The following is a 56,982-nucleotide window of genomic DNA, read 5'->3' as shown; positions in this document are numbered from 1 at the left end:
CCGAGCGGCGCGACCTCGATCTGGCCACCGGCGGTGGTGTGGCCGCCGCCGAGGTCGATTCCGGCCGGGATCGGCAGGTACCGGGGCACGGTGCCGGATCTCCACGCCTCCCGCAGCGCCTTGCGCGGGAGCGCCGACGTCGCCTGGATCACGATGTCGTACCCGTGCGTCTCGGCCATGCCCGCCCTCCTCCGCTACCGCTCGACGCTCGACGGCGTCCCGGGGCGCAGCCGTCCGACGACCTCGGTCACGGACGCCGCCTGGTCCGCCTCCAGCAGGCGTACGAAGATCCACTCGGGCGCGAACCGGGGCCGGGCGGCCGAGATCCGCCGGTAGTCCAGCAGCGGCGCCAGGACCGGGTGCTGGTCGCGCAGGCGACGCAGCGGGTCAGGTGCGGCACCCTCGGGGTGCCAACGTGGCGCGGTGGTGTCCAGCACCGGTGCCGGCGACACCGCGACGATGCCCAACTCGACCAGGAGTCTGCGTACGTCCTCCGGATCGTCCGGGTCGACCGCCCGTCCGGCCAGGGCGGCCACCTCCCGACGCAGGTCGGCGAGCCGCTCGGCGGCGCCGGACCCCAACCGGAGCCGGTCGGCGATGGCCGTCCGGGCCTCCGGGTCGATGGCGTAGTCCAGCCGCTCGATGGTGAGCATCGGGTTGGCCGCCGCGGCGCGGCCCAACCGGGGATTGGCGTTGACCCGGGCGAGGATCTCGGCCGCGCGTGCCTGCAGGTCTGCCCAGGAGGTGATCTGGTCGGTCACGGGGACCTCCCACCGGTGGAACGACTTGCCCGGAGCCTAGGTCTCTGACCTGCGGTTTTACGATTTCTGTCAGGAGCACGACACAGTTTGTCGTGCCCGTTTGTCCGAATTGGAGGTCAGCTCGGGGCAGGCCCGCCGGCAGCCGGTCCCGACCCGGACGTCAGCGGGCCGGCGGCCGGTCCCAGCCGGGCGGCAGCGCCGCCGGGACCGTCCAGGTCGGATCGGGTACGAAGTCGGTCCAGGTCCCGTCGAACGGGAACGCACCGGACTCGATCGTCGCCACCACCCGCAGCCCCTCGGCCCGGACCGCCGCCTCGTCGGGCACCCAGTAACCGTCGGGGAACCCGAGGCGCTCGGCGAACTCCTCCTCGTCCTTCCAACGCCAGCTCAGGTCCGGCTCGACCAGGATGTCGAGGTCCTGGTCGACGACGTCCACCCCGGCCACCGTGCCGTCGTCCCAGCGCACGCCGTGCTCTTCGAGGTTGACGTACCAGTGGGCGAACCGGTCGTCGGCGCCCCGGAACAGCCAGACCGAGTGGTCGGCGCCGGTCGGCAGGAACTTCAACAGCGGCGGCCCGGTCCAGACGCCCGTGGCGAGTTGGTAGCCCCGGGTCAGCCACTCGGCGAACGGCATCGCGCGCATGCCCCGGCCGTCGTCGGCGACCTCGTTCGCCACCGGGGAGCCTCGGCCGATCCAGAGCAGTAGGCCCCGCTCGTCGTCGCTGACCACCCGGGCCGCGCGGACCCAGCCGATCCGGCCCCGCCGTACGTTGCGGTGCATGATCAGTCGGCCGGGGGCGAACCGGGGCTCGGCGGCCCCGGTTCGCGACAGGTGACGCGCGGCGCTCGACACCGTCAGCTCGTCGAAACCGTCAGTAGGAGCGGGCCAGGATGGCGACCAGGTCGGGCTCGTCCTCCGAGTCCGGCACCGAACCGTCGGCCCGGACCAGGCAGCGTACGGTGACGCCCTGGCCGTTCGCCTCGGCCTCGCCCTCGACGCCGACCGCCGACCACGGCACCCGGGCCCAGCCGTTCGCCGCCGCCTCGATCGCCTCCGCCAGGGTGGCGACCTCTACGGTGCGGGACTCGCGCAGCGCGAGCGCCTCGTCGTGGAGCGCCTTCTGGTCGGCGTCGAGCGCGGCGAGCACCGCCGAGACGACGTCGGCGACCGGCACCGGAGTCTTCGACCCGTCGGTGCGCCGGACGATCACCGCATTACCTGCTGCCAGGTCGCGCGGGCCCACCTCGACGCGTACCGGATAGCCCTTGAGCTCGGCGTCGACGGCCCGGCGGCCGAACGGGGTGTCCACCCGCTCGTCGAGCGCGACCCGGACCCCGGCGTCACGCAGCGCGTCGCGCAGCTTCGCCGCCGCCTCGGTGACCCCGTCACCGGCCTTGACCACCATCAGGTACGCCTGGACCGGGGCGAGCCGGGGCGGCACCCGCAGCCCGTTGTCGTCGCCGTGGGTCATGATCAGACCGCCGAGCATCCGGGTGGAGGTCCCCCAGGAGGTGGTCCACGCGTGCTCGACCCCGCCGGTCGCGGCGGAGTAGGTGATGTCGAACGCCCTGGCGAAGTTCTGCCCCAGCTCGTGGCTGGTGCCGAGTTGGAGCGCCTTGCCGTCGCCCATCATGCCTTCGAGCGTGTACGTGCTGGTGGCACCGGCGAACCGCTCGCGGGCGGTCTTGCGGCCGACGACCACCGGGATGGCCAGTACGTTGACCATCATGTCCTCGTACACCTCGTGCAGGATGCGGCGGGCGTAGGCCCGCGCGTCCGCCTCGTCGGCGTGCGCGGTGTGCCCCTCCTGCCAGAGGAACTCGCTGGTACGCAGGAAGATCCGGGGGCGCAGCTCCCAGCGGACCACGTTGGCCCACTGGTTGAGCAGCAACGGCAGGTCCCGGTACGAGTCGACCCACTTGGCCATGAACTCGCCGATCACCGTCTCACTGGTCGGGCGGACCACCACCGGCTCGGCCAACGGCTTGCCGCCGCCGTGGGTGACCACGGCCAGTTCCGGGGAGAAGCCCTCGACGTGCTCGGCCTCGCGCTTGAGGTAGTTCTCCGGGATGAAGAGCGGGAAGTAGGCGTTCTCCGCCCCCGCCAGCTTGATCCGGTTGTCCATCTCGGCCTGCATCCGCTCCCAGATGGCGTAGCCCGCTGGTCGGATGACCATCGTCCCGCGCACCGGCCCGTTGTCGGCGAGCTGCGCTTTGGCGATCAGGTCCTGGTACCAGCGGGGAAAATCCTCCGCACGGGGAGTGAGCACGCGTGCCATGACCGCACATCCTATGCGCCCCGCGCCGCTCCCCCGTCCCGGCCCGACCCCGTCACCCCGGGATCGGGTGGTTCGCATGTTTTTTCAGAGTTCTCTTCGAATCTTGCGGCAATCTGTTCGTCTACTTACGATCACTGCGTCCACGGGTCATTGATCGTCCCCAATTCCGCTGGCCCGGCGGATCGGCGAGCGGTGCGTTCGCCTGCCCGGCCGCCGTACGGCACCCGTCCCCCGTTGCCTCCCGCGAAGGATCACCGTGAAGATCGTCAGGCTTCTCGCCGCCGCGGCAATCGCCGCCACCGCCGTCCTCGTCCCGGGTTCCGCCGCACAGGCGGTGCCCTGTCAGGGGATCTACACGATCGCCCACTACGCCGGAAAGGTCGAGGTCACCGGCGGTGCCGCCTGTGCCGGCCCCTGGCAGCCGGGACACCTCGTGCTGTTCCGCAGCCAGAACGGCGGCGCACAGCAGTACGTCGCCAGCGGCACCGGCGTCGCCACGTACCACTGCCGCAACACGACCGAGGTCTGGACGTACACGCTCGGCGGTCAGGTCGTCGGCGGCACCAGCTACACCCTGACCGACGTCCTCTGCGGCTGACGCCGACACCGGCCCGCTCCTTCCTCGATCCACGCGCTCCGGTCTGTCGCCGAGGCCACCCGGAGAACAGTTCGGAGCGCGTGGATCAACCGGAGGCGTGGACCGGGGCGTGGGGACTGGGGCGTGGGTCAGCGGATTACTTGGCCGCGCAGCACGATGCGGCGGGGGGTGCGCAGGACCCGGAGGTCGGTACGCGGGTCGGTGTCGTACACGACCAGGTCGGCCAGGCCGCCCTCGACCAGGCCGGGAAAGCCGAGCCACTGCCGGGCCCCCCAGGAGCCGGCGGCGAGCACGTCCAGGGTGGACATGCCGGCCCGCTCGTGCAGCAGCAGCATCTCCTGCGCGGCGAGCCCGTGGTTGATGCCGCCACCGGCATCGGTGCCGACGTAGATCGGCACCCCGGCCTGGTACGCCGCCCGGACCACCTCGGGAAAGCCGTCGCGCAGGGCGAGCATGTGCTTCGCGTAGCCGGGGAAACGCTCGGCCGCCCGCTCGGCGATGCCACCGAAGGTGTCAATGTTGATCATCGTGGGGACGAGCGCGGTCCCCCGCCGGGCCATCTCGTCGACCAGGTCCACGCTCAGCCCGGTGCCGTGCTCGACCGAGTCCACCCCGGCCCGGACCATGACTTCCACGGCCGACTCGGAGAAGGTGTGCACGGCGGCACGTACCCCGGCCTCGTGGGCGGCCCGGACCGCGCCGGCCAGGCTGGCCTCGTCCCAGGTCGGCGCCAGGTCACCGGCGTCCCGGTCGATCCAGTCGCCGACCAGTTTGACCCAGCCGTTGCCGGCCCGCGCCTGCGCGGTCACCGCCGCGCGCAACTCGTCCGGTCCGACCTCGACCGCGATGTCGCGCAGGTAACGCTTCGGCGGCGCGATGTGCCGACCGGCGCGGGCCAGTCGGGGCAGTCCCGGCTCGTCGTCCAACTCGGGATAGGGGTACGGCGACCCGGCGTCCCGGATCGCCAGCACCCCGGCCTCCCGGTCCGGTACGGCCAGCGCGCGGGCCTCGTCCAGCCCGCCGATCGGCCGCCCGCTCGGGGCGATGCCGATGTGGCAGTGCGCGTCGACCAGTCCGGGCAGCACGAACCCGCGCTCGGCGATCGTCTCCGCCCCCGCCACCGGCTCGTACGTCACCCGGTCGCCGACCAGCCAGAGGTCACGGACCTGGTCGTCGGGGAGAACCACCCCGCGTACGTGCAGCACCCGATCCGGTGCCCCCGGGATCACTTGTTGTCGTCGGGCCGCTTGGTCAACTTGTTGAAGTCGAGTTTCGGCAGCTTGAAACCGGGTGGCAGGCCCTGCTGGGCGCCCGGGTCCATCCCCGGCGGCAACTGTGGCATGCCCGGGAAGCCGCCACCGGGGAAACCACCGGCGGGACCGCCGACCCGGGGCCGACCGCCGCCCTTGGTGCCCTTGCGCTTGTTCTTCGGCGACTTGGTCGCCTTGCGCCGGCCACCGGGCAGCCCCATCATGCCGCCCATCTGCTTCATCATCTTCTGCGCTTCGGTGAAGCGGTTGAGCAGTTGGTTGACGTCCATCACGGTGACCCCGGAGCCGTTGGCGATCCGGAGCCGGCGGGAGCCGTTGATGATCTTCGGGTTGCTCCGCTCGCCCGGGGTCATGCCCCGGATGATCGCGGTCGCCCGGTCGAAGTGGCTGTCGTCCAGCTCGGCGAGCTGGTCCTTCATCTGCCCCATGCCCGGCATCATGGCCAGCACGTTCGCGATCGGACCCATCCGGCGGACCGCGATGAGCTGGTCGAGGAAGTCCTCCAGGGTGAACTGCTCGCCGCCCATCAGTTTGGCGGTCATCTTCTCCTTCTGATCCGAGTCGAAGGCCTGCTCGGCCTGCTCGATCAGAGTGAGGACGTCGCCCATGCCGAGAATCCGGCTGGCCATCCGGTCCGGGTGGAAGACGTCGAAGTCCTCCAGCTTCTCGCCGGTGGAGGCGAACAGGATCGGCTGCCCGGTGACCTCGCGTACGGAGAGCGCCGCACCACCTCGGGCGTCACCGTCGAGCTTGGAGAGGACCACACCGGTGATGCCGACGCCGTCGCGGAACGCCTCGGCGGTCCGGACCGCGTCCTGACCCACCATCGCGTCGATGACGAAGATGACCTCGTCCGGCTGGACCGCGTCCCGGATCGAGGCGGCCTGGGCCATCATCTCGGCGTCGATGCCGAGCCGGCCGGCGGTGTCGACGATGACGATGTCCCGGGCGGCGCGCTTGGCGTGCTCGATCGACGCCTTCGCCACCTGCACCGGGTCGCCGACGCCGTTGCCCGGCTCCGGCGCGTAGACCTCGACCCCGGCCCGGCCACCGAGCACCTGGAGCTGGCCGACCGCGTTCGGCCGCTGGAGGTCGGCGGCGACCAGCATCGGCTGGTGGCCCTGCGCCTTGAGCCAGCGCGCGAGCTTGCCGGCGAGGGTGGTCTTACCCGAACCCTGGAGACCGGCGAGCATGATCACTGTCGGCGGCTGCTTGGCGAACTGGAGCCGCCGCCCCTCGCCGCCGAGGACACCGACCAGCTCCTCGTGCACGATCTTGATGACCTGCTGGGCCGGGTTGAGGGCCTGCGAGACCTCGGCGCCCCGGGCCCGTTCCTTCAGGCTCGCGATGAACGCCTTGACCACCGGCAGCGCGACGTCGGCCTCCAGCAACGCCTGCCGGATCTCCCGGGCGGTGGCGTCGATGTCGGCGTCGGTGAGCCGGCCCTTGCCGCGGAGCTTGGTGAAGATCCCGGAGAGGCGATCGCTCAAGGTGTCAAACACGGCGCAACATCCCGTTTGTCTAGTTTCCGCGGGTAGGACTCGGGCGGGCAACCACACACCCGGCCACCGCTAGGGTAGCCGCCCACCGCCCCGGCCGCCGCGTCGCTGCCGCCCGGGTGACCCCGACCCGGCACCCGGCCCGGATGCACCGGTCCGGGCACCGGTGCCGTTCAGGAAGCCACGGCGGTCAACACGGCCGCCTCGACCCGGTCCCGTTCCGCCGGGTCGGACCAGTCGCCGACCAGGTAGAACGCGTCGACCACGTCACCGCCGAGGGTGGAGATCCGGGCCGCCCGGACCAGCGCACCCGCCTCGTCCAGCGCGCTGGCGACCCGGTAGAGCAGGCCGCCGGAGTCCGCCGCGCGCAACTCCAGCACCACCGCGTCGGTGGCCACCGCCCGGTGCCAGACCACCTTCGGCGCCGCCCCCGCGCCGCGACCGGCCAACGCCCGGCCGCGCAGCCGCTGGGTGACCGAGACGTCCCCGGTGACCGCCCGGCGCAGGTCCGCACCGAGCGCGATCGGGTCGGGCGGGGTGCCGTACCGGGGTTGGACCTGGAACTCGACCAGCCCCCGGTCGGCCACCGTGCTGGCGTCGGCGGAGATCACCTCCAGCCGGTGCAGGGCCAGGCAACCGGCGACCGCGGCGAGCAGGCCACGTCGGTCGGCGGCGGCCACCGCGACCCGCCCGTCGTCCAGGTGTACGGCGGGCAGCGCCCCGTCCAGCAGGGCCGGGTCCGGGGCAGGCGGGTCGGGCAGTTCGCCGGTGTCCAGCGCGGTGTGCACCCGACCCACAAGTTCGGCGATCAGCCGGCCCTTCCAGTCCGACCAGGCGGCCGGGCCGGTGGCGTGCGCGTCGGCCCGGGCCAGCCCGTGCAGCAGGTCCAGGGTCTGGCGGTCGCCGACCGCGCCGGCCACGTGCGAGATGGTCACCGGGTCGCGCAGGTCCCGCCGGGTGGCCACCTCGGGCAGCAGCAGGTGCAACCGGACCAGCTTCTCGATCAGGTCGACCTCGGCCGGCGGCAGGCCGATCCGGGCGGCGATCGACGCCGCGATCGGGGCACCCACACTGCTGTGGTCGCCGGGCAGCCCCTTGCCCACGTCGTGCAGGAACGCGGCGAGCAGCAACAGGTCCGGGCGCTCGACCTCGCGGGCGTACGCGGTGGCCTCGGCGGCGGCCTGCACCAGGTGCCGGTCCAGGGTGAACCGGTGCACCGGGTTGTGCTGGGGCAGGCTGCGCAACCGGGGCCACTCCGGCAGCCAGCCGTCGATCAGCCCGTACCGGTCGCAGGTCTCCCAGGTGGGGACGAGCCCGGGGCCGGCGCCGAGCAGGGTGATCAGCGCGGCCCGGGCCGGAGCCGGCCACGGGGTGGGCAGCGGTGGGCAGTAGGCGGCGAGCCACTCACAGGTGGCCCGCGCGATCGGCAGTCCGGTGCTGGCCGAGGCGGCGGCGACCCGCAGCGAGAGGCTCGGGTCCGGCCGGGCGCCGATCGCGGTCCGGGCCAGCACCAACTCGCCGTCGTGTTCGACCACGTCCCGGGCGACCGGGCGGCGCAGCAGCCGGCCGTCGGCGCCCCGACCGTCCTGGCCGCGCCGCCGGCCGTTGTGAAGCCGGTCGGCGGCCCGGAACGCGTCGGCGAGGGCATGGCTGACGGTACGGGCGTCCCCGGCGACCCGGCGCAGCACCGCGTCGCCGTCGTCGAGCCCGAGCAGGGCGGCGACCGCCTCGCGTTCCTGGGCGACCAGCCGGTCGACCCGCCGTCCCCGGGAGACGTGCAGCGCGTCGCGGGTGTCGAGCAGGCGCAGGTGGGCGGCGCGTACGGCGGGGCGCAGGGCGTCGCTGATCCCGGCGTACGCGATGGCACGCAGCAGCCCGACGTCCCGCAACCCACCGGCGGCCTCCTTGAGGTCGCCTTCGAGCAGGAAGGCGAGTTCGCCGTGGGCCTGCCAGCGGGCGTTGGTCACCTCGCGCAACGAGGACATCTGTCGGACCGCGGTGCGCCGCCACTGTTCGGCGGCGGCGGGGACGAGTCTGCCGGTGAGTGACTCGTCACCGGCGACGTGCCGGGCGTCGAGCAGGCCGAGGGCGACCTTGACGTCGTCCCGCGCGACGGAGAGCGCCTCGGCCACGGTGCGGACCGAGTGGTCCAGGCCGAGCCGGGCGTCCCAGATCGGGTACCAGACGGCGGCGGCCAGCTCGTCCATGCCGGGCCGACCGTCATGGACCAGCACCAGGTCGAGGTCGCTGAAGGGCGAGCACTGCCGGCGGCCGAGGCCGCCGACCGCGACCAGGGCCACGCCGGCCAGGTCGGCGCCGCCCGGTCCGGACGGCATCAGGGTACGCAGCCAGGCGTCCAGCGCCGCCGCGCGGTGCTCCCGCGCGGCGGCGCCGATCCCGGCGTCGAGCAGTGGTGATCCGGTGTCGGCGAGCTCCGCCGCCGGCCCGGTCCCCCTGGTCATCGCCATTCGCTCAGAGCGCGTCGAGGCCGCGCTCACCGGTCCGGACCCGGACGACGTCCTCCACCGCCGTGACCCAGACCTTGCCGTCGCCGATCTTGCCCGTACGGGCGGCCGTGACCACCGCGTCGACGACCTTCTCGACGTCGATCTCGTCGGTCAGCACCTCGACCCGGATCTTCGGCAGGAACTCCACGGTGTACTCGGCACCCCGGTACACCTCGGTGTGGCCCTTCTGCCGTCCGTACCCCTGGACCTCGCTGACGGTCAGGCCCGCCACGCCGAGGGCGTGCAGGGCCTCCTTCACCGCGTCCAGTTGGTACGGCTTGATGACCGCGGTCACCAGCTTCATGTCCAACCCCTCCATCACAGGAACGTTAACCGGCGACCTTTTCGCTGACCGGAGCGGCCGGCTCGGCCGAGGTGTTGCTGGGGGTGCCGATACCGGCCATGGCGAACGCGCCGCCACCGCCGCTGCCGCCACCGGTGGAGAGGTCGTAGCCGCTCTCCGCGTGCTCCGCGATGTCGATCCCGTCGACCTCGGCCTCGGTCTTGACCCGGAAGCCGACGGTCTTCTCGATCACGAAGGCCAGCACCCAGGCGATGGCGAACGACCAGACGGTGACGATCAGACCGGCCAGCGCCTGCCGCCCGAGCTGGGTCGCCCCGCCGCCGTAGAAGAGCCCGTCGGAGGCGCCGACCACGTCGGTGATCGCGGCGTTCACGGAGTTGGTGGCGAACAGGCCGAGCCAGAGCGACCCGATCCAACCGCCGACGAAGTGCACGCCGACCACGTCGAGCGAGTCGTCGAAGCCGAGCTTGTACTTCAGGCTGACCGCGAGGGCACAGACCACACCCGCGACGATACCGAGCAGCACCGAGGCCCAGGGCGCGATGAACCCACAGGCCGGGGTGATCGCGACCAGACCGGCGACGGCACCCGAGGAGGCGCCGACCATGGTCGGCTTGCCACCCTTGATCCACTCGACCGCGATCCAGCCGAGCACGGCGGCGGCGGTGGCGAGCTGGGTGTTGATGAAGGCCAGGCCGGCGACCGAGTCGACGGTCAGTTCGGAACCGGCGTTGAACCCGAACCAGCCGAACCAGAGCAGGCCGGCGCCGAGCGCCACCAGCGGGATGTTGTGCGGCTTCATGCCCTCCTTGGGCCAGCCGAGCCGCTTGCCCAGCACCAGTGCCACGGCGAGCGCCGCCGCACCGGCGTTGATGTGCACGGCCGTACCACCGGCGAAGTCGAGCGCGTGGATGTCGCCGCCGATGATGCCGCCGCCCCAGACCCAGTGCGCGACCGGGAAGTAGACCAGGGTAGCCCAGCCGAAGGCGAAGAGCAGCCAGCCGCCGAACTTGGCCCGGTCGGAGATGGCACCGCTGATCAGCGCGACCGTGATCACCGCGAAGACCATCTGGAAGGCCATGAAGACGTAGAGCGGGACGCCGATGCCGCTGGGGTTCTCCGCGGTGGCGCCCCAGAGGTCGGTCTCCGCGAGGAAGGTCTTGGTGCCGAGGTACGCGGCCGGGTCGCCCCAGAATCCGTTCACGTCCGCGCCGAAGGCGACGCTGAATCCGTAGAACCACCACAGAACCGAGATGAGCCCGATGGCCGAGAAGCTCATCATCATCATGTTCAGAACACCCTTGGACCGGTTCAGTCCGCCGTAGAACAGCGCCAGACCCGGGGTCATGAGCAACACGAGCGCCGTCGAAACCAGCAGCCACGTGGTGTTGGCGCCGTCGATCGTCGGTGCTTCAGGCACGCTGGCCTCCTAAAATCGAGTTTCCTCCCCTCGAAAGCTCCGATTCGTGGCCCGGCCTGTCCCCGCTGCCACGCGGCCCGAGTCGAAACTTCCACCGGCTCAGGGGCAGCGCCGCCCGTGCGCCGGTTGCGCGGAAGCTTCCCGGCTGGCTGTTTCACCCAGGGACTCCGGCGCGTTTCCACGGCGTCACCAGTTGTTTCGGACGTGTGAAGAAAGCCTCACACTCGATAGAACGGGTGGGGGCATATCAACCGAAAGGGCCGCCCGAGCTATACGGAAAGCGACACCGATCAGCGGAGCGCGTACTCCAGGGTGTGCCGCTCGTAGTCGAGCAGCCGAAGATCACGCATTGGCCGCCGTAGGTGTCCCTTGTGCACGATCCGGACGAACGCCGGCTCCCCGGCGGCTGCCATCCGACGAATTCCCTCGACATGATCGACAATTCGTTTCCGGATCGTCCGCACCAACCGGTGCCGGTCCCGGGGGATCAGCCCGTACGCGTCCGCGAAGAGTCGCAGCCGGCGCGGCCGGTTCGGTCGCTTCCAGCCCAGCGTGTACGAGTCCCGGTCGGAGAAGAGCGGCACCCAGGTCCAGGCCGCGTACGCCACGTCGTAGATCCGCGCCCCGGGCGAGGCCAGGTCGAAGTCGATCAGTGCGAGGGTGCCGTCCGGACGCCAGATCACGTTGTGCGGGGCGGCGTCGTGGTGACAGATCACCTCGGTGTCCGGCGGCGGCGGGCCGAACGAACGCCAGACCGCGCCGGTGACGGGGGCGAAGCCGTACTGGGCGTCGTGGAACATCCGCAGCATCGTGGCGACCGTGACCAGTGCCTCGTCGGTGACCCAGTGCGGGGCGAGCGGGTACTCGCCGCACTCCCCCTCCAGGTACGAGAGCACCTCCCGGTTTCGCTCGTCCATCCCGAGCGCCCGGGGCGAACCGGTGAAGCCGACGTACTCCAGGTGTCGCAGCAGGGCGTGCACGGACGGGGTCCACGGCCCGGCGTTGCGGCGTACGGTGTCGCCGACGCGTACGACGGTGCTCACGTTGCCGCCGTGCAGTGGGATCTCCTGCGAAGTCACGTACGGTCTCCCGATGCGCGGCGGCGGTTCACGGTAGGTCACCGAGGTTACGCCTCGGCGCCCAGCGGATCGGTGCCGATCAGCGCGTCGACGAACTGGGCCGGGTCGAACGGGGCCAGGTCGTCCGGGCCCTCACCCAGGCCGACCAGCTTGACCGGCAGCCCGAGCTTGCGCTGTACGGCGATCACGATGCCGCCCTTGGCGGTGCCGTCGAGCTTGGTCAGCACCACCCCGGTCACGTCGACCACCTCCATGAACACCCGGGCCTGCTCCAGCCCGTTCTGCCCGGTGGTGGCGTCCAGCACCAGCAGCGTCTCGTCCACCGGGCCGTGCTTCTCCACCACCCGCTTGACCTTGCCCAGCTCGTCCATCAGGCCGACCTTGTTCTGCAACCGGCCGGCGGTGTCGATCAGCACCGTGTCCACGCCGAGGTCGATACCCCGCCGGACCGCGTCGAACGCCACGCTCGCCGGGTCGGCGCCCTCCGGCCCCCGGACCACCTCGGCGCCCACCCGGCCGCCCCAGGTGGTGAGCTGCTCGGCGGCGGCGGCCCGGAAGGTGTCCGCGGCACCGAGCAGGACCGTACGCCCGTCCGCGACCAGCACCCGGGCGATCTTGCCGCAGGTGGTGGTCTTGCCGGCACCGTTCACCCCGACCACCAGCACCACCCCGGGGGTGCCGTCGTGCGCGGTCGCCCGCAACGACCGGTCCAGACCCGGATCGAGCGCGTTGACCAGTTCGACCGCGAGCAACGTACGCAGCTCGGTGGCGCTGCGGGTGCCGAGCACGGCGGTCCGCTCACGCAGCCGGCCGACGATCTCCCTGGTGGCGTCCACCCCGACGTCGGCGGTGATCAGGGCGTCCTCGATCTCCTCCCAGACCTCCTCGTCGAGGTGGTCCCGGCTGAGCAGGCTGAGCAACCCCTTGCCGAAGACGTTCTGCGACCGGGAGAGCCGGGCCCGCAGCCGGACCAGCCGGCCGGCGGTCGGCTCCGGGCGCTCGATCGTCGGCGCCGGCTCGGCCGGGGGTGCCGTCGGGGGCGCCACCGGCTCGGCCGGCGGCGGCGCGGTCACCGTGCCGGTGCCGGCCAGTTCCCCGGGCGGTGCCTCGAGGACCGGCCCCTCCTCGGTGGGGCGGGTCCGCACGCTCGTGTCCGGCAGCGGTGGCTCGGGCTTGCGCCGCAGCCTCGGCACCACCAGGCCGACGGTGCCGAGGAGCAGCACACCCAGCAGGATCAGCGCGAGAACGAGGTACTCCATGCGGGAATCCTGACAGATGGACGCGACGCCGGCCCAGCCGCCGCTCCCGACAGGGGCGATGGAGATCACCGGTACCCTCCGCCGAAACCCGGGTGGCGTGATCACCCGCAGGGTAGGAAGGATGAATCCACCCACCCCCTCGGAGGTCCAGCCATGCCCGTCACCCGGTTGCTGATCGGTCCGCTGCTGCGTCGAGTGGTCGACACCCGGGCCACGGTCTGGGTGGAGACGAGCGCGCCGACCGTGGTCACCGTCCGCACCCCGGACGGCGCCAGCGGTACGTCCCCCACGTTCAGCGCCTTCGACCACCACTACGCCCTGGTGGTGGTGGAGGGGCTCACCCCGGGCAGCACCAGCACGTACGAGGTGTGGCTGGACGAGGAGCGGGTGTGGCCGATGCCCGAGTCGACGTACCCGCCGAGCGTGATCCGTACCCGGTCGGCCGACGACGACCGTGAACCGGTCCGGCTGATCTTCGGCTCGTGCCGGGAGACCACCCAGCACGCCACCGCGCGTCGCCTCCCGCCGGACGCCCTCGACGCGTACGCCCGGCGGTTGATGGCCGGCGCCGACCCGAGCGCCCTGCCCGACCTGATGGTGCTCCTGGGCGACCAGGTCTACGCCGACGTCACCTCGCCGACGGTCCGCAAGCTGCTCAGCCGACGCCGCAACCGGCCCCGGAACGCGCCGGCCGACCAGGTGGTGAGCTTCGACGAGTACACCAAGCTGTACCTGGAGTCCTGGCGCGACCCGGAGATCCGCTGGCTCTTCTCCACCGTGCCGAGCGTGATGATGTTCGACGACCACGAGATCATCGACGACTGGAACACCTCGGCCCGGTGGCGGGCGGAGGTCGCGCGGCAGCCGTGGTGGCCCGAGCGGATCGCCAGCGGGATCGCCTCCTACTGGGTCTACCAGCACCTCGGCAACCTCTCCCCGGACGAGGTGGTGGGCGACCCGGTCTACGCCGAGGTCACCGCCGCGTCGGACGCGACCTCGGTGCTGCGCGAGTTCGGCGCCCGGGTGGACGCGCACGTGAGCGAGGCGGCGGCGGAGAGCGGCGCCGACCCCGGCGCCGACCCGTTGGGCGGGCCGGTCCAGGTCGGGCGCTACCAGTGGAGCTACGGGCTCGACATCGGCCGGACCCGGCTGGTGATGCTGGACAACCGGTGCGGCCGGGTGCTCGACCGGACCCGCCGCTCGATGCTCTCGCCGGAGGAGTGGACCTGGTTCGTCGACCGGGCGCACGGAAGCTACGACCACCTGGTGGTCGGGTCGTCGCTGCCCTGGCTGCTCCCGCCCGCCGTACACCACGTCGAGTCGTGGAACGAACGGATGGCCGACTCCCGCCGGCCCCGGGTGGCGGCGCTCGCCGAGCGGCTGCGCCGCGCCTTCGACCTGGAGCACTGGGCCGCCTTCGACCGCTCGTTCGAGGCCCTGGCCGCGCTCTTCGCCCGGCTCGGCACCGGCCAGACCAGCGGCGTCGTCGGGTCCGGGTCCGGGTCCGGGTCCGGGTCCGGGTCCGGGTCCTCCGACGGCGGCGAGGTGCCGGTCGGGGCCGGTCCGGCGTACCCGGCACCGGCGTCGATCAGCGTGCTCTCCGGCGACGTGCACCACTCGTACGTGGCCCGCGCGCGCTTCACCGCCGAGGTACGCACCCCCGTGCACCAGTTGACCTGCTCGCCGATCCACAACCAGGTGCCCGCCTTCATGCGCCCGCTGCTGAAACTCGGCTGGTGGGCCGGGCCCGCGGGGGCCGCGCGGGCGCTGGCGCGTACCGCCGGGGTGCGCCGGCCGGGGGTGCGGTGGCGGCGGTTGACCGGGCCGTACTTCGGCAACGCGATCAGCACCCTCGCGCACACCGGCCGGCAGGCCGACGTGGTGATCGAGGGCACCGGCAAGGACGGGACGCTGCGTACGGTCGGTCGGAAACGACTCAGCACCGGGAGTTGACCGGCACCCCGGTCGGCGCCTCGCGTACGGTCACGGAACAGGCGACATCTTCCGCCCCACGTAGGAGGGTCCCGTTGGAGCAGGCCGGCACCTCACCGTTCGAACGCGGCACCGACGGCCCGAAGGTGGTGCTCGCCGGGGTCGACGGCACGGTGACCTCGATGCGCGCGGTGGCGTACGCCGCCGGTCTGGCCCGCCGCCAGGGCAGCCGACTGGTGGTGGTCTTCGTGGCCGCGCCACCCGTGCTCGCCTCGCTCACCCCGGGCGCCGGCGACCAGGTGCAGGACGCGCTCGAAGAGCTCGGCGCCGAGCTGCGCGAGGAGATCGGCACCGCCACGACGGAGCTGGGCGTACCGCTGACCTTTCTCGGCCGGCGCGGCGACCCGTACGCCGAACTGCGTACGGTCGCCGACGAGCTGAAGGCGGACATGGTGGTGGTCGGCGCCTCCACCCAGGCCGGGCACCGACTGGTCGGCTCGATCGCCGCCCGGCTGGTCAGGTCCGGTCACTGGCCGGTCGTCGTCGTCCCGTAGCGGGTGCCGCGCGAGCGGTCGGTCGGCATCCCGCAGCGCTCGCCGCGCGAGCGGTCAGTCGGCGAGCGCGGCCCGCAGGTACGTCAGGTCCGCCGGCCCGCTCCACCGGTACGCGGACAGCCCGGCCGCCCGCGCGCCCCGCACCGAACGGTCGTCGTCGTCGACGAAGAGCACCCGCCCCGGTGGGGTGGCCAACTCCTGGCAGGCCCGCTGGAAGAACTCCTTCGCCGGCTTGTGCACGCCGAGCACGGACGAGTTCAGCACCAGGTCGACCTCCTCGGTCAACCCCAGCGCGGTCAGGTCGGCGTCGAGCCGGTCGGTGGCGTTGGTGGCCAGTGCCACCGGGTGGCCGTTTCCCCGTACCTCCCGGACGAAGGCGAGCACGTCCGGGTCGACCGCGCCCCGGTACGCCTGCCACTGGTCGACCGCCGCGATCGCCCGCTCCCGCCCGCCGGCCGGCTCGGCCAGCGCCTCGGCCACCCCGGCCATCCAGTCCAGGTGACTGACCCGGCCGGTGACCGCCGGTTGGAGCAGCGACCACCGCGTCGCCGTCTCCAGCAACGCGCCGGAGGGCAGCCCGAACTCCCGCTCCACCGCCTCGCCGACCGCCGGATCCCACTGCCGCAGTACGCCGTCCAAGTCGACGAGCAGCGCCGTCGCCCGCTCCCGAGCCATCAGTCCTCTTCCCTGCTGAGCCGCTGGCTGATCACCTCGGTGACCCCGTTGCGCATGGTGACGCCGTACAGCGCGTCGGCCACTTCCATGGTGCGCTTCTGGTGGGTGATGATAATGAGCTGGCTCTTCTCCCGGAGCTGGGCCATCAGGGTGATCAGGCGACCGAGGTTGACGTCGTCGAGCGCCGCCTCCACCTCGTCCATGATGTAGAACGGGCTGGGCCGGGCCCGGAAGATCGCCACCAGCATCGCGACCGCGGTCAGCGACCGCTCCCCACCGGAGAGCAGCGACAGCCGCTTGATCTTCTTGCCCGGCGGCCGGGCCTCGACCTCGACCCCCGTGGTGAGCAGGTCGTCCGGGTCGGTGAGGATGAGCCGCCCCTCACCGCCGGGGAAGAGCACGGTGAAGACCTGCTCGAACTCGCGGGCGGTGTCGGCGAAGGCGCTGGCGAAGACCTCCAGGATCCGGTCGTCCACGTCCTTGACCACGGTGAGCAGGTCGCGGCGGGTCGCCTTGAGGTCCTCGAGCTGCTCGGAGAGGAACTTGAACCGCTCCTCCAGGGCGGCGAACTCCTCCAGCGCGAGCGGGTTCACCTTGCCGAGCAGGCCCAGCTCCCGTTCCGCCTTCGCGGCCCGCTTCTCCTGCACCGGGCGCTCGAACGGCACCGGTTCGGGCACCGGCGTGCCGTCCCGTTCCGCCGCCGCCAGATCGGCCGGCGTGGGCGGTACGAGCTGCCGCGGCCCGTACTCGCTGATCAGCGTCTCCACGTCGAGGGCGAAGTCCTCGGCGGCCTTGATCTCGAGCTGCTCGATCCGCATCCGCTGCTCGGCGCGGGCGACCTCGTCCCGGTGCACCGCGCTGGTCAGCCGTTCCAGGTCCGCGCCGAGCCGCTTGGCCGCGCCGCGTACCTCCTGGAGTTCGGCCTCGCGGGCGGCCCGGGCCCGGGCCACCTCGTCCCGGGTCCGTTCGGCCTCGCCGAGCGAGACCACCACCCGGGTCAACGCCTCACGGGCGCCGTACTCGACCGCGCGGGCGATCGCCGCGCCCCGGGCACGGGCGGCCCGGCGGGCGGCGGCCCGTTCCCGGGCGGCCCGCTCGGCGTTCGCCTGCCGGGTCAGCGAGTCGGCCCGGCCGGCGATGGCGGCGACCCGCTCCTCGGCGGTACGCACCGCGAGCCGTACCTCCATCTCGTTCTGCCGGGCCGGCGGCAGGTAGCGCGCCAGCTCGTCCCGCTCCTCGGTGGACGGCTCGGCGTCGATCGGGGTCGCCTCGGCCAGCCGCAGCCGTTCCTCCAACTCGGCGAGTCCGGCCAGGTCCCGGTCGCGCGCCTCCTGCGCCTTGGCCAGGGACTGGGCCAACCGGTCGGTCTCGGCCTTGGCGGAGCGGGCGGCGGCGCCGAATTCGGCGAGCCGGCGGGCGGCGGCGTTGCGCTGCCCCTCGGCCTCCCGCTTGACCGCGGCGGCGGCGGTCACCGCGTCCTTGCGCTCGGCCACCTCGGCCCGGGCGTCGGCGAGCTGTCCGGCCAGCTCGGCGATGGTCTCCTCGGCGGCGAGCCGGTTGGTCCGGGCCTCCTCGACGGCGGCCTGGACCTCGATGAAGCTCGGCGCCTTGGCCGAACCGCCGGCCGCCGCGTAGGCACCGACCACGTCCCCGTCCGGGGTGACCGCGCGCAGCTCCGGGTTCGTGCCGACCAGCCGGGTCGCCGCCTCCAGATCACCCACGAGTACGACGTCCCGCAGCGCCCGGTGCACCGCCGGGCGGATCTCGTCCGGGCAGTCGACCAGGTCCGGTGCCCATCGGGCGCCCTCGGGCAGGGCCGGGCGGAGCGCGTCCAGCGAGCCGATCATGCCCGGTCCGGCGGCGCCGCCGACCAGCAGGCTGGCCCGCCCGGCATCCTGGATCTTGAGCAGGCGCATCGCCTCGGCGGCCTCGTCCACCCCGCTCACCGCGACCGCGTCGGCGAGACCACCGAGCGCGGCGGCGAGCGCCGCCTCGTTGCCCGGCGCCACGGTCAACATCCCGGCGAGCCCGCCGAGCAACCCCGGCACCTGGTCCGCCCGGGCCAGCAGCGCCCCGGCGCCGTCCTTGCGGCGCAGCCCCATGGCCAGCGCCTCCTCGCGGGCCTTCCAGGTGGCCGCGTCCTTCTCCGCGCGCCGCTCGGCGTCCGACAACGCCCGTACGGCGGCGTTGGCCGCCTCGTGCGCGGCCTGCGCCTCGGCGTGCCGGGCGTCCAGGTCCGCGTTGTCCCGGTCGGCGGCGGTCGACTGGGCCGCCACCGCGTCCACCTCGGCCTGCGCCCGCTCGGCCCGCCCCCGGGCGTCGTCGTGCGCGGCGGCCAGCCGCTCGATCTCCTCGGCGGCGGTGCCGGTACGCGCCCGCGCCGAGTTCACCTGCCCGGTCAGCCGGGCCAGCCCCTCGCGCCGGTCGGCGATCGCCTTGGCGGCGGTGACCAGGGCCCGTTCGGCCTCGGCGAGCTGCCGTTCGAGCTGCTGGCGGCTCTCCACCGCCTCGGCCAGCCGGATCTGGTCGTCGGTCAGCGCGGCCCGCAGCTCCTCCTCGTGCGCCCGGACCGACTCGGCCTCGGCGGCGAGCTGGTCCGGGTCGCGGCCGGGTCGCTCGTCGTCCGGGGTGGCGCTCAGGTGGCGCAGCCGCTCCCGGGCGAGCTGTTCGGTGGAGCGGAACCGTTCCTGGAGCGTGGAGAGCTTGTACCAGGTCTCCTGGGCCCGGGTCAGCAGCGGCGCGTCCTCGGCGAGCGCCGCCTCCAGCTCGGCCAGCCGGTGCTGGACCTCGGTGTGCTCCGCCTCGACCTGCTCGCGTCGGTCCCGCAGCGCCGCCTCGTCGGCGATCTCCTTGTCCAGGGTGGTACGCAGGGTGGCGAGGTCGTCGGCGAGCAGCCGGAGCCGGGCGTCCCGGAGGTTGGCCTGGATAGCGGCGGCCCGGCGGGCCACCTCGGCCTGCCGCCCCAGCGGCTTGAGCTGGCGGCGCAGTTCCGCCGTGAGGTCGGTGAGCCGGTTCAGGTTGGTCTGCATCGCGTCGAGCTTGCGCAGCGCCTTCTCCTTGCGCTTGCGATGCTTCAGTACGCCGGCCGCCTCCTCGATGAACGCGCGCCGGTCCTCCGGCTTGGCGTGCAGTACGGCGTCCAACTGGCCCTGTCCGACGATGACGTGCATCTCTCGGCCGATGCCGGAGTCGGAGAGGAGTTCCTGGATGTCGAGCAACCGGCAGGAGTTGCCGTTGATCTCGTACTCGCTCTCGCCGGAACGGAACATCCGGCGGGTGATCGAGACCTCGGTGTAGTCGATCGGCAGTGCGCCGTCGGTATTGTCGATGGTCAGTGTCACCTCGGCCCGACCGAGCGGTGCCCGACCGGCGGTACCGGCGAAGATGACGTCCTCCATCTTGCCGCCGCGCAGCGCCTTCGCGCTGTGCTCGCCGAGCACCCAGGCGATGGCGTCGACGACGTTCGACTTGCCGGAGCCGTTCGGCCCCACCACGCAGGTGATGCCCGGCTCCAGCCGTAGCGTCGTCGCGGAGGCGAAGGACTTGAACCCCTTCACCGTCAGGCTCTTCAGATACACGTTGCCGATCCTCGTCCGGCGCGGACGCCGGTCTGTCGGGCGGCCGTGGCGCGATCCGGCCGCCGGGACTCGTCACCGCCGAGGTCGTCTGGGCCGGCCGGCCACTCCCGGCTGCGGGGACCTGGTCAACCCGCAGCGTAACCCGAACCGGTGTCGGAGCCGACGTGGCACGCACCCGTGAGCGGGTTCATTGCCTGGCCGGGAGCCTACGAAGCCCCGTACGCCATCCCGGACCGCTACGCCGGGTGACGACCGGGGCGGGAACGGGGTGTCCCGTTCCGGACAAAAAGCTGCGCGCCGCCACAAATGTGTCGGCGCGCGATCGGTGCTGGTGCGATTCAGTGGTGCAGACGGTGGGCGCCGGTCCCCGGCGCCCTCGCGCTCAGGTCAGTGCCGGTTCGGCCAGCCGCAGCAGGTCGTCTGCCTCGGCCACCGCCGCTTCGAGCCGATCGTTGTCGGCCCGCAACCGGGTGATCTCGAACTCGAGTGCCTGAACCCTGGAACGCAGTCGGGTGACCTCGTCGAGCAGGCGCCGGTCGGGCGCCGCACCCACGTGGCCGTAGAGGGCCTTCGCCATATTGCGTCTCCTTGTAATGCGCTGCCGGAAAGGCCGGCCAACGCGCGCCCAACTCGTTCGCGACTTCCTACCCGCAGGAACACGCGGGCATGATCGGGCGCGACTGGCGACACCTATATAGTGTGCCGATGTCCCCGCTTCGTCAAGTTGGACCGGGCGCAGATCACTCTCATGTCAACCGGTTTGCTCACCGAAGGCCGCCACGAGGCACGAACAAGATCGCTGTTCGGACACTCGAAGTTTAACTCCGCCTGGTCATCCGGATACCAGCCGCTGTCTTAGATCTTCCTTAGCCACGTTGCCCGCCCGACCGGGCTCCACGTAGCGTCCGCACCGGCCCACTCCCCCACAGAAGCCAGCCGGAGGCGTACGCGGTGCACGGGCGAACCGAACGAAGGGCGCACGGTGGCGGGGCCCAGCGGCACTCCGCCCCGGAGCACTTCAGCGGCCGGCACCGGGGCCCGAGCCGGCTGCCGGGACCGGTCGGCCTCGCGACGACGGTCACCGTGCTGCTGGTCATGCTCGGCGTCGGTGCCGCGATGATGCCGATCGGCCTGGCCAGTTCCCCGGAGGCGGCCCCGGCCGAGCCGACCGGCAGCGTCCCGGCCGAACCCTCCGGTTTCGGGATACTCGGCAACGCCCCCACCCCGAGCGCCCGGCCCACGCCCAGCGCCCGGCCGACCCCCTCGCCGGCCCGCCCCACCCCGTCGCGTACGCCCAGCCGGGCGCCGAAGGTGGCGAGCAAGGCGGACAGCCGCGAGGAGCAGGTGGTCGAGATCGTCAACCAGGAGCGGGCGGCAAACGGCTGCGGTGCGGTGTCGATCAACAGCAAGCTGGCCGAGGCGGCCCGGCTGCACAGCGAGGACCAGGCGGTCCACGACAAGATGTCGCACGACGGCAGCGACGGCAGTTCGTTCGTCGACCGGGCCCGGGAGGCCGGCTACACCAGCCCGATGAGCGAGAACGTGGCCATGGGCTACGCCACCCCGACCTCGGTGATGGACGGCTGGATGGACAGCTCCGGTCACCGGACGAACATCCTCAACTGCGGCGCGCGGGCGATCGGGGTCGGGATCGCGGCCAACTCGGCCGGACGCCTCTACTGGACCCAGGTCTTCGGGTCCGTGGCCTGAACCGCAAGCCCGGCACGGGCAGGCCGGGCACGGTGGCGGCCGTGCCGTACCGGCGGTTGGATCGTTGAACCCCGACGAGGGGGTGTGCTGCTCTTGACAACCGCGGCCCACTGATCCATGCCCGGGCGGGCACCCGGACACCGGTTCCGACCGCGACCACCGGCCGGAACCGGTCGCCGCACGGCCCGCTCCGCCCTCCTGCGCCCGCCGACCCGTCCCGTACTCCCGCCGCTCCTGGTCGCGCTGCTGGTGGCGGCGCTGGCGGGGTGCGTACCGCAGTGGGCCCGGCCGGTGGCGATCCCACCCTGGCCGCTCGGCCCCACCCCCACCTGGCAGTGGCAGTTGCGTGGCGAGTTCGACCCGAACGTGGACGCCGAGGTGTTCGTGCTCGACGCGTTCCGTACCCCGGTCGAGGACATCCGGCGGCTTCGCGAGCGGGACCGGCGGGCCGTCTGTTACGTCAACGTCGGCAGCTACGAGCCGGACCGGCCGGACGCGGAACGCTTCCCGGAGACCGCGCTCGGCGCGGCGGCGTACGGCGACGGCGAGCGCTGGCTCGACATCCGCCAGTGGTCGGCGCTCGAACCGGTCCTCGCCGACCGGTTCCGGCTCTGCTACGGCAAGGGTTTCACGGCGGTGATGCCGGCGAACATGGACGGGTACGCCCAGTCGTCCGGCTTTCCGCTGACCTTCGACGACCAGCTCGTGTTCAACCGCCGGTTGGCCGCGCTGGCCCGCTCGGCGAAGCTCTCCCCCGGCCTGACCAACAACCTCGAACAGGTGGTGGCCCTGGAGCCCTCGTTCGACTTCGCCGTCAACGAGGAGTGTTTCCACCGGGCCGAGTGCGACCAGTTGCTCCCCTTCGTCGAGGCGGGTAAACCAGTCTTCCAGGTCGAGTACGACGAACTGCTCGAGGAACACTGCACCGACGCCCAGGGCTACGGCTTCGCCACCATCCGCAAGGAGCGCGATCTCGGGGCCTGGCGCGACCTCTGCCCCGCCGTCGTACCGGCCCGCTGACCGCGCGGTCGTACCGGCCCGTTGACCGCGCCCTCTGTCGCCATCGTGACTTTCGACGTCGCGGTCGCAATCGGTCGACGCCGGTGGGCGTGACAAATGCACGGCCCTGGCACCCAGGGCCACACGCCTGGGGAGAGACGATCATGACGGAGAAACCGGTGCGAGCCGGTGCGACCGACCCTGCCCCGAACGACGGAGCGGGGGCGGAAAACGCGGAGGTCGACGCCGCCGGACGGCAGGGATTCAACAGCTTCTACGAGGGGTCGTACCGCCGGCTGACCGCCCAGATCCACGCCTACCTCGGCGATCGCGCCGAGGCGGAGGACATCGTCCAGGAGGCGTTCGTCCGTGCCTGGCAGCGGTGGCCGACGGTCTGTCGGTACGACGATCCGAGCACCTGGGTCCGAAGGGTGGCCTGGAACCTCGCCACCAGCCGACTGCGACGACTGACCGTCGCCGCGCGGATCCTGCGCCGGCAGCCACCACCGGCGCTCAGTCCGCCACCCAACCCGGACCACGTCGCCCTGGTGGCGGCACTGCGGCGACTACCCGACCGGCAGCGCCGCGCGGTGGTGCTGCACTACCTCGCCGACCTGCCGGTGCTCACCGTGGCCGAGGAACTCGGCGTACCGAAGGGCACCGTGACGTCCCTGTTGTACCGGGGTCGCAACCAGCTCGCGGCCTACCTGACCGAAGCCGAAGCGACGTCCGTCCCGGCCGCGCAACCCCACCACGACCTACCGAGGCGGTGACCGCCATGTCCAACCTTCCTCCCGAGACCGACCCGGACCAGGATCCGAGGTCGGGTGCCCTGTTGAGGTCCTACCGGGACACCGCGCACGAGGCGGTCGCCCTTCCACCGGCGAGTTGGATCGCGACCACCGCCCGACACCGGACCCGCCGACGTACGACCGTCGGGGCGTCGCTCTCGGTCGTCCTCGTCGCCGCCAGCGGGAGCCTGCTCACCTGGCAGGCCGCCGCGAACCGTCCCCAGCCCGCACCGCCGTTGCCGACACCCTCGGTGTCGGCCACCGGGACGCCCTCCCCGAGCCCGTCCAGCAGTCCACCGTCGGGCACGCCGAGCACCACGCCATCCGGGAGCGCGGCACCGGGCAGCGCGGGACGAACGAGCCAGTCGGGGATCACCGACATCCGGCAGGTCGACTGGAGCCGTACGACCATCAAGCTCCCCGCCGACCCCGGCGACTCCGACTGCCCGACCGGCCGGTTCACCAGTCGGGGCGAGCGGACCGAGATCGGCTCCCGCTGGATCTTCGTGGAACGAAAGGCACTCGCCCACGGCGACCTGGACCGGGATGGGCAGGTCGAAGCCGTGCTCGCCTTCACCTGCGGGGTCACCTCGCTCGACGGTGGTGACGGCTCGGGCCAACTCCTCGTGGTGACCCTGCGCGACGGCGAACTGGTCGGCCTGGACTACGTCGGACCGCCGGGCCAGGACTACGGCCCGGTGAAGGTGTCCGGCGGAATCCTCACCGCCACGATCTCGCAGCGCTACCAGGCGAATCCGGTCCCCCAGCAGCGCGGTTACCGCTGGAACGGCACCAGGTTCGTCCAGGTGAGCGGCCCCACCGCGTTCCCCGAGCCGACCGGCTAGGCCGGACCCGGCCCCGTCCCCGCCCGCCGGCTCAGTTCACGGCGGTGGCGCGGGGGCGGGGCTGGCAGCGCGGGCAACTGAACGAGGAGCGGTTCATGAACGACTCCCGCCGAATCGGGCTGCCGCACCGGTTGCAGGGCAACCCCTCCCGCCCGTACGCGTTCAGCGACCGGTCGAAGTAGCCGCTCTCCCCGTTCACGTTGACGTACAACGCGTCGAAGCTGGTGCCGCCCTGGGCCAGGGCCTCGCCGAGCACGTCCCGGACGTGGGCGAGCAGCCGTCGGGCGGCCGGAGCGGTCAACGCGTCCGCCGGCCGGGCGCCGTGCAGCTTCGCCCGCCAGAGCGCCTCGTCGGCGTAGATGTTGCCGACGCCGGAGATCAGCGTCTGGTCCAGCAGCGCCCGCTTGATCTCGGTGCGCTTGCGTCGCAGGGCGGCCACGAACTCGTCGTCGGAGAAGTCGGGGTCGATCGGGTCCCGGGCGATGTGCGCGATCTCCGCCGGCAGGTCGGCACCGCCCTCCGAGACCGAGAGCCCGCCGAAGGTGCGCTGGTCGACGAAGCGGAGCTCGGGGCCGTCGTCGTCGAAGCCGAACCGGATCCGCAGGTGGGTCTCGTCCGGCGTGGTCGCCGGTTGCAGCAGCAACTGCCCCGACATGCCGAGATGTCCGACCACCGCGTCACCGCTGTCCAGCGGCAGCCAGAGGTATTTGCCCCGCCGTCGGGCGTCGACCACGGTCCGACCGGCGAGGACCGCCGCGAAGTGCGCGTCGCCGGCCAGGTGTCGGCGTACGGCACGCGGGTGGCGCACCTCGACGGTGGCGATCCGGCGCCCGGTGACCCACTTGGCCAGTCCCACCCGGACCGTCTCCACCTCGGGCAGCTCAGGCACGCTGATCGTCGCCTTCCGGAGCGGTTCCGGCGGTGCCCGAGCCGGCCTCGCCGGGCGACACCGCACCGGGCCGCACCTCGGCCGACGGCACCTCGGCGGGCTCCGTCGTCGCCGGCTCCGACTCCGACGGCCCGGCGGAGCCGTTCGACGCCGCCGGTTCGGCGGAACCGTTCGACGCCGCCAATTCGGCGGAGCCCTTCGGCGCCGCCGGTTCGGCCGGCTCGGAGAGGATTCGCCAGGCCGCCTCGGCGGCCCGCTGCTCGGCCTCCTTCTTGCTCCGGCCGTCCGCGCCGCCGTACCGCCGACCGGCGACCACCACCCAGGCGGTGAACGTCTTGGCGTGGTCCGGGCCGGTGTCGTCGATCCGGTACTCCGGCACGCCGAGACCGAGCGCCGCCGTCAGCTCCTGGAGGCTGGTCTTCCAGTCCAGGGCCGCGCCCCGCCCGGCCGACTCCGCCATCAGCGGGTCGAACAGCCGGTGGATCACGATCCCGGCGGTGTCCAGGCCGTACTGGAGGTAGATCGCGCCGAGCAGGGCCTCCAGCGTGTCGGCCAGGATGCTCGCCTTGTCCCGGCCACCGGTGGTCTCCTCGCCCTTGCCGAGCAGGAGGTACGGGCCGAGACCCTCCGGGCCGAGACCACGGGCGACGTCGGCCAGCGCGCGCATGTTCACCACGCTCGCCCGCAGCTTGGCCAGTTGCCCCTCGGGCAGGTCCGGGTGGTTGTGGAAGAGGGCGGCGGTGATCACCACACCGAGCACCGAGTCGCCGAGGAACTCCAGCCGCTCGTTGGTCGGCAGGCCGCCGTTCTCGTACGCGAACGAGCGGTGGGTCAGCGCCCGCTCCAGCATCTCCGGGTCGAGACTGACGCCGAAGGCCGCCTCCAGGTACCCGATCGGGGCGCGACGGCGCCTGTCGTTGGTCATGCGGCCACCTCGGTATCGGTCATGGAGTCTCCTCGGTCCGCTGGTCTGCGCCATGATCGGCCCGGCCCGAGCCCTCGGCACCCGATCCCGGGCCGGTCGGGTGACCGGTCCGGGCCTGGTCGGCGAGGAGCCCCGAGATCGCCGCGGTCGCCCCACGCCGGTGCAGGTGGGCGGCGAGGGCGATCCCCGACGCGAGATCGTCGTCGCGGGCCGCGCCATGGCAGACGACGACCGTACCGGCCACCCCGAGCAGGGCGGCAGCCCGGGGCGCTCCCCCGCTGGCGGGCGGGCCACCCGCCATGGCGTACGCGCCCTCGATCCCCTTGAGCAGGACGTTGCCGGTGAAACCGTCGGTGACGATCACGTCCGCCCGATCGCCGACCGCGACGTCGTACCCCTCGACCAGGCCGACGTAGTGGGCTCCCGCCGGCAGCGACGCGAGGGTGAGAACGGGATCGGCGGCACGCCGGGCCCGGTCGCCCTTGCCCGCCTCGGTGCCGACCGAGAGCAGCCCGATCCGGGGTTCGGCGATGCCGTGCACCACCCGGGTGTAGGCGGCGCCGAGGGCCGCGTGCCGGGCCAGGGTGCCCGGCCGGGCCTCGAGTGATCCGCCGACGTCGAGCAGGACAACCGGTCCGTGCACCGCCGGCAGGGTGGCGACCAGTGCCGGTCGCCGGACGTCCGGCCAACGCCCGAACCCGAGTACGGCCGCGGTCACCGTGGCCCCGGTGGCACCGGCGGAGACCACCGCGTCGGCGCTCCGTTCGACCACCGCCGTCACCGCCGCGCCGACGGTGGTCTCGGTCCGGCTCACCCGCCTCGGGTCGTCACCCATCGCGACGCCGCGCCGGACCGGGCGGACCGAGATCCGGTCCCGGTCGGCCGGGTGCAGGACGCCCAAAAGCTCGTCGGCCGCCTCGGGCGGGCCGACGAGCAGCAGGTGCAGGTCGGGATCGGCGCCGAACGCCCGCAGAGCGCCGTCAACCACGACGGCGGGAGCTCCGTCCCCGCCGAGGAGGTCGACGGCGATCCGCACGGTGCCCGGCTCCACGGGAACACCGGTCGTCGGATAACGACCGGCGCCGGCGGGAGCCGGTGCACCGGGCGATCGCCAGGGCGTGGGCGCGACCCGACCCGGGGTCGGGAGCGTCACTGGAGTTCCGGTGTCAGACCTCGAGGACCTGGCGGCCGTTGTAGGTGCCACAGACGCTGCACGCGGTGTGCGGCAGCTTCGGCGACTTGCACTGCGGGCACGCCACGGTCGCGACCACCGTAGCCTTCCAGTTCGCCCGGCGGGACCGGGTGTTGCTGCGCGACATCTTGCGCTTCGGGACGGCCACGGTTCCTACTCCTCTTTACGGGTCAGTTGCGACAGGCCCGCCCAGCGCGGGTCGACCTGCTGGTGGCTGTGGTCAGCCGGCAGTTCGTCCCAGTGCACGCCACAGTCGGTGCACAGTCCTGGGCAGTCCTCCCGGCACAGCGGGTTGGTCGGCAGTGCGAGCACCACCGCGTCCCGCAGCGCCGGCTCCAGGTCGATCAGGTCGCCCTGCATGCGGCCCACCTCGTCCTCCTCGGTCGTCTCGTCCGTGGTGCTGTTCGCGTACGCGTACAGCTCCTGGATCCGGACGACCACCGAGTCGTCGATCTGGCGCAGGCAGCGACCACACTCGCCCTGCACGGCCCCGGAGACGGTCCCGGAGACGTATACGCCCTCGGACACCGACTGGAGACTCAGGTCGAGGCTCAGGTCCGCGCCCTCCGGCACGCCGATCATCTCCAGGCCGAGGTCCGCTGGCGCCGGTACCACCCGCGTGACCGTACGCAACGCACCAGGCCGACGCGGCAGTTCCCTCGTGTCGAGGACCAGCGGCGACCTGGGATCGAGTTGGCTTGGCAAGTGTTTGGGCATAATCAGACTCCGGCCTGTTGGAGGCCGACGAAACAGGTTACCTGGCCAGTGGCCCAGCCGTCGAACCGGGGCACCCGCGGGGCACCCTCCGGCCCGCGCTGGCGCCGCCCGGCCGCGCCCGTTCGTCGGTCGACGGTCGTGACGACCGCTCGCGATGGTGACAGCAGCTCACAAAGGTGACGATCAGACTCGCAAAGGTGACGATCAGAACGGCAACGGGCGTTCACTCTCTTCGCCGGCGAAAGTGCCGATCTCCCGCAGGGCGTGCATCTTGTCCCGGCCACGCTCGATCGAGGCGAGCGCCCGGGTGAGGAACTGCTCGAAGTTGGCCAGCGCGGTGTCGACGTAGTCGTCGACCTCGGCCCGGAGCCGCTGCGACTCCGCCCGCGCCTCGGCGATGATCCGGGCACCCTCGTGCTCGGCCGAGACGGTGATCTCGTTCACCGAGACCAGCCGGGCGTGCTCCGCCTCGCCCTCACTGATGATCCGGTCGGCTTCCCGCTTACCGGCATCCATGATGTTGTCCCGCTCTTCGAGCAGCGCGGCCGCCCGGCGCAGGTCGATCGGGAGCTCGGCGCGCAGCTCGTCGAGCGCGGCGATGAACTCCGCCCGGTCGACCATGCAGTTCGTGCGCGACATCGGGACGGAGCGTGCCGTCTCCACGATGTTGATGAGATCGTCGATGCGGTCGAGCGGGTCCACCGGTACCTCACTCCTGTCGTTCGTCTGCCGACCTACCATGATGCGGCGTGCCACCAGGTTGCTGCTCAACCAATGATGCGGTGCCTGAGGGACAAGGGGACCAAACTGCCCGGCGCGGCGCGCCACACAACCGTCGCCGGGTGCGGTAGGTGCGCTCAGTAAAGCGCACGTCGCGCTCCGCCGCCGACCAGCCTCAGGCCGGGGTGGTCGAGTTCAGTCGTTCCCGCAGCGCCCGCCGGACCAGGTCCGGCACGTGCGGGGAGACGTCGCCGCCCCACTTGGCGACGTCCTTGACCAGGCTCGAGGAGAGGAACGAGTACGTCGGGTTGGTCGGCATGAAGAGGGTCTCGACCCCGGCCAGCCCGATGTTCATCTGCGCCATCTGCAACTCGTAGTCGAAGTCGCTCACCGCCCGGATCCCCTTGACCAGGACGGACGCCTGCTGGGCGCGGCAGAAGTCGACCAGCAGACCCCGGAACGAGGCGACCCGGACGTTGTCGTACGGCGCCGTCACCTCGCGCAGCATCGCGATCCGCTCGTCGACCGTGAAGAGCCCACTCTTGGACTGGTTGATCAGGACTCCGACGACCACCTCGTCGAAGAGTCGACTGGCCCGCCCGATGATGTCGAGGTGGCCGTTGGTGACCGGGTCGAACGAGCCGGGACAGACCGCACGTCTCATGATCGGCGACCGTACCAAAGAGTGGTCTCTCCGTAACGCCTACCGCGCTCGGGAGTGATCCCCTGCACCCACTCGACCGGGCCGGTACGGGTGGACCGCTCCACCACCACCACCGCCTCCGGGGCCAGCCAGTCCCGGTCGACCAGCGCGGCCAGCATCGCGGTGATCTCCTCGTCGGTGACCGCGTACGGCGGATCGGCGAAGACGATGTCGTAGGGGCCGCCGTCCGGGCCGCCCGCGAGCACCTGGGCGACCTTTCCGGTGACCAGCCGCGCCGCCGGGGTGGCCCGCAGGGTGGCGAGGTTGTCCCGGGCGATCCGGGCCGCCCTCGGGTCACCCTCCACCAGCAGTACGTGTGCCGCCCCCCGGGACAGCGCCTCCAGCCCCACCGCACCTGAGCCCGCGTACAGGTCGGCGAAGCGGGCGCCGTCCAGGTCCAGTTGGCTGTCGAGCGCGCTGAACAACGCCTCGCGTACCCGGTCCGAGGTCGGCCGGGTCGACGCACCCGGCGGGGCGACGATGCGCCGACCGCCGAGGGTTCCGGCGACGATCCGGGTCACCGCGACCTCCCGCTCTCCGTGCCGCTCTCCACGCCAAGACGGTACGCCGACCGTCCGTAGGCGGTCCGCGACACCACCCTTCGACCGAGAGGGATCTTCCGGGTACGAGTTGTTGATCAAATATCTCAAGTTGGCAACAGCGCGGGTGGAATGGTCTCAAAACTGTCTCGATACGCCCGTAATCGGTAGTGTCTGGCGCTGTGCCGGCTCTGCCCTGCCGGCGCACGGCGCGGGGTGGTGCCCCCGCCGGCCGCGTCGTACTCGCGGCGATCGTCCGGGCACCACGCCTCCCGCGCGAAATCGTTTTAACCCCTCAGGAGTACGCGTGTCCCTTCCCAAGCTGTCGCTCCGGCGACCGCTCGCCATCCTCGGGGCCGGTTTCATCGGTCTCGCCGCGACGTTCGCCGTCGCCGGACCGGCAAGCGCCCACCACTCGGAGGTCAAAGGCCAGTTCGAGTGTGACGTGAAGACCGGTGAATACGTCGGTCACTGGAGCATCGACAACGTTGGCACCTCTGGGGTCGACAACTACCGTTTCATCCTCGTCGAAGGTAAGAAGTTCGTCGGCGACCAGGCGACCGACGTCACCATCCCAAACCTGTCGGTGACCCCGAAGGGCGCGGACCCCCAGTACCCCCGGACCGTCGGCAAGTTCAACACCGCCGAACTCCGCTACCCGGGCGACACCACCAAGCTCTCGCTGTCCGTCCAGGCCCAGTGGGAGAACAAGTGGACCGAGGAAGAGCCGAAGGGTGACGTCGTCAACCTCGGCGGCAACTGCAAGGCGCCGGAGCCGGAGGAGGAGCCGAAGAGCCCCAAGCCGGACGCGACCGTCAACCAGGAGTGCGACGGCATCGTCGAGGTGACCCTGAGCAACGGCAAGGACGCCACCGCTCCGGCGAAGTTCACCGTCACCGGCACCGATGGCTACAAGGAGACCGTCACCGTCCCGGCGGACAAGACCGAGACCGTCAAGGTCCCGGCCAAGAACGCGGGCGACGTCAAGGTGACCGCCGAGGGTCTCGACAAGCCGCTGTTCGACGGCAAGCCGGCCGAGCCGGAGAACTGCGTCGCGCCGGGCGAGCCGTCCTCGAGCTACCAGTCGACCTGTGACGACCTGGTCTACGAGATAGTCAACCCGGCCGATGGCAAGACCATCGAGGTCACCCTGACCCCGAGCAAGGGCGAGCCGCAGAAGCTCGTCGTGGAGCCGGGCAAGACCGGCGTCGCGAAGTTCCCCGCCTCCGAGGGCCTCACCCTCACCCCGAGCGGCGAGGGCTTCGAGAACGCCAAGCCGATCAAGTGGGAGAAGCCGACCACCTGCACCAAGGGTGGCGCGGGCGGCGGCGAGGACGAGCTGCCGCTGACCGGTGCCGCCGCCGGCGGCATCGCGGCGACCGCCGTGGTTCTGCTCGCGATCGGCGTCACGCTGTTCGTGGTGTCCCGCCGCCGCCGGATGCGCTTCACCGCCTGAGCCCGGTTCCAACGGCTTATCGCACGAAGCGAGTCGGATAGGTAACAGATCCACTCCCGCTCCATCAGCCTGAGGGCGCGTCGACCATCCGGTCGACGCGCCCTCAGCGTTTTTCCGGCACATGCATCCGCGCACTGTGGACGGAGGCGGCGATTACCTGGAGCAATTCAGCAGACTACAGCGAGCGACCGAATCTCGCCGCGCGCGAATTCCGCAGAAACCCGAGGCATATCAGTTATCTCGAATGTATAACGGATTCCTTAACTGCCGCTCAAGGCTGTTCCTTGTCGGCCGATATCGCTAAGGTCGGGCGCTGTGCCGGTGCGTTGTCATCGGCGTACGACGGCAGGGAGGCGACAACGTGAGTCGCGTCTATGTGGACAGCGGCCGTTCCGTCACCTCAGCGCCGTGCCCTGAAGCTTCCACCCCTCAGGAGTACCCGTGATCCGTCCCAAGCTGTCGTCTCGGCGACCGCTCGCCGTGCTGGGAGCTGGCGTTGTCGGCCTCGCCGCAGCGCTGGCCGTGGCCGCCCCGGCGAGTGCCCACCACAGCGAGGTCGTCGGCAAGGCCGAATGCGACACCACCACCGGCGAGTTCGTCGTCGAGTGGACCGTCAAGAGCATCGCCCCGGCCAACGTGAGGAAGTTCAGGCTCACCGACGTCCTTGCCAAGAAGTGGGTCGGCCAGCAGCAGACCCAGGTCCAGGTTCCCGGCATCGAGGTGACCGAGGACTACAAGTACGACGCCCAGGGATCGATCACCGGGACACACCGCGTGCCGGGGAACAGCACCAAGGCGTCACTCCAGGTCAAGGCCGAGTGGGACGCCACGAACAAGCCGCACGACGCGCAGTGGAAGCGGGACGACGTACCGCTCTCCGGCCTCTGCGTCATCACCACACCGCCCGAGACCCCGCCGGCCACGCCCCCTGTCACGCCGCCGGTGACCCCGCCGGTCACGCCTCCCGTCACGCCGCCGGTGACCCCTCCGACCCAGCCGAAGGGCCCCAAGCCGACGGCTGACGTCGAGACCGACTGCGACGGCGCCGCAATCGTGACCCTGGCCAACGACGACGACGCCACCGCGTCGGCGGTCTTCGTCGTCACCGACGGCACCGGGACCGCCGGAGAGCCGATCACCGTCGAGCCCGGCGCGGACAAGGTCGTCGAGATTCCGGCCGACAAGGCCACCCGGATCAAGGTGACCGTCGAGGGCCAGCGCGAGCCGCTCTTCGACGAGGAACTGACGGCCGACGCGAGCTGCATCGAGGCGACGTACGAGGCAACCTGCGAGGACCTCACCTTCACCATCACCAACCCCGCCGAGGGAAAGACGGTCAACGCGACCTTCACCCCGAACAGCGGTGACAAGAAGACGCTGACCGTCGAGCCGGGCAACAGCGGGACCGTTACCTTCGCGGGCACCGAGGGCCTGGTCGTGACCGGCGACATCGAGGGCTACGAAGCCGGCGAGCCGATCGCGTGGAACGACGAGAAGCCCGAGGACTGCGGTGGTGGCGGCGGTGGCCTGCCGGTGACCGGTGCCGCCGCCGGTGGCATCGCCGCCGGGGCCCTGATCCTGCTCGCCGCCGGTGTCACGCTCTTCGTGATCGCCCGCCGTCGTCGGCTGACCTTCACCGCCTGAGCCTGAACCAACCGCCCGCGGGCGCGTCGACCACCCGGTCGGCGCGCCTGCGGTGTTTTACGGCCGTTGACGCTTCCGCGAGCCTTTCCCGAAGGCGGTCAGCCCTTCTCCAGGTACTCCGCGCGTTCGGCGTCGACCAGGGTGGCCACCGAGGCGGCCAGCGCCGGGTGCCCGGCCAGTTCCGGATCCTCCTCGACCAGGGAGATCGCCTCGATCCGGGCGTCCCGGATCAGGTCACTGTCCCGCAGCAGCGACAGCAGCCGCAGGTGCGAGCGCCGGCCGGACTGGGTGGCGCCGAGTACGTCGCCCTCGCGGCGCTGCTCCAGGTCGAGTTCGGCCAGCCGGAAACCGTCCGAGGTGGAGGCGACGGCGTCCAGCCGCTCCCTGGCCGGCGAGCCCTCCGCCGCCTCGGAGACGAGCAGGCAGAGGCCGGCGGCGGAGCCCCGGCCCACCCGGCCCCGGAGCTGGTGCAACTGGGAGACACCGAACCGGTCGGCGTCCAGCACGATCATCACGGTGGCGTTCGGTACGTCAACCCCGACCTCGACCACCGTGGTCGCCACCAGCACGTCCAGCTCGTTGGCGGCGAAGGAGCGCATCACCGCGTCCTTCTCGTCCGCCGGCAGCCGACCGTGCAGGACCCCGATCCGCAGGCCGTGCAACGGGCCCTCGGCCAACAGGGGTGCCACCTCGGTCACCGCCAGCGGTGGGCGCTTGGCGGACTCGTCGGAGGGTGGCTCCTCCTCCGAGCCGGGACCGTCGCCGATCCGCGGGCAGACCACGTACGCCTGGTGGCCGGCGTTGACCTCCTCGCGCAGCCGGCGCCAGGCCCGGTCGAGAAAGGCCGGCTTCTCGGCCACCGGAACCACGTGCGAGGCGATCGGCGACCGGCCACGCGGCAACTGCGCCAGGGTGGAGATCTCCAGGTCGCCGTAGACGGTCATCGCGACCGTACGCGGGATCGGGGTGGCCGTCATCACCAGCACGTGCGGCGGTTGCTCGGCCTTGGCCCGCAGGGCGTCGCGCTGCTCGACCCCGAACCGGTGCTGCTCGTCGACCACCACCAGGCCGAGGTCGGCGAAGTCGACGCCCTCGTAGAGCAGGGCGTGCGTACCGAGCACGATGCCGGCGTGGCCGGCGGCGACCTCCTCCAGCGCGGCCCGCCGGGCCGCCGCGCCGAGCGACCCGGTGACCAGGGCGACCCGGGTGCCACCGGAGTCGCCGTCCAGCTCACCCGCCCGCCCCAACGGGCCGAGCAGGTCACGCATGCCCCGGTAGTGCTGGGCGGCGAGCACCTCGGTCGGCGCCAGCAGCGCCGCCTGTCCACCGCCGTCCACCACCTGGAGCATGGCCCGCAGCGCGCAGACCGTCTTGCCGGAGCCCACCTCGCCCTGCAACAGCCGGTGCATCGGGTGCGCGCCGCCCAGATCAGCGGCGATCTCCGCGCCGACCGACCGCTGTCCCTCGGTCAGCTCGTACGGCAGCCGCGCGTCGAACGCGGCGAGCAGGCCGTCGTCGCGCAGCGGCCGGGGTCGGGCCGGCGAGGCCGCCGCGCGGTGCTTGCGCTGCACCAGGGTCACCTGTACGGCAAACGCCTCGTCCCATTTCAGCCGGTGTCGGGCCCGGTACAGGTCCTCCTTGGTGCCCGGCCGGTGAATCTCCCGCAGGGCGGTGCCGAGCCCGATCAGGTTCCGAGCGGCTCGCATGGTCGCCGGCAGCGGGTCCTCCGGCATGGTCACGGTGTCCAGCACGACCCGTACGCAGCGGGCGATCACCCAGGTCGGCATCGCCGCCGCGGCCGGGTAGACCGGGATCAGCGCCCCGGCGAACTCCTCGATCTCCTCCCCGGCCGCCACCTCGCCGTCCGCGGCCCCCTCGCCGAGCAGGACGTACTCCGGGCCGTTGAGTTGTCGTTTGCCACGGAACTCGGTGACCTTGCCGGCGAAGAGTCCCCAGCGCCCGGGGCGTAGCTCACGTTCCCGCCACGCCTGGTTGCCGAAGAAGGTCAGGGTCAGCACCCCGCCGGAGGAGTCACCGACCGCCACCTCCAGCAGGTTGCCGCGCCGCTGGCGCATCGGCCGTACGGTGGTGCGCTGCACCTGGCCCAGCACGGTGACCTGCTCGCCGGTCTCCAGGGACCGGATGTCGGTGTGCTCGCCACGCTCGTCGTACCGACGCGGGAAGTGGTAGAGCAAATCCCCGACGGTGTGCAGGTCGAGGTGGCTGGCGAGTGCCTTGGCCGTCTTCTCGCCGAGCGGGATTTTCAGCGGCGTCTCCGACGTCAACGGCTCGGTCATGCCATCTCTCCGCTCGGTCATTCGATCCCCACCAGCAGCGGGTAGAACGGCTGCCCGCCGGGATAATCGTGCACCTCCACGAACGGCCAACGGCCGGATACGTGATCCCGTACGGCTTCGGCTAGCCCGGCCGGCGCGTCGGCCCCGAGCAGGAGCGTGACCAGCTCACCGCCACCGCCCAGCATCCGGTCCAGCAGTGCGACGCTGGTCGAGACCAGGTCGGTGCCGATCAGGTGCACCTCCCCCTCGACCAGGGCCAGTACGTCACCGGGCTGGCACCGTCCGGCCACCGTCAGCGCCTCCCGGCTGGCGTGGCAGACCTCGCCGTACCGGCACGCTCCGGCGGCCTCGGCCATCGCGATCACGTCGTCCTCGAAGCGACGGGCCGGGTCGCGTACGGCGAGCGCCGCCAGCGCCTGCACCGGCGAGCGGGTCGGTACCACGCTGACCTTGATCCCGATCTCGTGCGCCTCCCGGGCCGCGACGCTCGCCACCGCCTGGGTGTCGGGGTCGTTGGGCAGCACCACGACGCGGGCGGCACCGGTCGACCGGATGGCGCCGAGCAGTTCCCCGGTCGACGGGTTGCCCGGGACCACGGTGGCGCCCTCGCCGGTGAGCAGTTCCGCCAGCCCGAGCCCGTCGGCGACCACCACCGCCGACCGCCCGCGCCGCTCGGTCGGCGCTGCCCCGGAACGCCGCGTGGGCGCTGCCCCGGAACGCTGCGCGGACGCTGCCCCGGGACGCTGCGTGGGCGCCGGAGCCGTGGCCGCGGCCGGCACGGCGGCCGGTCTGACGAATCCCGGCGCGGCCTCGGTGACGGCGGTCGCCCGCGCGGCGTGGTCGGCGTCGGCCGGGTGGGCTTCACCCGGCTCGGGGACCGGTCGCAGCTCCTGGTCGGCGAAGCGAACGACGGAGATGTGGTACGGACGACCGGCCTCGACCCCGGCCTCCACCGCCGCCCCGATGTCGTTGACGTGGACGTGCACGTTCCAGGTGCCCACCCGACCCGGTTCGGCCTCGTCGCCGACCACCACCAGGGAGTCGCCGAGCCCGGCCAGCACCGCCCGCATCCGCTCCACCGCCTCGGGCTCGGCGTCGAGCAGGAACTGCACCTCGTAGGCGTACGTCTCGGCGCCGGTCTCGCGGGCGACGGTGACCGGCGGCCGGGGCGTGGGCGGCGCGGCCGCCGCCGGACGTTCCGGCGGTGCTCCGGTGACCACCTCCACCAGCGCGTCCAGCAGCACGCAGAGGCCCCGGCCGCCGGCGTCGACCACGCCGGACCGGGCCAGCGCCGGCAACTGCCCGGGGGTCCGGGCGAGCGCCCGCGCACCGCCGGTGGCGGCCGCCCGCGCGACCGTGGGCAGGTCGTCGGTGTCGGCGGTGGTGGCCGCTTCCGCCGCCGCCGCGACGACACTGAGCACGGTCCCCTCGACCGGCTTCGCCACCGCCGCGTACGCCGCCGTGCTGGCCGCCCGCAGCGCCCGTGCCAGGTCCCGTCCGCGTACCACCGGCTCGGGGGCGAGCGTGTCGGCCAGGCCGCGCAGGATCTGCGAGAGGATCACGCCGGAGTTGCCCCGCGCGCCGTGCAGCGCGCCCCGGGCCATCAGGCGCAGCACCCGGGCGTGCGGGCTCCGATGGAGTTGCGCGAATTCGAGTCGATCGTCCCGTTCCGGCGTGGTGCCGTCCAGGTCGAGGGCGAGCGCCCGCTGCGCCGAGGTGAGCGTGAGCACCAGGTTGGTGCCGGTGTCACCGTCGGGCACCGGGTAGACGTTAAGCTCGTCGATCTCCGCCCGGTGCCGTTCGAGTGCCGCCAGCCCGCCCGCGCACCACCGCCGGAAGGCGGCGGCGTCGAGGGTCTCCAGCACGGCGTGAAGCCTACTGGCGACGACCGACGCCCGCCGTACGCCGCGACGACCACCCCCGTCACGGCGGTACGGCCAGGCCGGGCTTGCCGCGACATGGCCGCCACCTCGGATGCCGGGGCGGAGCCGATTCGCCGGCTGGTGGGGGCATCGGGTAACCTGACCAGGTTGCCCGGACAGCACCCTGCCGGCAACTTCGTGAACGATCAATCCCAGGAGTATCCCGTGGCTAGCGTGTGCGACGTCTGTGGCAAGGGGCCGGGCTTCGGCCACAACGTTTCCCACTCGCACCGGCGGACCAACCGCCGCTGGAACCCGAACATCCAGACCGTGCGCACCCCGGCCGGTGGCGGCAACACCCGCAAGATGCAGGTCTGCACCTCCTGCATCAAGGCCGGCAAGGTCGCCCGCGCCTGACGCGTCCACCGCGTCACGCGGTCCGGCAGCCCGAGAGCGCCGGTCCAGATCGCACGAGCCGTCGGGTCCTTCGGGACCCGACGGCTACTTGTGTTTCCCCGTACCGGCTCGCCAGGCGCCAACCCGAGCCGTCCGACCACCCCCTCCGGGCGAGCCCCAAATCCCGTAAACAAACACCCCCCAACCCCCACCCCACCCCGTTGGTCATGAAGTTATCGCAGCTCGAACAAGATCAAGAGGGCGACAACTTCATGATCAACTACTTCTGGGGGGTCGGGGGCGGCCAGTGGGGGGCGGCCGGGCAGGTCAGAGGGAGCGGCCGAAGGAGAGGCAGCCCGGGTCGTCGCGGTAGTAGCCGAAGTTCTCGATCGGCAGGTAACCGCAGGACCGGTACATCGCGATCGCCTCGGGCTGCTTGTCGCCGCACTCCAGGATGAGTCGCTTACGCCCGTTCTCCCGGGCCGACCGCTCGACCGCGCCGAGCACCGCCCGGGCCACCCCCCGGCCCCGGACCGACGGGGCGGTGTACATCCGCTTCAGCTCGGCCGTCTCCCCGGTGGCGCCGTGGCTGCGCCAGCCACCGCACCCGACCGGCTCGCCACCCAGGTACGCGACCAGGAAGGCCCCGGTGGGCGGCTCGAAGTCGGTCACGTCGACCGGTGTGTCGTCGCCGCTGCCGCCGTACCTGACCCCCAGGTCGGTCAGCGCGTCGGCGACGAGTTCCCGGGCCACCAGGGAGTCGTAACGCACCGCGCGGATCTCGATCTCAGTCACCCGCAAAGGGTACGGCGACGAGCGCTCCTTACCGACCCGCATCCCGGTCACGAAGATCTCACCGGCAAACCGGTTATCGTCCTCCGCCTACCGGAAATGGTCCCAACCGGTCGCCCCCTTGTACGGCTTGCCGTCGACGGTCAGCCCGGTCCCGTCGACCACCCGCCCGATCACCCGCCAGTCGTCCGGCAACGCGAGGTGCGCCGGAAAAGTGGCGGCCAGGGCGTGGTCGTCGCCGCCGCCGAGCACCCAGGCGTACGGGTCGACGCCGAGCGCGTGCGCCGCGTCGCGCATCTGCGCGGGCACCTCGAAGGCGGCGCTGCGCAGGTCGATCCCGACCTCGCTGGCGGTGGCGACGTGTCCGAGGTCGGCCAGCAGCCCGTCCGACACGTCGATCATCGAGGTGGCGCCGAGCCGCGCCGCCTGCGGTCCCGCCCGGTACGGCACCTCCGGCCGCCGGTACGCCTCGACCAGCAGTTTCGGCGTACGGAATCCACGGGACAGCACGGTGTAACCGGCGGCGGCATAGCCGACCCGACCGGCGAGGGCGACCACGTCGCCGGGGCGTGCCCCGGAACGTACGACGGGAGCCCGGCCGCCCAGGTCGCCGAGGGCGGTGACCGCGATGGTCAGGGTCGGGCTGGACGACATGTCGCCGCCGACCACGCTCGCCCCGACCAGCCCCGCCTCGGCGCCGAGCCCGTCGGCCAACTCCTCGGCCCAGCGCACCTCCAGGTCGGTCGGAATGCAGAGGGCGACCAGCAGCGCGGTCGGCACCGCCCCCATGGCGGCGATGTCCGCGAGGTTGGCGGCGGCGGCGCGGTGCCCGACATCGCGCGCCGAGGACCAGTCTCGCCGGAAGTGTCGCCCTTCGACCAGTACGTCCGTCGAGGCGGCCACCCGGGCGTCCGGCGCGCCGACCACGGCTGCGTCGTCACCGGGGCCGAGCAGCACCGACGGACCGCTGCCGAGCCGGGCGGTCACCCGTGCGATCAGACCGAACTCACCCGCGCTGGCGATGCTCACGCGCCAACCCTGGCACGCCGGCCGCCCGTCCCGGACACCGCCGTCGCCATCGCCAACGCCAACGCCGTCGCCGTCGCCGTCGCCAACGAACCGTGCCGCTCGCTCCGCACGCTCACCAACTCCTCCTTGACCACCGGTGGGGAACCGACCCACTCCGTACGGTATTTTCACGGTCGGGCCGCTCGGCGGCGGCGGACGGAGGTCGGGTCGTGGTTCAGGCGTACATCCTCATCCAGACCGAGGTCGGAAGGGCGCGTGACGTGGCCGCGCAGATCACGGATATCTCCGGCGTCGTCCGGGTCGACGCCGTCACCGGTCCGTACGACGTGGTCGTGCTCACCGAGGCGCACACGGTCGACGAGCTGGGCAAGATGATCGTAAGCAAGGTCCAACTGGTGCCGGGCATCACCCGTACCCTCACCTGTTCGGTGGTGCGCCTCTAGATGGCAGATTCCGCTCCCCCACCGGCCGAGAACACCGGCCCGGACGGCACGACCAGCGGCCCGGAGCAGACGACCGAGCCCACCGGCGTGGACCGGTCGACGCGCCAGGCCGCGATCTGGGCCACCGTGGTCGCGCTGCCGCTGACCGTGCTCGTGGCGATCTTCGCCTTCGGTCAGCTCGATCCCGGCGGGAAGTCCGCCGCCGCGAACCCGACCCCGTCGGCCAGCGCGACGGTCGCCCGACCGCAGTCGAGCGCCCCGGTGCCGATGGCCGCGATCCCGCTGGCCGAGCGACCGGCCACGGTCTGCCGGGCGCTGCTCTCCCGGCTCCCGGCCACCCTGCGCGACCTGGCCCAGCGGCCGGTCTCCACCAGTCCGGAACAGAACGCGGCGTACGGCGACCCGGCCGTGACCGTCGCGTGCGGCGTACCGCTGCCCTCGTTCCCGCCGACCGACCTGGTCGTGGTGGTCAACTCGGTCTGCTGGCACGCCCGCGAGGAGACCGACAAGACGGTTTTCGTCACCGTCGACCGGGAGGTCCCGGTCCAGGTCACCGTGCCGCGAGCGTACGAGGCGGCCGGGCAGTGGCTGCCACCGCTGGCCGACTCGGTGGTCGAGTCCGTGCTTCCCGCCAAGGAGAAGCCGTTCGGCTGCACCGGCTGAGCCCTCCCGGGTGACCGCTGGTCGGGCGGGCGCGGGCACTCGGCGAGCGCGGGCGTCCGGCGCGCGGGCACCCGGCACGCGCGGCACCCGGCGGCTCAGCGCAGGCCGCTGCCCCGACGCAGGGCGGTGCGGACCAACCGGTCGACCACCTTCGGGTATTCGAGCCCGGCCGCCGCCCACATCTGCGGGAACATCGAGGTCGAGGTGAACCCGGGCATGGTGTTGATCTCGTTGAGGTAGACCTCCAGGTCGGGCGTGACAAAGAAGTCGACCCGGGCCAACCCGGAACAGTCGAGCGCGGTGAAGGTACGGCAGGCGTACTCCTGGATCTCGCGCGTCACCCGCTCCGGCAGGTCGGCCGGGATGTCGTACTCGCAGGCATCACCGAGGTACTTCGCCTCGAAGTCGTAGAACTCCCGGTCGACCACCATCCGCACGTCGGCCAGTACGGACGCCTCGGGGCCGCCGCCGGCCTCGCCCTCCAGCACCCCGCACTCCACCTCCCGGCCGACGATCGCCGCCTCGACCAGCACCTTCGGGTCGATCTGCCGGGCGGCGACGACGGCCGCGTCCAGGTCGGCCCAGTCCGAGACCTTGGAGACGCCGTGCGAGGATCCGGCGCGGGAGGGCTTGACGAAGACCGGCAGGCCGAGCCGTTCCTTCTCCTCCTCGCCGAGCGTCATCCCGTTGCGCAGCACCACGTAGGGGCCGGTGGGAATACCCTCCGCGACGGCAAGCTTCTTGGTGAACTCCTTGTCCATCGCCGCCGCCGAGGCAAAGACACCCGAGCCGACGTACGGGATGCCGGCCATCTCGAGCAGTCCCTGGATGGTGCCGTCCTCGCCGTACGCGCCGTGCAGTGCGGGAAAGACCACGTCGATTTCGGACAGTGCCTCCGGCCCCTCGGTGGGATCGAGCACCATCAGCCCGACGCCGGTCGGGTCGGCCGGCAGGACGACGGTGGAACCCGCACCCACGGTGATCTCCGCCAAGTTACTCGCAGTGATGGCAAGTTGCTCCGGGTCACCATTTGTCAGCACCCACCGGCCGTCTTTGGTGATACCCACGGGGACCACCTCGTACTCGTCCGGATCCAGGGCGCCGATGATGCTTCCGGCGCTCACGCAGGAGATCGCGTGCTCCGTGCTACGACCGCCGAAGACAACTGCTACGCGGGTCTTCCGTGGGCTTGTCACGCGGGTGACCCTACTCTGCGTGGCCGCCCCGTGGGCCCATAGCCCGGGGAATCGATCAAGGTCCCGTGGTGCCGGCGACGATCCGCCGACCCGCCCCGGGGCTCACGGCCGGGCGGGCACCAGCCGGTGCCCCGGGGCGGCGCGGGCCGGGCCACGATGGTCGGGGACCTCGACCACCGGGACTCCGGCATTCAGTGCGGTTCAGGACATCGCCGGCCAACGGCGATGACTTTGACGCGTTGCCGTCCGGCCCGGACCATGCCGAGCGCGGCAAACGCACCGGCGATCCGGTCGGCGGCGTCCCGGCTGGTCGCGCCGACCACCTGTCGGCGTCGTTCCGGCTCCACCCGTTCGTTGCGCCCCTCGGTGGTCAGCGGACGCACGTCGGTGAGCACCACGAGATAACGCGTCACCATCGGCGTCCCTTCGGCGCCGTACGGACACGACGGTCGACCCGGCCCAACTGGTGGGACCGACCAACGGGGCCGGTCCGGCGGAACGAGCCGGGACGGCGCACCGCGCGGAACCGGTCAGCCGGCATGACGGGCCACCGCCTCCGGTTCGGCGGTGGTGCCGGCCAGGCCACCCGACCGGTCACGGCAGACGTACGCCAGGTCGGCGTGGATCCACGCGCCGTCGTTGTCGCGCAGCACCGGCCGTGTACACCATCGGCATCGCGAAACACGAGGCCAACAGGGGGTCGCTGTCATCCGACACCTCCGGTTCGCGGCGGTGGGGCACACGGGGGCCGGGTACGGGGGAGTCCCCGACCACCGTGCGCCTCATTCCCCTTCCGTCACTCGCCGCCACCGTCGACACGACCACCGGCAGCGAGGACGCCATGACAGGTTGCCATCCGTGAAAGCGTGAATGCAACTCTCACGGGAGATCTCTCATGCACACTTTCTCGCCGACGTATGTCAAACTCGCTCCATGGCACCGAAGACCGCTCGCGCCCGCCGACTCGGCATCGCCCTGCGCACGTACCGGGAGAAGGCCGACCTGACCCTCGAGAAGGCGGCCGAGGAGATCAACAGCACCCGCAGCACTTTGTCGCGTTACGAGAACGCGCTGAGTCTGCCCAGTCCGGCGACCGTCCGCGCCCTGCTCACCCACTACAACGTGGACGCTGACGAGCTCAAGGGCACGATCGAACTGGCCAAGGAGGCCAAGAAGCCCGGCTGGTGGGTGTCGTACTCGTACATGTTGGACCGCAAGACGATGGACTTCATCGCCCTGGAATCCGAGGCGAGCGGCATCCAGTCCTTCGAACCCTCCCTGGTGCCGGGCCTGTTGCAGACCCCGGACTACATCAGGGCGATCATGCGGGGCGGCCCGCACACCCTCACCGACGAGGAGATCGAGAAGCGGGTGCAGCTCCGGCTGGACCGGCAGAAGCGGTTGACCGCCAAGCCCGACCCGCTGGTCGTCGTGTCGGTGATCGACGAGGTGGCCCTGATGCGCAAGGTCGGCGGCGAGGCGGCCTGGCGCGAGCAACTGGAGCACCTGGTCAAGATTGCCGAGATACCGCACATCACCATCCAGGTGATCCCACTGGAAGCCGGCTACCACCGGGGCACCAGGGGTTCACTGCACATCCTCGAATTCGGCCTGGAAGATCAACCCCTGGCCTCGGTCGAGACTGTCGCCGGTCAGCTCTCCTTCGACAGCGCGCCCGAGCTCGACACCTGTATGAAGATCATGCAGCACTTGCGGACCGTGGCGTTGAGCCCGGAGGCGAGCCGCGAACTGATCTCCAACCTCCTGAAGGGACGGTAGACACATGTCCGCTCCAACCACCACCACGACGGCCGCTTTCGCGACCGCCGCCTGGCGCAAGAGCAGCCGCAGTGGCGACCAGGGCGCCTGCGTGGAGTTCGCCGTCACCAGCGACGCGATCGGTGTTCGCGACTCGAAGGACCCCGAAGGTCCGATCCTGCTCTTCCCCGCGAGCGCCTGGTCGGCGTTCGCCGGCTCCGTACCGACCGGCCCGGTGATCGACTAGATCGCACGCTGACCGGCGACCTCGGCGCCCGCCCCGCCCGACGGGGACTTCGGCGGCCCTGAGCGCAGCGAGCGGAACAGCACCACCGGAAGCCCCGATCACGGCGATCGGGGCTTCCGCCGTGCGGTCCGCGCTCCGGTCAGGCTGCCGCGTCGAGCGCCGACAGGATGTCCGCGACCAGGTCGGCGGTGTCCTCCACGCCGCAGGAGAGCCGGACGAAACCGGCCGAGGTGTCGTCGCCCCACTGGGCCCGCCGGTCGGCACTGCTGTGCAGGCCGCCGAAGGAGGTCGCCGCGAAGACCAGCCGGCTGGCCCGCAGGAACCGGGTCACCCGCTCGGCGTCACCGAGGTCGAACCCGAGCACCCCCGGCACCCGACGCATCTGCCGGCTCGCCACCGGGTACGCCGGGTCGTCGGCGAGGCCGGGCCAACGTACGCCGGAGACGTCGGCCCGTTCGCGCAGCGCGACCGCCACCGCCGCCGCGTTGGCGCTCTGCCTGGCCAACCGGAGGTCCAGGGTGGCCAGTGACCGGTGGGCCAACCACGAGTCGAACGCGCCGGGCACCGAGCCGGTGGTGGCCCGCCACGACCGCAACGTGTCGAGCAGTTCGGCGGAACGGGTCGCCAGGTAGCCGAGCAGCAGGTCGGAATGTCCGGTCAGCGCCTTCGTGCCGGACGCCACCACCACATCGGCGCCGAGGTCGAGCGGGCGTTGACCGAGCGGGGTGGCGGTGGTGTTGTCGACCGCCACCAGGGCACCGGCGGCGTGCGCCCGCTCGGCGAGTTCGGTCACGTCACAGACGTCCAGGCCGGGATTGGCCGGCGTCTCCAGCAGCAGCAACCGCACCCCCTCGAACGACGGGTACGGTCCGACCGTCGGCGCGAACTCCACCCGTACGCCCATCGCCGCGAGGGTGTCGGTGGCAAAGGCGCGGACCGGGAAGTAACCGTCGGTCGGCAGGACCACACCGTCCCCCGGCCGCAGCACCGCCAGCAGCAGCGCGCTGATCGCCGCCTGTCCACTGGCGAAGGCGAGACAGTCGCCCCCCTCCAGTTCACCGATCGCCGTCTCCAGAGCCCGTCGGGTCGGGTTGTCCGGCCGCCCGTACCCGTTCGGGTTCGACCCCTGACCGGCCTCCGGGTCCAGGTGGTACGGCGCGGCGAAGACCGGACCGGGCAGGAACGGCTGGCCCGGCTCGGATGCCGGCAGCCCGGCGTGCACGGTCCGGGTGCCGTCGCCGTAACCGTGCCACGACACCCGCCCCTCGGCGGAGGCGGCGAACCCCTCGTCGCCGGGGACGGGAACCTGTTCGTCGTTCATCGCCGCTCCGCTCTGGTGGTGGGGTCCAGGGTCACTCGGGCCTCGGTTTGCGGCTCATCAGTACCGCCATCGCCAGTCGCGGGTCGGCGCCCTCGTGGCAGACCCGCTCGACCTGCTCGGTGATCGGCATCTCCACCCCGTGCGCCCGGGACAGGTCCCGGATCGCCAGGCAGCTCTTGACCCCCTCGGCGGTCTGCCGGGTCGCGGTCTGCGCCTGTTCGAGGGTTTCGCCGCGCCCGAGGTGCTCACCGAAGGTCCGGTTGCGCGACAGCGGGGACGAGCAGGTGGCGACCAGGTCACCCATGCCGGCCAGGCCGGCGAAGGTGAGCGGGTCGGCGCCGAGCGCCACCCCGAGCCGGGCCGTCTCGGCCAGCCCTCGGGTGATCAACGTCGCCTTGGTGTTGTCGCCCAGGCCCATCGCGGTCGCCATCCCGTACGCGAGCGCGATCACGTTCTTCACCGCGCCGCCGAGTTCGCAGCCGATCACGTCGTCGTTGGTGTACGGGCGGAAGTAGGGCGTGCTCACCGACGTCTGCACCACCGTCGCCCGGTCCATGTCGGTGCAGGCGACCACGGTCGCGGCCGGTTGCTCGGCGGCGATCTCGGCGGCCAGGTTCGGGCCGGAGACGACCGCCACCCGGTCCTCGGCCACCCCGGCCGTCTCCACGATCACCTGACTCATCCGCTTGGTGGTGCCCAGTTCGATGCCCTTCATCAGCGAGACCAGGGTCGCGTCGGGCCCGATGAAGGGTGCCCAGTCGGCCAGGTTGCCGCGCAGCGTCTGGGACGGTACGGCGAGCACCACCAGGTCCGCGCCGTCGATCGCGGCGGCGGCGTCGGTGGTGGCGGTGACCCGGTGCGGCAGCCGCAGCTCGGGCAGGTACTCGCTGTTGCGGCCGGTCTCCCTGATCGCGTCGACCACGTGCTCGCGACGGGCCCAGAGGGTCACGTCCCGGCCGGCGTCGGCGAGCACCTTGGCGAAGGCCGTACCCCAGGAACCGGCACCGAGGACGACGGCGTGGCCGCTCATGCGGCGTCCCCACGGCGGTCGCCGGTGGCGGGCTCGGCGGCGTCGACGGCCCGGCGCTGGCCGTTGGGCGAGTAGATCGGCGGTGGTGTGCCGCCCCGGATCTCGGCGAGCTGGTCGCGCAGCCGCAGCATGATCTCGTTGGTCATCTCGTCCAGCACCACCTTGGTCGGCGCGGCGCCGGCCCACCGGCTCAGGTCGACCGGCGGCCCGGCCAGCACCGAGACCGGGTTCCGGGGGCGCAGGCTCAGCTTGGCGTTGCGGGGGTCGAACATCCGCTGCGGGCCCCACATCGCGATCGGCAGCACCGGGGCACCGGTGGCCAGCGCCAGCCGGGCCGCGCCGGTCTTGCCCCGCATCGGCCAGAGATCGGGTTCGCGGGTGGTGGTGCCCTCCGGGTAGATCACCACGGCGCCACCGTCCCTGACCGCCGCGACCAGGGTCTCCAGGGACCGGGCGGCGTCGACGGTGCCGCGCTCCACCGGGATCTGCCGGCACCTCAACAGGATGTAGCCGACCACCGGCACCCGGAAGATGCTCGCCTTGCCGAGGAACTGCGGCCACCGGCCGGTGTCGTTGATGTAGTGCCCGACCACCAGCGGGTCGGCGTGCGAGATGTGGTTCGGCACGATGATGACGCCGCCCGAGGTCGGCATGTGTTCCATGCCCGCCCAGGTTCGCCGGGTCCAGACGAACATGACGGGCTTCACCAGAACGATGGCGAACCGTCGCCAGAACCCCAGCCTGCGCCGTGCCACTATGCCCTCCTCCTTGTACCCGGGCCCTGGGCGCACCAGCCACCCCGGTGCCGCCCCACCCACCCCGGCCCGCAGCGAAATCATGCCTGCTCGCCCTGGGTACGGCCAGCGAGGGGCCGGTGCCCGGTGGCTGGCAGGATTATCGGGTGACCGAACCGACGTGGACCGTGGTGGTGCCGCTGAAGCGGCTGAGCGCGGCCAAGAGTCGACTTCGCGGGGCTCTGCCCGGGGTGCCGCACGAGCCGTTGGCGCTGGCCCTGGCGCAGGACACGGTGAGCGCCGCGCTCGCCAGCCCACCGGTCGGCGAGGTGCTGGTGGTGACCGACGACCCGGTCGCCGGCCGGGCGCTGCGCGCGCTCGGTGCCCGGATCGTCCCGGACCCGCCCGGGGGTGGGCTCAACCCCGCGTTCACCCGTGGCGCGTCCCTGGTCGACGGCCACGGGGTGGCCGCGCTCACGGCCGACCTGCCGGCGCTGCGACCGGCCGAGCTCACCGCCGCGCTGCGGGCCGCGGCGGCCGGTCCGACCCGGGTACGCCGGTTCGCCGCCGACACCCCCGGCACCGGCACCGTGCTGCTGCTCGCCCCGGCCGGGGTGCCGCTGGACCCACGCTTCGGCGGGCCGTCGGCGGCGGCGCACGCCACCTCCGGGGCGCTCACGTTGCCGGAGGCGGGGCCGACCCTGCGCCGGGACGTCGACACCCGGGCCGACCTGCTCGCGGCGATCGCACTCGGCGTCGGCCGGCACACCGCGCGACTGCTCGCCCCGGCCACCGCAGGGCTCGTCGCCACCGGTCCGGACGCCGCCTGAGCGTCGACGTACGAGCCGCCCCGGGGGCGCCGGCTCCGGTGTACGGTGCTGGGCATGCAGGGCACCGTGGCGACGTACGACCCGCAGACCCGCTCCGGCACGTTGCTGCTGGACGACGGCACCGAACTCGCCTTCCCGAGGGCGGCGTTCGACGCCTCCGGGCTGCGTCTGCTCCGCCTCGGCCAGCGGGTGCGGATCGACCACGGCGAGTCCGGCGAGGTAACACGGATCACCCTGCCCGGACTGCTGTGATCAACGACGCAACCCCCGAGTTCCTGGCCTGACCAGCGCGTACGTGGCCGCCCAGGGGCGGCGGACCGACAGGACGGGCGGGCCGACCGCGCGCATTGTCCGAGTTGCCGTGATCAAAAGATGGCAAGTTCATTTTGCGTTCACGCGGTTCGGGCAATGATGAAGCGGTGAGCACCCCGCCCGCCCACCCCCGCCCCCCGTCGACCACCCGAGCGCAGGTCGCCCCCGCGCGTGCCGCGGCAGCGGACGCCCAGCCCGCTACTTCTCCCGGTTCGCTACAGCGCGGACCGAATGGGAGATTCGTCCGTTTAGGCGAGCACGCCGCCTCGACCAGCACCGGTCAGCGGCATGACGCCGGGACCGGGAACGGCACCGGCAGCAGCACCGGCGTCGGTGTCGGCACGGGCGACAAGAGCGGCACCGGGAACGAGAGCGGCACCGTCACCGGGGCCGACAACGGCATCGCCCACCGCAACGGCAACGACGGCGGCACCGGGACACCGCCGCCGCCGGCCAACGAGCCGCCGCCGGTCGCCGAGCCACTGCCCGAGGACCGGTTCCTCAACCGGGAGCTCTCCTGGCTGGACTTCAACGCCCGGGTGCTGGCACTCGCCGAGGACCGGAACACGCCGCTGCTCGAACGGGCCAAGTTCCTGGCCATCTTCGCCAGCAACCTGGACGAGTTCTACATGGTCCGGATCGCCGGGCTGAAGCGGCGTCTCCAGGCCGGACTGCCGGTGCGCGGCGGTGACCGGTTGCCACTGCGTACCCAGTTGGACCTGATCGCGGAGAAGACGGCCGACCTGGTCGCCCGGCACGCCGGCTGCTTCGTCGACGACGTGGTCCCCGGGCTCGCCGCCGCCGACATCCACCTGATCCGCTGGGCCGAACTGCCGGCGCCCGAGCGGGAACGGCTGCGCACCTACTTCCGCGAGCACATCTTCCCGGTGCTCACCCCGCTCGCGGTCGACCCGGCGCACCCGTTCCCGTACATCTCCAGCCGGTCGCTGAACCTGGCCGTGGCCGTACGCGATCCCGACGGCGGGCCGGAACTCTTCGCCCGGGTGAAGGTGCCGAACAACGTGCCCCGCTTCGTACGGGTGGAACGCGACAGCCCCGGCATGCGCTTCCTGCCGCTGGAGGACCTCATCGCGGCACACCTCAGCCAGCTCTTCCCGGGCATGACCGTGGTCGAGTGCCACCTGTTCCGGATCACCCGCAACGCCGAGGTGGAGGTCGACGAGGACCGCGACGAGGACCTGTTGCAGGCGTTGGAGCGCGAACTGGCCCGGCGCCGGTTCGGCCCGCCGGTACGTCTGGAGGTCGCCTCCTCGATCTCCGACCACGTGCTCGACCTGCTGGTCCGGGAACTCGACATGGACGACCAGGACGTGCTCCGGGTGCCGGGGCTGCTGGACCTCTCCTCGCTCTGGCAGATCTACAACGAGTGCGACCGGCCCAACCTCAAGGAACGCCCGTTCGTGCCGGCCACCCACCCCCGGCTGATCGAGGGCGAGGTGCCGCGCAGCGTCTTCTCCACCCTGCGCGACGGCGACATCCTGGTGCACCACCCGTACCACTCGTTCGCGACCAGCGTGCAACGCTTCATCGAGCAGGCCGCGGCCGACCCGAACGTGCTCGCGATCAAGCAGACCCTCTACCGGACCAGCGGCGACTCCCCGATCGTCGACGCGCTGATCGACGCCGCCGCCGCCGGCAAGCAGGTGGTGGTGCTGGTGGAGGTGAAGGCCCGGTTCGACGAGGTGGCCAACATCGGCTGGGCCCGGGTGCTGGAGCGGGCCGGCTGTCACGTGGTGTACGGGCTGGTCGGACTGAAGACGCACTGCAAGACCGCGCTGGTGGTACGCCAGGAGGGCAACCAGATCCGCCGCTACTGCCACATCGGCACCGGGAACTACCACCCGAAGACGGCCAGGCTCTACGAGGACTTCGGCATGCTCACCGCCGACCCGGAGGTCGGTGCCGACCTGACCGACCTGTTCAACGTGCTAACCGGTTACAGCCGGCAGACCCGGTTCCGGCGGCTGCTGGTCGCACCGGAGGGCGTCCGCAGCGGCATCATCGAACGGATCGACCGGGAGATCGCGCACGCCGCGCTCGGCGTACCGAGCCTGGTCCAGATCAAGGTCAACTCGCTGGTGGACGAGGAGATCGTGGACGCGCTCTACCGCGCCTCCCGGGCCGGGGTGCACGTCGACCTGATGATCAGGGGAATGTGCACACTCCGGCCGGGCGTACCGGGCCTGTCGGACAACATCCGGGTCCGCTCGATCCTCGGCCGGTTCCTCGAACACTCCCGGGTGTTCCGCTTCGGCAACGGCGGCGGTCAGCTCGCCGCCGGGGCCGCCGCGGGCGGGCGACCGGTCGCGAACGGCGCCGGTACGGCCGAGTTCTGGATCGGCTCGGCCGACCTCATGCACCGCAACCTCGACCGCCGGGTGGAGGCGCTGGTGCAGGTCACCGACCCGGTCGCGCGGGCCGAGCTGGACCAGGTGCTGAGCCTGGCGATGAGCGACGACGTGGCCTCGTTCGAGCTGCACCCGGACGGGACCTGGAGCCGCCGGGTCGGCGCACCGGACCGGCCGCTGGTCGACTTCCAGGACGGCATGCTGCGTCGGGTGGCGCGAACCGCGAAGTAGCCGCCGGGCCGATCGACGTGGATAGGCTTGGCGGATGTTGGAGGAGGAACGCAAGTACGAGGTCGACAAGCAGTTCACGCTGCCGGACCTGTCCGGAAGCGTGCCAACCGGTGGCCGGGTGGTGGCACTCCCCCCGGCCACCCTCACAGCCACCTACCTCGACACCGCCGACCTGCGGCTGGCCCGCGCCGGTGTCTCGCTGCGCCACCGCAAGGGTGATCCGCTGCCGTGGACGGTCAAGCTCCCGGCCGACGTGCCGGGCACCCGGCACGAGATCTCCCGGGCCGGTCGGCGCAAGGAGACGCCGGTCGAGCTGAGCGGCCTGGTCACCGCCTACTCGCGGGGCGCGCCACTGGTGCCGGCCGCCGTGGTCAAGACCGTGCGGCAGGCGTACGAGCTGCGCGACGGCGAGGACCGGCTGCTCGCCGAAATCGCCGACGACGCGGTGTCGGTGCTCGACGGGGACCGGGTCCGGAGCCGGTTCCGGGAGATCGAGGTCGAGCGCAAGGACGGTGACCGGGAGCTGCTCGACCGGGTGGAGGAGGCGCTGCGCGACGCCGGTGCGGTGGCGGGCGGATTCACCCCGAAGCACGTACGTGCCCTGGGCGAGGCGGCGGCCGGCGCACCCGACCTGGTCACGCCGACCGAGCTGTCTGGCAAGCCGAGCGCCGCCGACGTGGTCACCAACGCGATCCGGCGTGGCGTCGGCCGGGTGCTGGCGCACGATCCGCTGGTCCGGCTGCGCGCGCCGGTCGGCGACGACGACACCGCCGTACACCAGATGCGGGTCGGCTGCCGGCGGCTCCGCAGCGACCTGCGCACGTTCCGGTCGCTGCTCGACCCCGAGTGGGTCGGGCCGCTGCGCGACGAGCTGAAGTGGCTCGCCGACGTGCTCGGCGCGGCGCGCGACGCCGAGGTGCTGCGCGACCGGCTGCATGTGACGGCCGACGCGGACCCGCTGGCCCCGCTGGACGCCGGTGCGGTGGAGCGGATCGACGCGGTCCTGGTCGAGCGGCACGAGCGGGCGCTGGCCGAGGTCGACCAGGCGCTCGACTCGGCCCGCTACGCCGCCCTGGTCGAGTCCCTGGTCGAGGCGGCGCGGGCGCCACGGCTGGTTGAGGCGGCCGAGGGCCGGGCGACCGAGGTGCTGCCCAAGCTGGTGGCCAAGCCGTGGCGTCGGCTGGCCCGGGGCGGCAAGGGGGCAGACGCCGCCGCCGACCTCGACCCGCTCGCCCCGGACGAGCGGTGGCACGCGGTCCGGATCAACGGCAAGAAGGCCCGGTACGCGGTGGACGCCGTCGCGCCGGTGCTCGGCGGTGACGCCCGCAAGCTCGCCAAGGCGCTGTCCCGGGTCCAGGAACTGCTCGGCGAGCACCAGGACGCGGCGGTCGCGGCCGACACCTGGCTCGAGGTGGCGGCGACCTACCCGGCCGACCACGCCCTCGCGGTGACCGCCGGGCGGCTGACCGAACGGGAGCGGACCAGCATCCGTACGGTCCGGGCCGCCTTCCCGGACGCCTGGGCCAGGACCACCAAGGGAAACCGGACGAGTTGGCTGCGATGAACGAGATCCGGGCGGCGGGCGGCGTGGTGTGGCGCCCGTCCGCCGACGGGGTGCGGGTCTGCGTGGTGCACCGGCCGCGTTACGACGACTGGTCGCTGCCGAAGGGCAAGCTCGAACCGGGCGAACACCCGCTGGCCGCCGCCGTACGCGAGGTCGCCGAGGAGTCCGACGTACGCGCGGTGCCGCAGGCGCGGTTGCGCAGCATCCGCTACGTCAGCGACGGGCTGCCGAAGGTGGTCGACTACTGGGCGATGCGGGCGGTCGGCACCGGCGGATTCGAGCCGGGCACCGAGGTGGACGACATCCGGTGGCTGCCGGTGGCGGACGCGGTCGGGCTGCTGACGTACCCGCACGACGTGTGGGTGCTCCAGGACTTCGCCGACCTCGCCCCGGTGACGGCGGTGCTGGCGCTGTTCCGGCACGCGCGCGCCGGCAACCGGGCCACCTGGTCCGGGCCGGACACCGCCCGCCCGCTGGACCCGACCGGTGTGGCCCAGGCACGGCAGGTCGCCGAACTCGGCGCGTTGATCCGCCCGGACGGGCTCCGGTCGGCCACCGCCCGACGCTGCGTGCAGACCCTGGAACCACTGGCCGCCCGGCTCGACCTGCCGATCGAGGTCGACTCCGACTTCGACGAGCCGAAACCGGGGCAGGACGTGGCCGAGTGCGCGTTGGCCGGCGCCGCCCGACTGGCCGAACTCGCCGCCGCCGGGGTCGCCACCGTGGTCTGCGGCCAGGGCAAGGTGATTCCGGGCGCGCTGGAACACCTCACCGGCACCCCCGCCGACTACCGCACCCCGAAGGCCGGCGGCTGGCTGCTGGCCTTCTCCGGCACCCGCCTCATCGCCCACGGCCGCCTGTAAGGAAGGGCCCCTTATTAACGCATAGCGTTAATAAGGGGCCCTTCCTTACACCGGTGGCCGTCCAGCAGCGCCTGGGACGCCGGACCGCCCGGCTGGGTACTCCCAGAGTCCCCGGCCAGCGGAAACGAGGCCCAGCGGCCAACTCAGCGGCGTTACGGGAGGCCGTACGCCCGGTCGCCAGCGGGGAGAGCGCTCGTCGACGCGGCACGAAGGCCCCACCAAGGCGAAGCACCACCGGAACGAAGGCGCTGGCGGGAGCCAAACGCCCACCGGAACGAAGGCCTCCGCAGAAGCCACGCGCCCACCGGAACGAAGGCATCAGGCATCCGCAGAAGCCACGCGCCCACCGGACCGAAGGCGCTCACAGAAGCCACGTGCCCACCAAGACGAAGGCGCCCACCGGCAGGACCGGTGGGCGCCTCGTTCACCGCGATTTTCAGCGTCGGGCGGCGGCCTTCTTGGCCGGAGCTTTCTTCGCCGGAGCCTTCTTCGCCGCTGTGGCGCGGGTGGAAGTGCTCTTCGCCGCCGTGGTCTTCTTGGCCGCAGCGGTCTTCTTGGCCCCGGCGGTCTTCGCCGGGGCGGTCTTCTTGGCCGCCGCCTTGGTGGCGGTGGTCTTGGCGGGGGCGGCCTTCTTGGTGGCCGTCGCCTTCTTGGTGGCGGTGGTCTTGGTGGCCGTGGCGGTCGCCTTGGTCGCCGTCGCCGTGGTCTTCTTCGCGGCGGCGGTCGCCTTCGGCACCTTGCCGCTGGACACCATGTCCTTGAAACCGGCGCCCGGCCGGAAGGCCGGTACCGATGTCTTCTTCACCTTCACCGACTCGCCTGTTCGGGGGTTCCGCGCTGTTCGCGCCCCCCGGACACGCTTTTCGAACACTCCGAAACCGGTGATCGCCACCTTTTCCCCCTTGGCGACCGCCCCCTGAACCTCGGCGAGGACCGCGTCGAGCGCCGCCGTCGCCGTCTTCCGGTCCCCCAGGCGAGCGGCGAGCGCCTCGATGAGCTCGGCCTTGTTCACGACTTCCCTCCCGTATGTGCAACTGGACTCAACGCGAGCCATTCTGCGCGCACGGTATGCCCTGTGCCACCGGGACACAAACATCTGCGAGAAAAAAGCCATTGTGTCGCAACGGATTCGCCCCCACCGGCGACTCCCGGCTGCCCGGAAGGTGTAGGGCAGCAAGGAATCCGTGACTCCGGTGGGGGCGAAAAGGCCGCGCGGGAGGGGCGTGTGGGCTATGCCACGACCGGCAGGAAGGGGAGCCGGCGCTGCTCGTACTCGGTGATGTTGGTCTCGTGGCGAAGGGTCAGTCCTATGTCGTCCAAGCCCTCCATGAGCCGCCAGCGACTGAAGTCGTCGAGCGGGAACGACCAGGTCGACTCCCCCGCCCGGACCTCCCGGGCAATGAGGTCGACGTCGATACGGGCAGTCGGATCGGCCTCGACCCGCCCCCACAATTCCTCGACGGCACTCAATTCGAGCTCGACCGGCAGAAGACCTTCCTTGAGCGAGTTGCCCCGGAAGATGTCGCCGAAGCGGGGAGAGATCACCGCCTTGAATCCCCAGTCGCGCAGTGCCCACACGGCGTGCTCACGCGATGACCCGGTGCCGAACTCCGGGCCCGCCAATAAGATCGACGCACCGGAATAACGAGAATCGTTGAGCACGAATGCCGGATCCTCGCGCCACGCGTTGAAGAGTCCGTCCGCGAAGCCGGATCTGGTCACCCGCTTGAGATACACCGCCGGAATGATCTGATCGGTATCCACATTGGAGCGACGAAGCGGGACCGCGGTGCCGCGGTGAACGGTGAACTTGTCCATGTCCGGTGAGCCCTTCTAGAGATCGGCCGGGGCGGCCAGCCGGCCGATCACGGCGGTGGCGGCGGCGACCGGCGGCGAGACCAGATGGGTACGCCCGCCACGGCCCTGCCGGCCCTCGAAGTTGCGGTTCGAGGTGGAGGCGGAACGCTGCCCCGGCTTGAGCGTGTCGGGGTTCATCCCGAGACACATGGAGCAGCCGGCGAAGCGCCACTCGGCCCCCGCGTCGAGGAAGACCTTGTCCAGCCCCTCCTGCTCGGCGGCCTCCCGTACGGCGGCCGAACCGGGTACGACCAGCATCCGTACCCCGTCGGCGACGGTGTGCCCGCGCAGCACGTCGGCGGCGGCCCGGAGGTCCTCCAGCCGGCCGTTGGTACAGGAGCCGACGAAGACCACGTCCACCGGGACCTCCCGCAGCGGCGTGCCGGGGGCCAGGTCCATGTACTCCAGGGCCCGCCGGGCGGCGGTCTGCTCGGCCTCGGTGACAAACTCCTCCGGATCCGGCACCGTCGCGCCCAGCGCCACGCCCTGTCCCGGGTTGGTGCCCCAGGTGACGAACGGGGTGATCCGGCTCGCGTCCAGGAAGACCTCCGTGTCGAAGGTCGCCCCCTCGTCCGTGGGAAGGGTCCGCCAGTACGCCTCGGCGGCGTCCCAGTCGGCGCCCTGCGGCGCGTTCGGCCGCCCCTTCAGGTAGGCGAAGGTGGTCTCGTCCGGCGCGATCATGCCGGCCTTGGCGCCCCACTCGATCGACATGTTGGCGATGGTCATCCGGCCCTCCATGGAGAGCGTCCGGATCGCCTCGCCCCGGTACTCCACCACGTGGCCCCGCCCGCCGCCGGTGCCGACCTGGGCGATCAGGGCCAGCACCAGGTCCTTGGCGGTGACACCGGGGCCGAGTTGCCCGGTCACCGTGACGGCCATGGTCTTCGGCCGCGTCTGCGGCAGGGTCTGGGTCGCCAGCACGTGCTCGACCTCGCTGGTGCCGATGCCGAAGGCGAGCGCGCCGAAGGCGCCGTGGGTGGCGGTGTGCGAGTCGCCGCAGACGATGGTCAGCCCCGGCTGGGTGAGCCCGAGCTGGGGTCCGATCACGTGCACGATGCCCTGGTTCTCGTCACCGAGCGGGTGCAGCTTGACGCCGAACTCGGCGCAGTTGCGGCGTAGCGTCTCGATCTGCGTACGCGACGTCGGGTCGTCGATGGTGAGCAGGTCACCACGGCGGGACCGGAAGGCCGGATCGGCGTACCCGGTCGGGGTGTTGTGGTCCTCGGTCGCGAGCGTGAGGTCGGTACGCCGGACCCGGCGACCGGCCATCCGCAGCCCGTCGAAGGCTTGTGGGCTCGTCACCTCGTGCAGCAGATGCAGGTCGATGAAGAGCAGATCGGGTTCGCCTTCGGCGGATCGCACCACGTGAGCGTCCCAGACCTTCTCGGCCAGGGTCCTGGGCGAGGACGGTGTTGGCGTGACTCCCACCATCTGGACATCCTAAATTCTGGGAGGTATGTTTCGGCTTGTGGGACACAGTATGAGCGGTGTCGGCGTTCTCGACAAGGCGGTGGTCATCCTGGCCGCCTGCGTGGACGGCGCCAGCCTGGCCGAACTCGTCGATCGCACCAAGCTGCCTCGGGCCACCGCACACCGGTTGGCACAGGCCCTGGAGATCCATCGTCTGCTGGTTCGGGACACCCAGGGGCGCTGGCGCCCCGGCCCGCGCCTGGGTGAGCTGGCCAACGCCGCACCCGACGTCCTGCTCACCGCGGCCGAGCCGCTGCTTGCCGCGCTGCGCGACGCGACCGGCGAGAGCGCACAGCTCTACCTGCGCCGGGCCGACGAACGGATCTGCGTGGCGGCGGCCGAGCGGGCCAGCGGGCTGCGGGACACGGTGCCGATCGGCGCGGTGCTGCCGATGACCGCCGGGTCGGCCGCCCAGGTCCTGCTCGCCTGGGAGCCGCCGGAGGCGGTCATGCCGCTACTGCCCCGCTGCAAGTTCACCGGACGCACGCTCGCCGAGGTGCGGCGCCGCGGCTGGGCGCAGAGCGTCGCGGAACGGGAGGTTGGTGTGGCCAGCGTCTCGGCTCCTATCCGGGACCGGACCGGACGGGTGATCGCCTCGATCAGCATCTCCGGTCCGATCGAGCGCCTCGGCCGGCGGCCCGGGGACCGGCACGCGATGGCCGTGGTCCGCGCCGGACAACGGCTCAGCGGCCTCTGACCTGGCGCGGCGGCACGTCTCAGGACCTATTCGCCAGTGGTGGCCGCTCCCTGTTGGGGGCGGCCACTTGCTGTGTCACGGGGCGGGCGGATCGGGGGTTGGGGTTGGGGGGGGGGGGGCCCCCAGGGGCCGCCAGGGTGTTTGCCCCCCGGGGGGCCCCCCCCCCCCCCCCCCC

Annotated in this window: 54 protein-coding genes and 1 pseudogene (1 of these 55 cut by a window edge); 20 read left to right on the top strand and 35 right to left on the bottom strand. The window is 72.0% G+C overall.

Annotation, left to right across the window (positions count from 1 at the left end; all coding sequences use genetic code 11):
* The 4 genes from ACI2K4_RS07550 to proS all read right to left on the bottom strand — a co-directional run.
* On the bottom strand, window positions 1-179 hold the 5' end (the start) of the coding sequence (locus ACI2K4_RS07550; protein ID WP_404509563.1) for a PKD domain-containing protein. The gene continues 3,550 nt to the left of window position 1, outside the view; 179 of the gene's 3,729 nt are visible here — the first part of the coding sequence; it begins with the start codon at window positions 177-179; its stop codon lies beyond the left edge, outside the window.
* Window positions 180-194: 15 nt separating this feature from the next.
* Complete coding sequence (locus ACI2K4_RS07545) at window positions 195-761, bottom strand: hypothetical protein (protein WP_404509562.1); 567 nt, start codon at window positions 759-761, stop codon at window positions 195-197.
* 160 nt (window positions 762-921) lie between these two features.
* The gene (locus tag ACI2K4_RS07540) at window positions 922-1,542 is read right to left on the bottom strand and encodes a DUF402 domain-containing protein (protein WP_404510292.1); all 621 of its coding nucleotides are present in this window, start codon (window positions 1,540-1,542) and stop codon (window positions 922-924) included.
* Window positions 1,543-1,633: 91 nt separating this feature from the next.
* Complete coding sequence (proS, locus tag ACI2K4_RS07535) at window positions 1,634-3,040, bottom strand: proline--tRNA ligase (protein ID WP_404509561.1); 1,407 nt, start codon at window positions 3,038-3,040, stop codon at window positions 1,634-1,636.
* Between the two features lie 256 nt (window positions 3,041-3,296).
* On the opposite strand from proS, the gene ACI2K4_RS07530 reads away from it, so the two are divergent.
* Window positions 3,297-3,638, top strand: a complete 342-nt coding sequence (locus ACI2K4_RS07530; protein ID WP_404509560.1) for a hypothetical protein — start codon at window positions 3,297-3,299, stop codon at window positions 3,636-3,638.
* A gap of 128 nt (window positions 3,639-3,766) precedes the next feature.
* Here ACI2K4_RS07530 and ACI2K4_RS07525 read toward each other — a convergent pair whose 3' ends face one another.
* The 7 genes from ACI2K4_RS07525 to ftsY form a co-directional block, all read right to left on the bottom strand.
* On the bottom strand, window positions 3,767-4,864 hold the full coding sequence (locus ACI2K4_RS07525) for an amidohydrolase family protein (protein WP_404510291.1): 1,098 nt from the start codon (window positions 4,862-4,864) through the stop codon (window positions 3,767-3,769).
* Window positions 4,864-6,411, bottom strand: coding sequence for a signal recognition particle protein (gene ffh / locus ACI2K4_RS07520; RefSeq protein WP_404509559.1), 1,548 nt, complete (start codon window positions 6,409-6,411; stop codon window positions 4,864-4,866). Before ffh ends, ACI2K4_RS07525 begins: the two co-directional genes overlap by 1 nt.
* Before the next feature lie 170 nt (window positions 6,412-6,581).
* Entirely contained in the window at window positions 6,582-8,870 is a 2,289-nt protein-coding gene (locus ACI2K4_RS07515) for a [protein-PII] uridylyltransferase (protein ID WP_404509558.1), read from the bottom strand.
* A gap of 10 nt (window positions 8,871-8,880) precedes the next feature.
* A complete protein-coding gene (locus ACI2K4_RS07510) occupies window positions 8,881-9,219 on the bottom strand; it encodes a P-II family nitrogen regulator (protein ID WP_173041812.1) in 339 nt (112 codons plus the stop codon).
* A gap of 25 nt (window positions 9,220-9,244) precedes the next feature.
* Window positions 9,245-10,639 (bottom strand): ammonium transporter, encoded by a 1,395-nt coding sequence (locus ACI2K4_RS07505; RefSeq protein ID WP_404509557.1) that lies wholly within the window; start codon window positions 10,637-10,639, stop codon window positions 9,245-9,247.
* Window positions 10,640-10,929: 290 nt separating this feature from the next.
* Window positions 10,930-11,760: an aminoglycoside phosphotransferase family protein gene (locus ACI2K4_RS07500; protein ID WP_211349366.1), complete on the bottom strand. Its 831-nt coding sequence runs from the start codon at window positions 11,758-11,760 to the stop codon at window positions 10,930-10,932.
* Between the two features lie 5 nt (window positions 11,761-11,765).
* The gene (ftsY, locus tag ACI2K4_RS07495; protein ID WP_404509556.1) at window positions 11,766-12,977 is read right to left on the bottom strand and encodes a signal recognition particle-docking protein FtsY; all 1,212 of its coding nucleotides are present in this window, start codon (window positions 12,975-12,977) and stop codon (window positions 11,766-11,768) included.
* 153 nt (window positions 12,978-13,130) lie between these two features.
* On the opposite strand from ftsY, the gene ACI2K4_RS07490 reads away from it, so the two are divergent.
* Window positions 13,131-14,930 (top strand): alkaline phosphatase D family protein, encoded by a 1,800-nt coding sequence (locus tag ACI2K4_RS07490; protein WP_404509555.1) that lies wholly within the window; start codon window positions 13,131-13,133, stop codon window positions 14,928-14,930.
* The gene (locus ACI2K4_RS07485) at window positions 14,927-15,463 is read left to right on the top strand and encodes a universal stress protein (RefSeq protein WP_404509554.1); all 537 of its coding nucleotides are present in this window, start codon (window positions 14,927-14,929) and stop codon (window positions 15,461-15,463) included. The genes ACI2K4_RS07490 and ACI2K4_RS07485 overlap by 4 nt, the downstream gene beginning before the upstream one ends.
* Before the next feature lie 54 nt (window positions 15,464-15,517).
* Here ACI2K4_RS07485 and ACI2K4_RS07480 read toward each other — a convergent pair whose 3' ends face one another.
* From ACI2K4_RS07480 to ACI2K4_RS07470, 3 genes are all read right to left on the bottom strand, one after another.
* Window positions 15,518-16,138: an HAD family hydrolase gene (locus ACI2K4_RS07480; RefSeq protein WP_404509552.1), complete on the bottom strand. Its 621-nt coding sequence runs from the start codon at window positions 16,136-16,138 to the stop codon at window positions 15,518-15,520.
* On the bottom strand, window positions 16,138-19,716 hold the full coding sequence (gene smc, locus ACI2K4_RS07475; protein ID WP_404509551.1) for a chromosome segregation protein SMC: 3,579 nt from the start codon (window positions 19,714-19,716) through the stop codon (window positions 16,138-16,140). Before smc ends, ACI2K4_RS07480 begins: the two co-directional genes overlap by 1 nt.
* Window positions 19,717-20,098: 382 nt before the next feature.
* Window positions 20,099-20,293, bottom strand: a complete 195-nt coding sequence (locus tag ACI2K4_RS07470; RefSeq protein WP_121158946.1) for a hypothetical protein — start codon at window positions 20,291-20,293, stop codon at window positions 20,099-20,101.
* Between the two features lie 374 nt (window positions 20,294-20,667).
* On the opposite strand from ACI2K4_RS07470, the gene ACI2K4_RS07465 reads away from it, so the two are divergent.
* The 4 genes from ACI2K4_RS07465 to ACI2K4_RS07450 all read left to right on the top strand — a co-directional run bounded on the left by ACI2K4_RS07465 (window position 20,668) and on the right by ACI2K4_RS07450 (window position 24,061).
* Entirely contained in the window at window positions 20,668-21,426 is a 759-nt protein-coding gene (locus tag ACI2K4_RS07465) for a CAP domain-containing protein (protein ID WP_404509549.1), read from the top strand.
* Between the two features lie 117 nt (window positions 21,427-21,543).
* The gene (locus tag ACI2K4_RS07460; RefSeq protein WP_404509548.1) at window positions 21,544-22,446 is read left to right on the top strand and encodes an endo alpha-1,4 polygalactosaminidase; all 903 of its coding nucleotides are present in this window, start codon (window positions 21,544-21,546) and stop codon (window positions 22,444-22,446) included.
* A 143-nt stretch (window positions 22,447-22,589) separates the two neighbouring features.
* Entirely contained in the window at window positions 22,590-23,198 is a 609-nt protein-coding gene (locus ACI2K4_RS07455; protein WP_404509547.1) for an RNA polymerase sigma factor, read from the top strand.
* 5 nt (window positions 23,199-23,203) lie between these two features.
* Window positions 23,204-24,061, top strand: a complete 858-nt coding sequence (locus tag ACI2K4_RS07450) for a hypothetical protein (protein WP_404509545.1) — start codon at window positions 23,204-23,206, stop codon at window positions 24,059-24,061.
* Between the two features lie 31 nt (window positions 24,062-24,092).
* Here the strand turns inward: ACI2K4_RS07450 and mutM are convergent, their stop codons facing one another.
* The 8 genes and pseudogenes from mutM to rsmD form a co-directional block, all read right to left on the bottom strand.
* Window positions 24,093-24,950, bottom strand: a complete 858-nt coding sequence (gene mutM, locus ACI2K4_RS07445) for a bifunctional DNA-formamidopyrimidine glycosylase/DNA-(apurinic or apyrimidinic site) lyase (RefSeq protein ID WP_404509544.1) — start codon at window positions 24,948-24,950, stop codon at window positions 24,093-24,095.
* A 169-nt stretch (window positions 24,951-25,119) separates the two neighbouring features.
* Window positions 25,120-25,875, bottom strand: a pseudogene (gene rnc, locus ACI2K4_RS07440) (ribonuclease III); the annotation flags it as partial.
* Between the two features lie 19 nt (window positions 25,876-25,894).
* Complete coding sequence (locus ACI2K4_RS07435) at window positions 25,895-26,926, bottom strand: phosphate acyltransferase PlsX (RefSeq protein WP_404509542.1); 1,032 nt, start codon at window positions 26,924-26,926, stop codon at window positions 25,895-25,897.
* Between the two features lie 115 nt (window positions 26,927-27,041).
* Entirely contained in the window at window positions 27,042-27,215 is a 174-nt protein-coding gene (rpmF, locus tag ACI2K4_RS07430; protein WP_319458826.1) for a 50S ribosomal protein L32, read from the bottom strand.
* A 5-nt stretch (window positions 27,216-27,220) separates the two neighbouring features.
* A complete protein-coding gene (locus ACI2K4_RS07425; RefSeq protein ID WP_404509540.1) occupies window positions 27,221-27,784 on the bottom strand; it encodes a YceD family protein in 564 nt (187 codons plus the stop codon).
* Between the two features lie 204 nt (window positions 27,785-27,988).
* The gene (locus ACI2K4_RS07420) at window positions 27,989-28,486 is read right to left on the bottom strand and encodes a hypothetical protein (protein WP_121158938.1); all 498 of its coding nucleotides are present in this window, start codon (window positions 28,484-28,486) and stop codon (window positions 27,989-27,991) included.
* 193 nt (window positions 28,487-28,679) lie between these two features.
* Window positions 28,680-29,168 carry a pantetheine-phosphate adenylyltransferase gene (gene coaD, locus ACI2K4_RS07415; protein ID WP_404509537.1) on the bottom strand — a complete coding sequence of 163 codons (489 nt, stop codon included), beginning with the start codon at window positions 29,166-29,168 and terminating at the stop codon, window positions 28,680-28,682.
* Window positions 29,165-29,728 carry a 16S rRNA (guanine(966)-N(2))-methyltransferase RsmD gene (gene rsmD / locus ACI2K4_RS07410; RefSeq protein WP_404509535.1) on the bottom strand — a complete coding sequence of 188 codons (564 nt, stop codon included), beginning with the start codon at window positions 29,726-29,728 and terminating at the stop codon, window positions 29,165-29,167. The genes coaD and rsmD overlap by 4 nt, the downstream gene beginning before the upstream one ends.
* 325 nt (window positions 29,729-30,053) lie before the next feature.
* On the opposite strand from rsmD, the gene ACI2K4_RS07405 reads away from it, so the two are divergent.
* The gene (locus ACI2K4_RS07405; RefSeq protein WP_404509534.1) at window positions 30,054-31,202 is read left to right on the top strand and encodes an LPXTG cell wall anchor domain-containing protein; all 1,149 of its coding nucleotides are present in this window, start codon (window positions 30,054-30,056) and stop codon (window positions 31,200-31,202) included.
* A 441-nt stretch (window positions 31,203-31,643) separates the two neighbouring features.
* A complete protein-coding gene (locus ACI2K4_RS07400; RefSeq protein ID WP_404509532.1) occupies window positions 31,644-32,846 on the top strand; it encodes a cell wall anchor protein in 1,203 nt (400 codons plus the stop codon).
* 98 nt (window positions 32,847-32,944) lie between these two features.
* Here the strand turns inward: ACI2K4_RS07400 and recG are convergent, their stop codons facing one another.
* Together recG and ACI2K4_RS07390 are read right to left on the bottom strand one after the other, a co-directional pair.
* Entirely contained in the window at window positions 32,945-35,143 is a 2,199-nt protein-coding gene (gene recG, locus ACI2K4_RS07395) for an ATP-dependent DNA helicase RecG (protein WP_404509531.1), read from the bottom strand.
* 17 nt (window positions 35,144-35,160) lie between these two features.
* A complete protein-coding gene (locus tag ACI2K4_RS07390; protein WP_404509529.1) occupies window positions 35,161-37,008 on the bottom strand; it encodes a DAK2 domain-containing protein in 1,848 nt (615 codons plus the stop codon).
* A 222-nt stretch (window positions 37,009-37,230) separates the two neighbouring features.
* Here ACI2K4_RS07390 and rpmB point away from each other — a divergent pair, with 222 nt between their 5' ends.
* Window positions 37,231-37,422 (top strand): 50S ribosomal protein L28, encoded by a 192-nt coding sequence (rpmB, locus tag ACI2K4_RS07385; protein ID WP_121158930.1) that lies wholly within the window; start codon window positions 37,231-37,233, stop codon window positions 37,420-37,422.
* Window positions 37,423-37,728: 306 nt separating this feature from the next.
* Here the strand turns inward: rpmB and ACI2K4_RS07380 are convergent, their stop codons facing one another.
* Together ACI2K4_RS07380 and ACI2K4_RS07375 are read right to left on the bottom strand one after the other, a co-directional pair.
* Window positions 37,729-38,196: a GNAT family N-acetyltransferase gene (locus tag ACI2K4_RS07380; RefSeq protein WP_404509528.1), complete on the bottom strand. Its 468-nt coding sequence runs from the start codon at window positions 38,194-38,196 to the stop codon at window positions 37,729-37,731.
* Window positions 38,197-38,283: 87 nt separating this feature from the next.
* Window positions 38,284-39,222: a thiamine-phosphate kinase gene (locus ACI2K4_RS07375; RefSeq protein ID WP_404509526.1), complete on the bottom strand. Its 939-nt coding sequence runs from the start codon at window positions 39,220-39,222 to the stop codon at window positions 38,284-38,286.
* 209 nt (window positions 39,223-39,431) lie between these two features.
* Between ACI2K4_RS07375 and ACI2K4_RS07370 the strand changes: the two genes are divergently transcribed.
* Window positions 39,432-39,665 carry an Lrp/AsnC ligand binding domain-containing protein gene (locus ACI2K4_RS07370; protein WP_326560463.1) on the top strand — a complete coding sequence of 78 codons (234 nt, stop codon included), beginning with the start codon at window positions 39,432-39,434 and terminating at the stop codon, window positions 39,663-39,665.
* Complete coding sequence (locus ACI2K4_RS07365) at window positions 39,666-40,328, top strand: DUF3515 family protein (RefSeq protein WP_404509524.1); 663 nt, start codon at window positions 39,666-39,668, stop codon at window positions 40,326-40,328.
* A 95-nt stretch (window positions 40,329-40,423) separates the two neighbouring features.
* Here ACI2K4_RS07365 and ACI2K4_RS07360 read toward each other — a convergent pair whose 3' ends face one another.
* The 3 genes from ACI2K4_RS07360 to ACI2K4_RS07350 all read right to left on the bottom strand — a co-directional run bounded on the left by ACI2K4_RS07360 (window position 40,424) and on the right by ACI2K4_RS07350 (window position 42,177).
* Window positions 40,424-41,524 (bottom strand): D-alanine--D-alanine ligase family protein, encoded by a 1,101-nt coding sequence (locus ACI2K4_RS07360; RefSeq protein WP_404509522.1) that lies wholly within the window; start codon window positions 41,522-41,524, stop codon window positions 40,424-40,426.
* Window positions 41,525-41,715: 191 nt separating this feature from the next.
* Entirely contained in the window at window positions 41,716-41,937 is a 222-nt protein-coding gene (locus ACI2K4_RS07355; RefSeq protein ID WP_404510290.1) for a hypothetical protein, read from the bottom strand.
* Between the two features lie 117 nt (window positions 41,938-42,054).
* A complete protein-coding gene (locus tag ACI2K4_RS07350; RefSeq protein ID WP_281278644.1) occupies window positions 42,055-42,177 on the bottom strand; it encodes a hypothetical protein in 123 nt (40 codons plus the stop codon).
* Between the two features lie 280 nt (window positions 42,178-42,457).
* On the opposite strand from ACI2K4_RS07350, the gene ACI2K4_RS07345 reads away from it, so the two are divergent.
* Together ACI2K4_RS07345 and ACI2K4_RS07340 are read left to right on the top strand one after the other, a co-directional pair.
* The gene (locus tag ACI2K4_RS07345) at window positions 42,458-43,303 is read left to right on the top strand and encodes a helix-turn-helix domain-containing protein (RefSeq protein ID WP_404509520.1); all 846 of its coding nucleotides are present in this window, start codon (window positions 42,458-42,460) and stop codon (window positions 43,301-43,303) included.
* Window positions 43,304-43,307: 4 nt separating this feature from the next.
* Window positions 43,308-43,529, top strand: a complete 222-nt coding sequence (locus ACI2K4_RS07340) for a DUF397 domain-containing protein (RefSeq protein ID WP_404509518.1) — start codon at window positions 43,308-43,310, stop codon at window positions 43,527-43,529.
* A gap of 139 nt (window positions 43,530-43,668) precedes the next feature.
* On the opposite strand, the gene ACI2K4_RS07335 is transcribed toward ACI2K4_RS07340, so the two are convergent.
* The 3 genes from ACI2K4_RS07335 to ACI2K4_RS07325 are packed head-to-tail and all read right to left on the bottom strand — an operon-like array spanning window position 43,669 to window position 46,635.
* Window positions 43,669-44,850 (bottom strand): cystathionine gamma-lyase, encoded by a 1,182-nt coding sequence (locus ACI2K4_RS07335; protein WP_404509516.1) that lies wholly within the window; start codon window positions 44,848-44,850, stop codon window positions 43,669-43,671.
* A 31-nt stretch (window positions 44,851-44,881) separates the two neighbouring features.
* A complete protein-coding gene (locus ACI2K4_RS07330) occupies window positions 44,882-45,880 on the bottom strand; it encodes an NAD(P)H-dependent glycerol-3-phosphate dehydrogenase (protein ID WP_404509515.1) in 999 nt (332 codons plus the stop codon).
* Window positions 45,877-46,635, bottom strand: coding sequence for a lysophospholipid acyltransferase family protein (locus ACI2K4_RS07325; protein WP_404509513.1), 759 nt, complete (start codon window positions 46,633-46,635; stop codon window positions 45,877-45,879). Before ACI2K4_RS07325 ends, ACI2K4_RS07330 begins: the two co-directional genes overlap by 4 nt.
* A gap of 146 nt (window positions 46,636-46,781) precedes the next feature.
* Here ACI2K4_RS07325 and cofC point away from each other — a divergent pair, with 146 nt between their 5' ends.
* From cofC to ACI2K4_RS07300, 5 genes are all read left to right on the top strand, one after another.
* Window positions 46,782-47,444, top strand: coding sequence for a 2-phospho-L-lactate guanylyltransferase (cofC, locus tag ACI2K4_RS07320; RefSeq protein WP_404509511.1), 663 nt, complete (start codon window positions 46,782-46,784; stop codon window positions 47,442-47,444).
* Window positions 47,445-47,498: 54 nt separating this feature from the next.
* On the top strand, window positions 47,499-47,696 hold the full coding sequence (locus ACI2K4_RS07315; RefSeq protein WP_404509510.1) for a cold-shock protein: 198 nt from the start codon (window positions 47,499-47,501) through the stop codon (window positions 47,694-47,696).
* A gap of 461 nt (window positions 47,697-48,157) precedes the next feature.
* A complete protein-coding gene (locus ACI2K4_RS07310; protein ID WP_404510289.1) occupies window positions 48,158-50,356 on the top strand; it encodes an RNA degradosome polyphosphate kinase in 2,199 nt (732 codons plus the stop codon).
* A 34-nt stretch (window positions 50,357-50,390) separates the two neighbouring features.
* Complete coding sequence (locus tag ACI2K4_RS07305; protein WP_404509509.1) at window positions 50,391-51,920, top strand: CHAD domain-containing protein; 1,530 nt, start codon at window positions 50,391-50,393, stop codon at window positions 51,918-51,920.
* Complete coding sequence (locus ACI2K4_RS07300; protein ID WP_404509508.1) at window positions 51,917-52,783, top strand: NUDIX domain-containing protein; 867 nt, start codon at window positions 51,917-51,919, stop codon at window positions 52,781-52,783. The genes ACI2K4_RS07305 and ACI2K4_RS07300 overlap by 4 nt, the downstream gene beginning before the upstream one ends.
* Window positions 52,784-53,219: 436 nt before the next feature.
* Here ACI2K4_RS07300 and ACI2K4_RS07295 read toward each other — a convergent pair whose 3' ends face one another.
* The 3 genes from ACI2K4_RS07295 to leuC form a co-directional block, all read right to left on the bottom strand.
* Window positions 53,220-53,795, bottom strand: a complete 576-nt coding sequence (locus ACI2K4_RS07295) for an HU family DNA-binding protein (protein WP_404509506.1) — start codon at window positions 53,793-53,795, stop codon at window positions 53,220-53,222.
* A 218-nt stretch (window positions 53,796-54,013) separates the two neighbouring features.
* Window positions 54,014-54,601 (bottom strand): 3-isopropylmalate dehydratase small subunit, encoded by a 588-nt coding sequence (gene leuD, locus ACI2K4_RS07290; protein ID WP_404509504.1) that lies wholly within the window; start codon window positions 54,599-54,601, stop codon window positions 54,014-54,016.
* A gap of 15 nt (window positions 54,602-54,616) precedes the next feature.
* Entirely contained in the window at window positions 54,617-56,071 is a 1,455-nt protein-coding gene (leuC, locus tag ACI2K4_RS07285; RefSeq protein WP_404509502.1) for a 3-isopropylmalate dehydratase large subunit, read from the bottom strand.
* A 49-nt stretch (window positions 56,072-56,120) separates the two neighbouring features.
* On the opposite strand from leuC, the gene ACI2K4_RS07280 reads away from it, so the two are divergent.
* The gene (locus ACI2K4_RS07280; protein ID WP_404509500.1) at window positions 56,121-56,807 is read left to right on the top strand and encodes an IclR family transcriptional regulator; all 687 of its coding nucleotides are present in this window, start codon (window positions 56,121-56,123) and stop codon (window positions 56,805-56,807) included.
* Window positions 56,808-56,982 lie beyond the last annotated feature (175 nt).

The sequence above is a fragment of the Micromonospora sp. NPDC050397 genome (genome assembly GCF_044901685.1).
In the GTDB taxonomy this organism is placed as follows: Bacteria; Actinomycetota; Actinomycetes; order Mycobacteriales; family Micromonosporaceae; genus Micromonospora_G.
The sequence above is the reverse complement of the archived record's forward strand: the minus strand, read 5'-3'. Positions and strand labels throughout refer to the sequence as shown.

Bases quoted from the DNA above. Each gene is read 5' to 3' on its own strand.
- ACI2K4_RS07540 (WP_404510292.1), bottom strand. From the start codon at position 1,542: ATGCACCGCAACGTACGGCGGGGCCGGATCGGCTGGGTCCGCGCGGCC.
- proS (WP_404509561.1), bottom strand. From the start codon at position 3,040: ATGGCACGCGTGCTCACTCCCCGTGCGGAGGATTTTCCCCGCTGGTAC.
- ACI2K4_RS07515 (WP_404509558.1), bottom strand. From the start codon at position 8,870: ATGACCAGGGGGACCGGGCCGGCGGCGGAGCTCGCCGACACCGGATCA.
- ACI2K4_RS07510 (WP_173041812.1), bottom strand. From the start codon at position 9,219: ATGAAGCTGGTGACCGCGGTCATCAAGCCGTACCAACTGGACGCGGTG.
- ftsY (WP_404509556.1), bottom strand. From the start codon at position 12,977: ATGGAGTACCTCGTTCTCGCGCTGATCCTGCTGGGTGTGCTGCTCCTC.
- ACI2K4_RS07490 (WP_404509555.1), top strand. From the start codon at position 13,131: ATGCCCGTCACCCGGTTGCTGATCGGTCCGCTGCTGCGTCGAGTGGTC.
- ACI2K4_RS07480 (WP_404509552.1), bottom strand. From the start codon at position 16,138: ATGGCTCGGGAGCGGGCGACGGCGCTGCTCGTCGACTTGGACGGCGTA.
- ACI2K4_RS07470 (WP_121158946.1), bottom strand. From the start codon at position 20,293: ATGGCGAAGGCCCTCTACGGCCACGTGGGTGCGGCGCCCGACCGGCGC.
- ACI2K4_RS07460 (WP_404509548.1), top strand. From the start codon at position 21,544: ATGCCCGGGCGGGCACCCGGACACCGGTTCCGACCGCGACCACCGGCC.
- ACI2K4_RS07455 (WP_404509547.1), top strand. From the start codon at position 22,590: ATGACGGAGAAACCGGTGCGAGCCGGTGCGACCGACCCTGCCCCGAAC.
- ACI2K4_RS07450 (WP_404509545.1), top strand. From the start codon at position 23,204: ATGTCCAACCTTCCTCCCGAGACCGACCCGGACCAGGATCCGAGGTCG.
- ACI2K4_RS07425 (WP_404509540.1), bottom strand. From the start codon at position 27,784: ATGCCCAAACACTTGCCAAGCCAACTCGATCCCAGGTCGCCGCTGGTC.
- coaD (WP_404509537.1), bottom strand. From the start codon at position 29,168: ATGAGACGTGCGGTCTGTCCCGGCTCGTTCGACCCGGTCACCAACGGC.
- recG (WP_404509531.1), bottom strand. From the start codon at position 35,143: ATGACCGAGCCGTTGACGTCGGAGACGCCGCTGAAAATCCCGCTCGGC.
- ACI2K4_RS07365 (WP_404509524.1), top strand. From the start codon at position 39,666: ATGGCAGATTCCGCTCCCCCACCGGCCGAGAACACCGGCCCGGACGGC.
- ACI2K4_RS07345 (WP_404509520.1), top strand. From the start codon at position 42,458: ATGGCACCGAAGACCGCTCGCGCCCGCCGACTCGGCATCGCCCTGCGC.
- ACI2K4_RS07340 (WP_404509518.1), top strand. From the start codon at position 43,308: ATGTCCGCTCCAACCACCACCACGACGGCCGCTTTCGCGACCGCCGCC.
- ACI2K4_RS07335 (WP_404509516.1), bottom strand. From the start codon at position 44,850: ATGAACGACGAACAGGTTCCCGTCCCCGGCGACGAGGGGTTCGCCGCC.
- ACI2K4_RS07330 (WP_404509515.1), bottom strand. From the start codon at position 45,880: ATGAGCGGCCACGCCGTCGTCCTCGGTGCCGGTTCCTGGGGTACGGCC.
- ACI2K4_RS07315 (WP_404509510.1), top strand. From the start codon at position 47,499: ATGCAGGGCACCGTGGCGACGTACGACCCGCAGACCCGCTCCGGCACG.
- ACI2K4_RS07305 (WP_404509509.1), top strand. From the start codon at position 50,391: ATGTTGGAGGAGGAACGCAAGTACGAGGTCGACAAGCAGTTCACGCTG.
- ACI2K4_RS07300 (WP_404509508.1), top strand. From the start codon at position 51,917: ATGAACGAGATCCGGGCGGCGGGCGGCGTGGTGTGGCGCCCGTCCGCC.
- leuD (WP_404509504.1), bottom strand. From the start codon at position 54,601: ATGGACAAGTTCACCGTTCACCGCGGCACCGCGGTCCCGCTTCGTCGC.
- leuC (WP_404509502.1), bottom strand. From the start codon at position 56,071: ATGGTGGGAGTCACGCCAACACCGTCCTCGCCCAGGACCCTGGCCGAG.
- ACI2K4_RS07280 (WP_404509500.1), top strand. From the start codon at position 56,121: ATGAGCGGTGTCGGCGTTCTCGACAAGGCGGTGGTCATCCTGGCCGCC.